This is a genomic window from Rhizobium sp. NPDC090275 (assembly GCF_044772225.1).
Lineage (GTDB): Bacteria > Pseudomonadota > Alphaproteobacteria > Rhizobiales > Rhizobiaceae > Rhizobium.
This window is the reverse complement of sequence record NZ_JBIVYL010000012.1, coordinates 166,430-223,496: the sequence shown is the minus strand read 5'-3', so window position 1 is coordinate 223,496 and position 57,067 is coordinate 166,430. Positions and strand designations below refer to the sequence as shown.

The window sequence follows — 57,067 nt, the reverse complement described above, 5'->3', positions numbered from 1 at the left end:
CCGGCGCGCTGGAACTCACCCTTGCGCTGGGCGATCGCCAGATCGTTGCGCGCATCGTCGAGTTCCTTCTTCAGATCCGCGGCAAGTCCGAGCTTCTGCTTTTCCGCCTGCCAGCGGGCCGTCAGCGCATCGGCACTCTCTTCCAGATCGGTGAGCTCGGTCTCGAGACGGACAAGCCGGTCGGCCGAGGCGACATCCGTTTCCTTCTTCAGCGCTTCGCGCTCGATCTTCAGCTGCATGATGCGGCGATCGAGTTCGTCGAGCTCTTCCGGCTTGGAATCGACCTGCATGCGCAGGCGCGCCGCCGCCTCGTCCATCAGGTCGATCGCCTTGTCGGGGAGAAAGCGGTCGGTGATGTAGCGGTTCGACAGCGTGGCGGCCGAAACCAGGGCCGAATCCGAGATGCGGACCTTGTGGTGCTGCTCGTATTTCTCTTTCAGGCCGCGCAGGATCGAGATCGTGTCCTCGACCGTCGGCTCTTCGACGACGATCGGCTGGAAACGACGGGCGAGCGCCGGGTCCTTCTCGACATGCTTGCGGTATTCGTCGAGCGTGGTCGCGCCGACGCAATGCAGCTCGCCGCGCGCAAGCGCCGGCTTCAACAGGTTCGAGGCATCCATCGCGCCATCACCCTTGCCGGCACCGACGAGCGTATGCATCTCGTCGATGAAGAGGATGATCTCGCCGTTTTCGGCCTGCACCTCGTTGAGCACGCTCTTCAGGCGCTCTTCAAACTCGCCGCGATATTTCGCGCCGGCGATCAGCGCGCCCATGTCGAGCGCCATCAGCTTCTTGTCTTTCAGCGATTCCGGCACATCGCCATTGACGATACGCAGCGCCAGACCTTCGGCGATCGCCGTCTTGCCGACGCCGGGTTCACCGATAAGCACGGGGTTGTTCTTGGTGCGGCGCGAGAGCACCTGGATGGTGCGACGAATTTCGTCGTCGCGTCCGATCACGGGATCGAGCCGGCCATCACGTGCTTCCGCCGTCAGGTCGCGGGCGAATTTCTTCAGCGCGTCAAAGCCCTGTTCGGCATTGGCGCTGTCGGCCGTGCGGCCCTTGCGGATTTCGTTGATGACCTGGTTGAGCGTCACCGCCGTCACACCGGCATTCTTCAGCGTGATCGCGGTGGACGATTCCATCGCCAGCGCCTGCAACAGACGCTCGACCGTAACGAAGCTGTCGCCGGCCTTCTTCGATGCCTCTTCGGCGGTTGAGAGAACCTTGGCGAGCGGTGCGGCAAGATAAATCTGGCCGTTGCCGCCGGAGACCTTCGGCAGCTTGGCAAGGGCGGCATCGTTTGCAAGGCGGGCGGCCTTGGCGTCGCCGCCGGCGCGCTCGATGAGAGACGCGGCCATGCCCTGGTCGTCGTCGAGCAGCACTTTCAGCACATGCTCGGGCGAGAACTGCTGGTGACCCTGGGCCAGCGCATAGGTCTGCGCCGACTGGATGAAACCGCGCACCCGCTCGGAGTATTTTTCAATATTCATCAATAGACCTCCTTAAATCGCCCTGCCCTCATAAGGCACAGGCCGATGACTGAGATTGAGCTCCCTCAAGAGGCGAGCCATGTTTCTTCGCCTATGGCCGAAACCGAGGCGAAGAACTTGCTCAGGATATGGTGGGAAGCCGCGAAAGTTTAAAGAGGTGGCGCGCCCAAAAAACCACGCCTGCGAGCGGCCACCGGGGGCCGAAAACGAGATCGCCCCGCCGGAGGGCTGCTCGGGCGGGGCGGGATCGGATTGTATCGAATGGCGCTTAGGCGGCGACCAGATCGTCCGTCTCGTTTTCCTTGAACATCTTGGCGAGGTTCAGGAAGCAGATCATGCCGTTTTCGGACGCGATGATGCCTTCGCAGAAGGCGCGGTCGAAGGAAGCGGTAACCTCGGGAACCGGCTGCACCTGGCTCGACGAAATCGTGAGGATGTCGGAGACGCGGTCGACGAGCATGCCGATGACCATGTTGTGCACTTCGGCGACGACGATGGCGCTGCGCTCATTGGCGACGGTGCTCTTCATGCCGAGCTTGAAGGCGAGGTCGATGATCGGAATGACCGAGCCACGCAGGTTCATGACGCCGATGACATCGGCCGGCGAATGCGGGATCGGCGTCGAAGGCGCCCAGCCGCGGATTTCGCGGATGGTCGTCGTCTTCACGCAGAATTCCTGGTCGTGCAGGCGGAAGGCAATGATCTCAAGCGTATCGCCACTGAAGCTCGGAGAATTGATCGTCGTCATTAAAAATGTCCCAACTGTCGAAAGCCAGGGCAGAAGCAACCACGCCACCATTGGCGTCGATGCACTTTGCCTTCAAGCCGCCAGTTCTCTGAATATGAAGAGTACCGTTACGGTTACTGAGGACTGTAAAGAAAGAGTGTTTCCCAAATCTAAACCGGCCGGCAGGATTTTTCGCCCAGTGAGTGGGGGAATGTAGCGGAGCGGATGTGTTGAACGGATCCCTGATCCGTTCAACACGGCTAAGTCAGACGATGGTCTTTTCGATCTGCTCCACCGCCCAATCGACCTGGTCCTTGGTGATCACAAGCGGTGGCGCCAGGCGGATGGTGTTTTCGTGGGTGTCCTTGGCGAGTAGGCCGAGATCCTTGAGCGCGTAGCAATATTGCCGCGCGCCGCCGGCTTCCGGCACCAACTCGATCGCCATCATCAGCCCGCGCCCACGCACCTCTTTCACGATGTTCGAGCGGATCGAGCGCAGGCCTTCGAGGAAGTAGTCGCCCATCCGTTCGGCATTGCCGATCATGTCCTCTTCCGTCAGCACCTTCAGCGCCGCGCGGGCAACGGCGCAGGCGAGCGGATTGCCGCCAAAGGTCGAGCCGTGCTGGCCGGGCTTCAGCACGCCCAGCACCTCGGAGTTCGAAAGCACGGCGGAAACAGGATAGAAGCCGCCCGACAGCGCCTTGCCGATCAGCGTAACGTCTGCCTCGATGCCCTCATGCTCCTCGGCCAGCAGCTTGCCGGTACGCCCAAGCCCGGTCTGGATCTCGTCGAGGATGAGCGTGACCTTGTTGTCGGTGCAGAGCTGGCGCACTTGTCTGAAATAGCCCGGCTGCGGAATGATGACGCCCGCCTCGCCCTGGATCGGCTCGATCAGCGCCGCCACCGTGTGCTCGTTGATCGCCGCGGCGAAGGCTTCCGCGTCACCGAAGGGAACGGTGCGGAAGCCCGGCGTATAGGGGCCGAAGCCCGAGCGCGCATCCGGATCGGTGGAGAAGCTGATGATGCTCAGCGTCCGGCCGTGGAAGTTGTCGGAGCAGACGATGATCTCGGCCTTGCCCTCCGGCACGCCCTTCACCTCATATCCCCATTTGCGCACCGCCTTGATCGCGGTCTCGACAGCCTCGGCGCCGGAGTTCATCGGCAGGATCTTGTGCGATCCCGTCAGCGCCGCGAGTTCCTCGTAGAGATGCGCCAGCTGGTCGTTGCGGAAGGCGCGCGAGGTCAGCGTCAGCTTGCCCGCCTGCTCGACCATGGCGGCGAGGATCTTCGGGTGGCAATGCCCCTGGTTGACGGCCGAATAGGCAGAGAGGCAATCAAGATAGCGCTTGCCATCCGTATCCCAGACATAAACGCCCTCGCCGCGCGTCAGGACGACGTCGAGCGGCTTGTAATTATGGGCGCCCAGGCGCTGCTCGGTATCGATCAATCTGGCTGAAGTGCTCATGGTCGTCCCCTTTTGTTATGCGGTTTCTTATGCAGCGCGCGTCGGGCGGTCGAAGATGCGGCGGCCGAACAGGCTGGCCGTCAGCTCGACGAGAACGCGGGCGCTCTTGCCGCGATCATCGAGAAACGGGTTCAGCTCGACCAGATCGAGAGAGGAGACGAGCCCGCTGTCGCAGAGCATCTCCATGATCAGATGCGCCTCGCGGAACGTCGCCCCACCGGGCACCGTCGTGCCGACGCCGGGCGCAACGTCGGGATCGAGGAAATCGACATCGAGGCTGACGTGAAACAGCGCGTTCGCCGCTTCGACCTTGGAGAGAATGTCGCGCATGATCGCCGCCACCCCCTGCTCGTCGATCGAGCGCATGTCGAAGACGTTGACGCCGTGCTCCTTGATCAGCTCACGCTCTGGCGCATCGACGGAACGGATGCCCACCTGGAAGACATTCTTCGGATCGACCAGCGGCCGGTCGCGCGGCAGGATATCGGAGAGATCGGCCTGGCCGCAATAATAGGCGACGGGCATGCCGTGGATATTACCCGACGGCGATGTCTCCGGCGTGTTGAAATCCGAATGCGCATCGAGCCAGAGCACAAAAAGCGGCCGCTTCTGCTTGGCGGCATAGCGCGCCATGCCCGATACCGTGCCCATCGACAGGCTGTGGTCGCCGCCGAGAATGATCGGGAAGCGGCCGGCATCGGCGATCTCAAAAACGCCGGCTTCGAGCGCCCGCGTGAAGGCGCCGACGGTGCGCAAGTTGTGCGCCTTCGGATTGTTCGGCAGGTCGCGGGCAGGCACGATCTGCACGTCTCCGGCGTCAGCGACATCGTGGCCGAGATCGACGAGTGCGCGGTCGACGCCGGCGATACGGAGCGCCGTCGGCCCCATCGCGGCCCCCCTGCGGCCGGAGCCCTCTTCCAAAGGCGCACCGATAAGGGTGACCGATCGCGACTGTGCCTGCATCTTGTTCTCCTGCTCACTGCTTCGGTTGAATATCTGACATCGCCACGGCGACAAAAAGATGAAAAAGTGCCAGTTTCACAGCATGATTTGACAGTTTGCCAAGTCCAACCATACAAAGTGAAACCCCGCTCCTGCAAAGTAAGACCATGGACGACCTCGATCAGGAACTTCTGAGCGCCCTGCGCCACAATGCCCGCGCGCCCGTCTCCTCGCTTGCCGCCATGACCGGCGCCTCACGCGCCACCGTCGCCGCGCGCATCGACAGGCTGGTCGCCAACGGCACCATCGCCGCCTTCACCATCCGCACCGGCCACGAAACCCGCGCCGCCGGCGTGCGCGCCATCGTCATGATCGAGGTGCTCGGCAAGCTCGCCGACAAGGTCGCCGATCAGCTGCGCGGCCTGCCGCAGGTGCGCGCGCTCCACAGCACCAACGGCAAATGGGACTTCATCGCCGAACTCGAAGACCGCGACCTCGTCTCCTTCGACGAAACCCTGCGCCGCATAAGACTGATCGACGGCATCAACACGACTGAGACAAACATATTGCTGAAGACGAGGAAGGCCAGCTTTTAGGGCGAAAGCGCGGAGAGGCGGCCGAGGCGGCGGCTTGCGCCGGAAGCGATCAGTTCACGACTGCTGCCGCTATGGCTCCATCACGCGTAGGCGACGAAAGAGATCACGTTCCCATCCGGGTCACGGACATGGAAGTCCGTTCCACCCCAGGGCTGGCTGGTTGGCTCCTGCGCAAACTCCGCGCCGCGCTCCCGCAGCTCCTCAAACAACCCGTGCACGTCCGAAACCTCAATTGCCGCGAGAATAAGCGAGACCTCGCGTGCTGCCAGATCGGCAAAATTCGGTTTGCTGACACACCGAAGATGCAGGCATGCCGCGCCGCGCGACACAGCGCCGTAAAACGGCGGCGTACCGTGGAGGAAATCGACGTCGAATCCGAGTTTCTCGTTGAAGAACTGGGCGCTCGCCGGCACATCACGCACAAAGAGGATCGGGACGATGGACCTCAGGGCAATTTCGCTCATGCAAGTCTCCGCTACGTCGATATCCACCGGGTGACTCTACAGGCCGATTCATGTGTCTGCAAAGGGGCCGAGCCAACAAGAGCGCTTCGTCCGCAAAGCGCCATGAGCGGACGTTTGACGGAATTAGTTTCTAATCGTCTAGTCGGCATCGTCGCTGCGCTTTCCAAATTGGTTGCGCTCAGGGCGATTGGCCTCTGATTTGGTTGGTCCATATTTAGGTTCGTCCAGCGGCCCAACGGACAGCCTTCTTTTTCCGCCGATGAACCAGTAGATGTCGCCAAAAGCGTAAACTGAGATGATCCAGACGGATGTCGGGAGTACAAAAACGCCGACAATGCTCAGGTAAAAGATTAGCGCGTGAAGCGAGCCTGAAAGGAAATTCAAGCCTTCGGGCTTAACGAACATCATAACGGCAAAACAAAATCCGAACAAAATGGTTGCCCATAGCGATTTTTCGAGGAGCCATGTCTTCAGCGTTTGATGCTCTATGGCGTCGCGAACATGAATGCCCAAAAACATCGCGAGCGCTCCGAGCAAGAAAATGACAACAACCATCGTCTTCGCTTTCTCCTTTTCGGATGTAACAATGGCACGCTTCCACTGAGAATAGCTTTAAGTGTTCCGCTGAAATTGGAAAATCTGAAAATCACTTCCGCTTAGGGCCGAAAGCAGCCGTCAACGGGGGCGACGGCTAGGCACGAATAGCTTGTCTCATATGCGTCAACATGGCTGATGTCGCACACAGCTGTTTTGCAGTATCACTCCTTCACGCTAGAAAGCGCCACGCAACAGCCTGGATTATTCGAAATGTGGGATTGGTTCCCGATCATCTTCTTTCCGCTCAAGATCATCGTGCTCGGCACGGGCATGTTCTTCGCCATCAAGTGGCACCGCGATCAAGAGAAGAACAAGTAGCAAGGGCGGCGGACGGTAAGCGCCCGCCGGCTACGCCCTAGCCACCGCGCGCGCCAGATCGTTCGCGGTCGCCGAAACCACGTTCCCTCGGCCAGTTCCCTTTGCCTGATAGAGCGCATGGTCCGCGCGTCGCAGAGACTCTTCGCAGCTCTCGCCGCTCCCGTTCGTGACTTCCGCTATTCCAAAGGATGCACCGATCACCACTTTGCCGGCCGAAAGAAGATACGGCTGCGAAAGGATCGAGGACAGGCGGCGGCAGTGCCATTCGGCGTCGGCGAGCGAGATATGCGGCATGAGGACGGCAAATTCGTCTCCGCCCAATCGGAATACGACGTCGTCCTCCTTGCATCCGCCCTGAAGACGGGCACCAACCTGCTGGAGCAACTCGTCGCCTGCCGCATGCCCGTGTCTGTCGTTCACGGATTTGAAGCCGTCGAGATCGATGCAGACCACCGTTAGCGGGCGAGCCGCGCCTAGTCTCGCGAATTCCGGCGCAAGCAACGACCTGTTCGCCAGGCCGGTGAGGAAATCATGCGTCGCGGCATGGCGCATCTGCTTCTCGGATTCCAGGATCGAAGAAATCGCCTTCCTCGAAAGCCGCAGCGAAAACAGACCGCCGAAAATGAGAACCACGGTCACCACGACGGCCAGCGGCAGCGATTGCCGAAGCAGGTCCTTGGCCGGCGTGGGCGATCTCCATGAGAGCACCTCGGTCTCACCATCAGGTCGCGTCGCTATTTCCACGCGCGCCCGGTCGGCGCCAACCGTATTGAGCGGACCAACGGTCGCATCGTCGAGAACGAAACGATTGCCCAGGAATTCGGGCAGGCTGCCGGCGATCGGCACGGCTGATACGAGGATCGGCGCCCGGCTCCCGCGCGGTACGGATGTCTTGAAGTCCGATTGAAAGAGGCTTGCGGTGAGCAGAACCGCATCATTGTTGACGACCTCGACCCTGCTGAAGGCGATGGGGTTGGGAATTCCCTCGGGCCGCGGCTTTGCCTCCTCGGACCTGACGCGTTCGACAAGGGTGCGAGCATCGCCGACGATGACCTCAGGCCCGCGCACGAAGAATGCTCGATCCTTGATCTCGTCGGCGGTTCTTGAATAGATGAGAGTGTCGTCGTGGTTGAGGATCGCGGCAAAACGCGTCCTTGATGTTCCGATCAACGACTGCCCGATGTTCCGGTCGGCCCATTCGAAATCGAATGTGTTGTCGAGTTTGGCGATTGATTCATCCCAGATCGTCCAGGCTGTCAGCGCGAACTCGAGGTCGGATGTCCAGACCGCGATGTTGCGTTTGACCAAGGTCTCCTGGCGCTGGCGGCTCTCGGCATCCAGCCGGGCAACGCCGAACGACGGGATTGCCGCCAACCCCGCTATGACGATCGCCGTGAGAATGAGAGCCGGTCCTACCAGCTTGAGATGGGTGAAGCGTGTCGTCACTTTGGCATCCTGGTCTTTTGTAGACACAGGTAGCTTCCGCCAGTTTCGGTTGCGTTATCGCAAAGCGCTTTTTGGTGAGCGCGGTTAATATCCCGTTTGCATCGCTCGATAGACTGGGAGAGGGCCTAGGCCCCCACCCTCAATATTCCTTCTCGTACACAACGCCCGCCTCCCCGGCACCATTGGCGCCGGCCGCCCCGCGCAGCTTCACGCCGCGCCCGACATCGAGGTTGATGATCGCCTTGGCGCCGTCCTTGGTGTTCTGCTGCAGCTCGATATAGGTGCGCTCGTTGAGATAGCGGCCGACGCCGACATTGGTCTGGCCGTTGGCATCGGTGCTGATATCGAAATCGTCGACGCCCAGCTGGTTGCGCAATCCCTGGAACAGCGAGGTCGAGCGACCGCCCGCAAGCTGGCTGACGGCATCGGCGAGCTGGGCGATCTGGATCGCCGAGAGCTTCGACATCGATTGCCCGAAGATCAGCTGCGCCAGCACTTCGTCCTGCGGCAGCGCCGGCGAGGAGGAGAAGGTGATAGCGGGGTCGGTCGCCAGCCCCGCCACATCGACGGTCAGCGTCGTCGTTCCCGAGGTCGAGGTCGCCGCCATCTGCAGCGCCGGCGTCAGATCGCCGGCAAAGGTGATGCGGCTCTTGTCGGAGAAGTCGAGACGACGGTTGAGGATGGTGAGACGCCCGCGACGCATGGTGAAGCCGCCGGAAACCACAGGCACGGACGCCGTGCCCCGAATGGTCACGCTCCCGCCGAGCTCGGCGTCGATCCCGCGTCCGCGCACGAAGATCTGCGAGGGTGCATCGACCTGGATGTCGAGATTGAGCGTGCTCGACTTGCCCCTGGCACCTTCCTGCGTCGTGTCGCGCATCTGGGCGAGAACGGCCTTCGGCGCATTCTTGTGGCGGATATCGATCTCGCGCAGCGAGGTCGGAAGCTTCTCCGGAACGGTGATCGAGGCCTTCTCGAGCGTAAGCTTGCCGTTCAGCGTCGGATTGGCAAGAAGCGGCCCGCGCAGCCCGATCGTGCCGTCAACCGTTGCAACGACAAGAGTGCCGTCGACATAGACCGCCTTGTTGAGCCTGACGTCGATATTGGCAGGGAAGTTCGCCGCCGGCTGAATGCCGACATCGCCGGTCACCGCGATATTGCCGCCACTTGCAAGCTGCCCGGTCAGGCGCGAGATCACCGCGCGCTGCCCGTCGAAGCGGATATCGGCCGTCAGGCTGTTGATCTCAAGATTGCGCCGGACGTCGATGACCTTGGCGCCGCTGGTGGCGACCGTTCCGTTGACCACGGGCGCCGCCGCGGTGCCGCCGACCTGCAGATTGAAATTGGCGTTGCCTTCCGCGACGAACCCTTGCGCGGCGAGCTGCGCGCCGAGAACGGCAAACGGCAGGTTGCCGGAAAAGCGCATGTCGAGCGCCCGGTTGCCTGAAATGGCGAGGTTCCCGCCGCCCCGCAGCGACAGACCGGCATCGCCGGTAACCGTCGTATCGATGGTAAGCCGGCCCGAAGCGAGCTTGCCGTTTGCACCGATCGCAAGCGGCGAGACGCCGGCGCCGCGCGTCTGGCTGGTCGCGGCATTGCGCCAATCGAGCTTGAAGTCGACATCCGGCATTGGCAGCTTGCCTGACGCAGCGACCGTGCCGGAGATGTTGCCCTCGGCGGCAAGCCCCGGAACGAAGGCGTTGGCCAGCCCCGCCGGCAGGTTCGATATATCGGCCTTCACGGCAAGCGATTGCGCATTGGCGCCCGCGACCACGAAGTTGCCCGCCGCCTTCAGCGCTACGTTGTTGCCGGTAAGATTGGCGGTGAAGTCGAGCTTGTTGTCGGCGAGCTTGCCATTGGCATTGGCGGACAGCGAACCGACGCCCGCGGCTCGCGTCTGCGTCGTCGCCGCGTTCTTCCAATCGAGATTGAAGTCGATGACGGGATTGGCAGGCGTCCCTGATGTCTTTGCCCGACCCGAAATCGTGCCTTCGGCGCCAAGGCCCGGCACGAAGCCATTGACAAGGCTCGCCGGCAGGTCGGTGATATCGGCATAGACGGAAAGCCCCTGAATATTGGCGCCAACGAGCGCCGCCGTCCCCTTGGCCTTAAGCAATGTCTTGCTGTTGCTGGCCAGATTGGCGTCGAAATTGATCTTGTTGTCGGCGAACTTACCCGTCGCGTCGAGGCTGAGCGCCGAAAGGTTGGCGCTCTTGGTCTGCCGCGTCGTCGCGTTCGCCCAGTTGAGCTTGAAATCGACCGATGGCAGCGGCAGCGCGCCGGAAACCTTGGCCGTCCCCGAGATCATGCCGCCGGCATCGAGATCGGGCACGAAGCTGCTGACAAGTGCTGCCGGCAGGTTGTTGAGCGTCGCATTGGCCTCGATCGTCGTCGGCTTGGTCCCTTCGATCCCGATCTTGCCCGCCGCCTCCAGCGCCGCACCGGCCTGACCATCGAGCTTGGTGGTGAAGTCGAGCACCTTATCCTCAAGCGCTCCCTTCAGCGCCAGCGCCATGGCTGGCAGCTTCGCCGCCTTCGTCTGGCTGGTCGCGACATCGGCCCATGCGAGATCGAAGCTGGCCTTCGGCTGCTGCAGCGTGCCGGATGCCGAAGCGGTGCCGGAAATCGTGCCACTGGCGCCGAGCCCATCGACGAAGCCATTGGCGAGCCCGGCCGGAACTCCGCTCAACGTCGCATCGACCTTGAGATCGCCGATCGCCGAACCTTGAAGCTTGAGATTACCCGCCGCCTTCACCGACATGCCGCCGGTGGCCGAGACGTTGCTGTCGAAGGTGAGCGTGTTGTCCGTAAACGTCCCGTTCACCGAAGCACCGACGCCCGAAAGGCCGGCCGCCTTGATCTGCCTGGTCGAGGCGTTCTTCCAATCCAGCTGGAACTGGGCGGCCGGCATCGGCAGCTTGCCGGATGCGCCGAAGCTTCCCGATATCATGCCCTGCGCGGCCAGATCGGGCATGAAGGCGTTGGCGAGCGCTGCCGGAATATTGGCAAGCGTGCCGTCCACCTTCAGCGTCTGCGCTTCATTGCCGGTGACGACGAAGCTGCCATCGGCCTTGATGGCAAACCCGCCGCTGCCGCCGGCATTCGCATTGAAATTGAGAATGTTGTTTTCGAGCTTGCCGCTCGCCGTCAGCCCGAGCGAGGAAAGCTTGGCGACCTTGGTCTGGCTGGTGGCCGCGTTTTTCCAGTTCAGCTTGAAATCGAGCGCCGGCGCCGGAAGCTTGCCCGAGGCGGTGACGCTGCCGGTGATGGCGCCTTCGGCGTTGAGCCCAGGCACGAAGGCATTGGCCAATCCGGCCGGAATGTTGACGATATCGGCATCGACCTGCAGCGACTGCGCATTCGGCCCTGCGGTGACGAAATTGCCGGCGGCCTTCAGCGAAACACCGCCCTTGCCGCTCAGATCCGTTTTGAAATCGAGCTTGTTATCCGCGAACTTGCCATCTGCGCCGATCGAAAGCGCGGAAAGCCCGGCGCCCTTTGTCTGGCTGGTCGCGGCGTTCTTCCAATCGAGCGTGAAATCGGCCACGGGTGCCGCCGGCGTGCCCGACACCGCGACCTTGCCCGAGATCGCGCCCGCGGCATCGAGATCGGGCACGAAGCTGTTGGCAAGGCTTGCCGGCAGTTGCTTGACCACGGCATTGATATCGAGCGCTTGCCCGGCCGAGCCGGTCACGTTGATCGCGCCGTCACCGGTCTTGATCTCAAGACCATCGAGCGTCACCGTGCCATCAGTGATCGACAGCTGCGACGGCGCGGCGAGATCCACCGCAATATCGTGCGGCTTGGCCGAGAAGCGGTCGAGCTGAACGAGCGTCGTGCCGGCATTGGTTTCGACACCGCCGCCCGCCACCAGCGGGTGGTTGTCGTAATAGCCGTCGAGGCTGAAATTCGTGCGGTTTCCGAGCTGCGTGAAGTTCACCGCCAGGCTGTCGATCTTGTTGGTGCCGGAGGCGACCTCGTCGGCCTTGATCGCTCCCGTTGCCGCAAACGCCGAGAGATCGGTGACGGTGACATCGACATTGGGGCTGACGATCGCGAAGTTGCCCTGCTTCAGGCCACTGCCCGTCGCCGCCACCTTCAGCCCGATCTTGCCTGAAACGTCGGTAATATCGACCGATCCCTTGAGATCGCCCTCCGCCTTCTGGCCGGCCAGCGCCGCAATCAGGCTGAGGTCGGGCAGGTCGAATGTCAGCGCGCCTGTCGGCGCGAAGCTCTCGGAGAGAGCGACGTGACCGGTCAGGCTGTTGTTGCCGACATTGGCCTTGATCGACGGCAGCGTCGTCTGCCCGCCCTCGGACAACACGTCGGTGCTGATATCGATCGCCTGGCCATCGATCTTGCCGGTCGCCTTCACCTGCGCCTTGGGCGCCTTCGGATCGGCGGTCGCGTTGAGCGCGACAGCGAGATCGCTCAGCCCGCGCCCGGCCATGTCGATCGCGGGAGCGTTGAGATTGGCCGAAAGCGCCAGCGCGGAAAGATCGCCGCCGGCCTTCAGGCTGTAGGTCACGGCGCCCGAGGCCGTATCGAGCAGCGGCTTGATATCGGGCACGCGGCCGGCAAGCGTTGCATCGAGCGTCGTGCCGTCGAGGACGATATTGCCCGTCGCGACCGTGAGGTCCGACTTGATGCTGAGGTTCGACAGATTGATCTTGTCGGGAATGGTGCCCGCCACTTGGCTTTCGATCGTGACAGGCGTCTTGAACCGCGCAGCGACGGCCGGCGGCATTGCCGGCGGCTCGACGGTCAGCTTGGCATTACCGGTCAGCGAATTGTCGGTGAGCTGATACGCACCGTTGAGGCTGGCATTCGCCGAGGCGCTTTCGATCGTCGCGCCATTGAAGCCGATCGCGGCCGGCGAGATCTGCAGCGGCAGAACGATCGTCACAGGCCCCTGTACCGCCCGGTTGATATCGGGATTGGCGAAGGTCATGTCGCCGGCGACAAGGCGGATCTGCACCGCGCCGGAGCGGCCGCTGAGATTGAAGTTGTCGCTCTTGGCGGTCAGCTTCACATTGCCGATCGTTGCCTGCGGCAGCACGGCGGTGTCGAGCGAGGCGCTGGCATTCAGCCGCGACGCCTTGGCGTCCCCCGTCAGCGCCAGATTGACGCCCGTGATCATGAACCGCGCTTCGCCTTCAGCCAGCGGCCAGCGGAAATCGACCGGCCCGGATGTCCCTAGCAGATTGGCGTTCAGGCTGTTCTTGCCCTTCGGATCCAGCGTACCGGAGGCGGCGATCACGACGGCGCCAGTCGCAACGTTGCCGGTCTGAATATCGATCTTGCCGGCATTGTCGAAATTGGCCGCGAGATCGATGTTCGTCTGTCCGGCGAAAAGCGGCCGGAATGCCGCCGGCATCAGCGAGCTCAGATCGCCGCCGCCCTTGATCTCGACATGATGCAGAGCCTGGTCCGGCGTCAGCGTGTGATGCGCCTCGATCGCGGCGCGCTGCTGGCCATCGAGCGAGGCCTGCAACTTGGCTTTCCAGTCGGAGATCGGGCCATCGCCATTGAGGCTGATCTCGACGGCCGGATTGTTCGGCAAGGCGAGCACGCCGGCGAGCAACCCACCCTTCGGCTCGTTGAGCTTGGCCTTGACCGTAAGCTGGCTGTTTTCAGGCAGAAAGGCGACGTCGGCCGTCAGCTTGGCATCCGGCACGTCGTGGCGGTGAACCGTGATATTTGCATCGCCACCCTTTGAATCGGCGCGTACGCTGCCATCGGCCGAGAGCGTGAAGGCGCGCCCGATAAGGGGCTGCGACAGGCTGATCTTCGGCAGCGAGATCTGATCGATATCGATCTTGATCGGCAGCGAGAACCCGCCGCCGGCTTCCCCTTCGGCGGCCGGCCGCGACGGCAATGTGCGGACGGGCTTACGCAGAACGCGGATAGCATCAGCCTCCAGGCGCGTCGCATGGAAGCGCCCGGTAAACAACGCCAGCGGATTCCAGTTGATCGACAGGCCGTCGACATCGGCAAACGTTCCGCGCGTATCCGACAGCACGATGCGGGTGGCGCCGAGGCCGCCGGTCAGCAGCCCCTGCGGGTCCATCACGCGAATGGTCATGTCGCGGTTGGAGATCGTCGACGTCACCTTGTCTACGAGAATGCGGGCGCCGAAGCCGGTGAAGCCGAAGATGCCGATGGCCACGGCAAGCAGGATGACGAGAACGCCGGCTCCGTAACCGAGCAGTCGTGCAATCCACTTGAAGATGTTCGTCAGCGTAAGCATGGACCCGGAGCTATCCCGTTTTCTGCGCGGCTATCGCAATCTCGCTGCGAGCCTGAACCTCGTTAGAACGACTGGCCGATGCCAGCGTAAATGCCGTAATCCGTCCCACCCTCGAACTTGTTGAGGGGAACGGCGAAATCAAGCCGGATCGGCCCGAATGGGGTGGCGTAGCGCAGGCCGATACCGGCACCGGCCCTGATATCCGAAAAATCGGGCGCAACATCGGCGGAGACCACCCCGACATCGATAAACGGCACGATGCCGATCGTATCGGTGATCTTCACGCGCGTCTCGAACGACGCCGTCATGAAGGAAGCACCACCGGTCGCTTCGTTGGCTGCGTTATAGGGAGAAATCTCCTGATAACCGTAACCGCGCACCGAACCGCCGCCGCCGGCAAAGAAGCGGCGGGTGGCGGGAATGTTCTCAAGATCGTCGGCGCCAAGCAGGAACCCGGCCGAAAGCTTGCCGGCAAGCACGATCCGGTCTTCGGCGCCAAGGCCGTAATAACCGGAAACCGAGCCCTCGAAGGCGGAGAAGAACGTGCCGTTATAGGCTTCGTAGCTCGGCGTCACCTTACCCATCAGCCGGTAGCCCGATGTCGGGTCGAGCTTGTTGTCGCGCGCGTCGCGGTCGAACTGGAGGGGGGCCGCGAAGGTCAGGTAGGTATTGTTCCCGAACGCGTCGTCATCCTTTTCCCAGCTGACTTCGCCCGCACCGGTAAACGTGTCGGTATCGTTGAGTTCGTAGGAATAGCCGAGCGATGCCGTCACCAGCTTGGCGCTATAGGCATCGGGATTTTCGGTCTTGGCGAGAATGCTGGCGATCAGCGTCCCTGATGGCACGAAGGCGCCGGGCTTGGTGAAGGTGATACCCGCCGAAAAATCGAGATCGCCCAGCGCCGTCGCATCCCCGAGGCGGCCGACCGCGCCCTCGACGCGCAGCCCTTCCGCGCCACCGAACAGATTGCGATGGCCCCAGTAGCCATTGACGCCGAAACCGTCGATCGTCGAATACTGCGCGCCGACGCCGAAATAGCGCTGCTTGCCCTCCGACACTTCGATGATCATAGGCAGACTGCCGTCGCCGGCCAGCTGGTCGCCCTCATGAATGGTGACGCTGGAAAACACGCCAAGCGCGCGCAGCCGCTCGCCGGCCTTTCTCAGCGCCTCAGGCGAGTAGCGATCACCCTTGTTGATGCGCGAATAGCGCTCGATGAAATCCGACCGCACAGCCTTGGCACCAGTGACCCCAACCGTTCCGATCGGCGCGACCGGACCGCCCTCGGCGGCAAGCACGACGTCAACTGTATCGGTCTTGTGGTCGGCCACCACCTTGCGCGTCGTCAGCTTCGCCAGCGGCCGCCCCTCGGCCTTCAACTGCTCGACGATCTTGTCGCCGGCCTTGATGATCGTCAGCGACCCGGCCGAAGCACCAGACCCGAGATCGTAATCGGCGGGATTGCGGTTGGCCGCATCGCCGCCGAATTGCACTTCGCGCACATGAAACACCGGCCCCGCCGCAACGCTGACATTGACGGGAACCGGGCGCGAGCGATTGAAAGTGGGGTTCGGCGGCAGGTCGTCGATATTGCGGCCATCCACGGTGATGGTCACGACACCGCCATAGCGCGCCTTTTCATAGAGAGCCGCGATCAGCCGTTCGCGATCGTCGCGCGCCTTGACGACGACGCCGAGATCGCCCGAAACCGGCTGCTCCTTGTCTCCAACCAGGCGCGAGCTGTTCTCGAGCGCCTCCTTGAGGTCGGGATCATTTGCGTCCGACGTCAGCGTCACCTCATAGCGAACGGGGTCGGGCACCTGGTTGGCGTCCGTATCGTCCTTGCCGAAGAAGTTGATCCCGAAAAGCTTGAAGGCGTAAGCATTCGACACGAGTGCCGGTGACAACGCAGTCGCCACCGCGACCATTGTCACGATGCCTGCTCGCCGATACGCAATACCCGGTTTCGGTGCCTTCCGTCTAATCTGCATCCGCCGCTTTTTGGTTACACTGGATTTAAGCTCTGCGCCCCCCGGCCTGATGCGACCTTAGCGGCAAAATTCATTTTGTTGTACCGTTTTAAACCGCATGATTGCTGATTTAGCGGAAAAAAACAAAAATCCCGGGCCAAAGACCCGGGATTTGAAAGGTTTTGGCGAAGGATCAGCCGCGGCAATCGTCGATATAGCGGCGACCATATTCGTCGCGGTAGTAGCACTGGCCGGGCTGTTCGGACACGCGGCCGATCAGCGCGCCGGACACGCCGCCGACGGCAGCACCCACAGCCGCACCACGAACATTGCCCGTAACCGCGCCGCCGATGATGGCGCCGGATGCCGCACCTATACCGGCACCCTGTTGTGTCGGCGTGCAGCTTGCAATCGATAGGCCGATAAAGGCCAGCGCAATAATCTTTTTCATCAATAACTCCTGATTGGTCGCCCAAGCGGGCGGTGGCCGTCCCTGATTCCTGTCTTTTTTGTAACCTAGACCGCAAACTATGGCGCAAAAAGGGGCAAGCAAGCTCCGCAATCGATTTCAATTGGTGAGCGGCCGCGAAAATCGACTGGCAAATCGGTCACCAAGAACCATGCGAAGCACCGCGCACAGAGCTGCAATGCGCGATTGATCTGGTCAAGCACGCCAATTTCAAATTAAAGTAATTCGAAACTAGGGACGATTTGACGCACATCGTGCTAAATCGGACCCAAAGGGTTGACGTGCAGTCGTCATTGGGCGGAGAACGCCTGCACGATACTGGAGCATGAGATGGATTTCGAAGCATTCTTCAAGAACGAGCTGGAAGGCCTTCACAACGAAGGTCGTTACCGCGTGTTCGCCGATCTTGAGCGTCACCGCGGCAATTTCCCGCGTGCCACGCGCCACACCCCCGAGGGGCCGAAGGATGTGACCGTCTGGTGTTCCAACGACTATCTCGGCATGGGCCAGAACCCCAAGGTGATCGAGGCGATGAAGAACGCCATTGATCACTGTGGCGCGGGTGCGGGAGGCACCCGGAATATTTCTGGCACCACGCACTACCACGTTCTGCTCGAGCGCGAGCTCGCAGATCTGCACGGCAAGGAATCGGCCCTGGTCTTCACCTCGGGTTACGTCTCCAACTGGGCGGCCCTCGGCACGCTCGGCGCCAAGATCCCCGGCATGATCATCTTCTCGGATGCGCTGAACCACGCATCGATGATCGAGGGCATTCGCTACGCCAAGTGCGATCGCGTCATCTGGAAGCACAACGACCTGCAGGATCTGGAAGCCAAGCTCGCTGCCGCCGATCCGAAGGCGCCGAAGATGATCGCCTTCGAGAGCGTCTACTCGATGGATGGCGATATCGCGCCGATCAAGGAAATCTGCGACCTCGCCGACAAGTACGGCGCCATGACCTATCTCGACGAAGTCCACGCTGTCGGCATGTACGGCCCGCGCGGCGGCGGCATCGCTGAGCGCGAAGGCCTGATGGACCGCCTGACGGTGATCGAAGGCACGCTCGGCAAGGCCTTCGGCGTCATGGGCGGCTATATCGCGGCATCGACTGCGCTCTGCGATTTCATCCGCTCCTTCGCATCCGGCTTCATCTTCACCACGGCACTGCCGCCAGCGCTCGCCGCCGGCGCGGTCGCCTCGATCCAGCACCTGAAGGTCAGCCCCTTCGAGCGCGCCCGTCATCAGGACCGCGTTCGCCTGCTCCGCGCCCAGCTCGACAAGGCCGGCATCCCGCATATGCCGAACCCGAGCCACATCGTGCCGGTCATGGTCGGCGACGCCGCCAAGTGCAAGTGGATCTCGGACCTGCTGCTCGACAACTGCAACGTCTACGTCCAGCCGATCAATTACCCGACGGTTCCGGTCAAGACCGAACGCCTGCGCATCACGCCCACGCCGCTGCACACCGATGCCGACATCGAGCATCTGGTGGAAGCGCTGCATTCGCTGTGGTCGCGCTGCGCACTGGCCCGGCACGTCGCGTAAAGGTACGCTCGACGGCGCCGCACTCTCGGCTTGGAGACGACGGTAGGCAGCGAGAGTCATAAGCTATTGAAAGAACGCGGAAACCCCACTCGCCGCGTCATCCTCGGGCTCGTCCCGAGGATCTAAGCACGTTGCCCGGAATGCAACGGCGCTGGGTGCATGGAAGAGCGAAGCAAGCTCTTCGCTCTAACGCCAACCCGCGTCTTCTGTCCCGCCAAGTGTCCATCCACGCCGAGCGACGTTGGTCGCTCAGCAGATGCTCGGCACAAGACCGAGCATGACGGCGGTGGGTTTGGGAACGGCTGCGGATAGAGTGGGCATAACCTGTTGAACGAAAACGGCGCCCCACTCTCGGCGTCATCCTCGGCCAACGAGCCGAGGATCTAAGCACGTCGCCGAGAATGCAACGGTGCTGGGTGCATAGAAGGGCGAAGCAAGCTCTTCATTCCGCCGCCAACTCGCGTCTCCCGCCTCGCCAAGTGTCCACTCACGTCGAGCGATTTGGTCGCTCAGCAGATGCTCGGCACAAGACCGAGCATGACGGCGGCGGGTTTGGGAACGCCGTAACCTATTCGACGAGAACAATGCCGCACACTCGCGGACTTGGAGACGACCGTCCAGCCCCCTCAGGCAGCCTTCTCCCGTGCCACCACCAACACCGCAGCCCGCTGCCGGGCTTCTTTGTCGACGGCGAACACATCGTCCATCGTCGCGGCCTCGGGCAGATGCGCCAGCTGGTCCATCACCGTCTCGGTCACATCGGCCATGGCGAGGAAAGACAGGCGACCGGCGATGAAGGCTTCCAGCGCCACTTCCTTTGCCGCGTTCAAAACAGCGCCCTGCACGCCACCGCGCGTCATCGCAAGGCGGGCGAGCCGCAGCGCCGGAAAGCGCGTCTCGTCGGGTGCCTCGAAATCCAGCCGCGCCAGCTTGGCGAAATCGAGCCGCTCGATCGGCAGGTTCGGCCGGCGCGGATGCGCCAGCGCGTAGCCGATCGCGGTGCGCATGTCCGGCGCGCCGAGCTGCGCCAGCACCGAACCATCGGTATAGCCCACCATCGAATGGATCACCGATTGCGGATGCACGATGACCTCGATCTGCTCAGGCGTCAGCCCGAACAGGTGCTTGGCCTCGATCATCTCGAGCGCCTTGTTGAACATCGAGGCGCTGTCGATCGAGATCTTCAGACCCATCGACCAGTTCGGATGCGCACGCGCCGTCTCCACGGTCACACCGGCCATCTCCTCCAGCGAGGCGTTGCGGAACGGTCCGCCCGACGCCGTCAGGATGATGCGCTCCACGGCATGGCGCTGGTTTTCCTCCAGCACCTGGAAGATCGCATTGTGCTCGCTGTCGACAGGCAGGAGCTTGCCGCCGCCACGCCGTACGGATTGTACGAAGAGATCACCGGCGGACACCAGGCATTCCTTGTTGGCGAGTGCGATATCGGCGCCCTTGCGGGCCGCGGCCAGCGTCGGCGCAAGACCCGCCGTCCCGACGATCGCCGCCATCACCCACTCGGCCTCAAGGTCGGCGGCTTCCATCAGGCCTGATTGACCGGCGGCAACCGCGATCCCGCTTCCCGACAGCGCGCTCTTCAGCGCCTCGTAATGGCTGTCACTCGCCGTCACCGCGAGTTTGGCACCGGCCGCGCGCGCCTGCTGCGCCAAAAGATCGACGTTCTCGTTGCCCGTCAGCACGGAGATTTCGAAGTTTTCGAGACCACCCAGATGCTTCACCACATCGAGCGTGTTCTGCCCGATCGAGCCGGTCGAACCGAAGATGGAGAGGCGCCGAGGCCCGTTTCTGCCCGTGATCATGCGCGATTTTGCCTGCGTTCCGTCATTTCCCTCGGCTCTACAGGGGATTGGAATGACCGGCAAGTGTGCAGTGCAGCAGATTTTTGGGCCTAAGGGGTTTACATCCCCGCCGGTCGATGTGATCCTGACAACAATCCTCAGGGATAGGAGCATTGGCAATCGTATCGGTTGCAATTTTCAAGCTCCGGCGGCGCCAATTTCGCGCCCGCTTCCGTATCCGCGCCAAAGGCCGGACGCGATAAAAACCAGAACGAGATGTCGGGTTTGCAAGGCGAAATCCTGCGCGCTTTCGTGCGTTTCCGCTTCAAGCCCGCATCGACCAGAAGACCCTGACCGTTACGAAGGGACAAATGGCCATGAAAGCGACAAGCAGTTTATTGCTTCTGCCCGCCGCGCTCATTTCATTCGCACCGCGCGTCCACGCGGAAAACCTCGTCATCTGGACACCCGTGAAAGTGTCCGAACGCTCCTACAAGGCAACAATGGGCTTTCGCCTGCCCGCCGAATGGGAAACCAGCGCCGGCGCCGATATCGGCCTTGCGGCATCGAAGGGCGGCGTGCTGCTCGGCGGTTCCGAACAGGCCTCGCTCTGGGGCAAGATCACCAAGGTCAGCGTCACGCCCGCCGCCCGCGCAGAGCGCTCGGCGAGCGTGCGCGTCGATACCTTGAGGGGCAGCGGCGCGCTTATGCTCAGCCGTTCCCGCAGCTGGATCTTCTCCGACTCGCTGGACATGGTCTCGACCCGCTTCGTGCAGGTCCGTTACGACGCCATCGACACCCGCCAGACATCCGTCGACACCTCGCAAGCGCTAAAGCTGATCCAGCCCTGGACCGGCACCTCGCTCTCTGCGGCCGCCACCGTGTCGGGCTTCAATGGCGATGTGACGAGTTCGCTGGCGCTGAACCAGCTGATCCTCCCCGACCTTAATTTGAGCGCAACAATCAGCAATCCTGGATCCTCCACCCGCTCGGGAAGCATCAACCTGAACTACCGGGTCAGCTGGTGACCGCGCACGCGGCGAAGGCGACACAAGGTTTCTTAATCGGATGGGAGAAAGGAAGGCATGACATGGCAAGTTACGAGATATCACCGTCCGCGCGAAAGACTGATATAAGCGAAGAGGCAGCGCTGACAGCGGATGTATCGACCGCGCTGGCGGTCGCCAGCGGCTTCGACGCATCGCACATCGCGGTGTCAGTCGAGCAAGACGAGATCGTCCTGACTGGACTGGTCGCGACCAAGGCGGACCTCGCCAGCGCCATCATCGTCGCCGAGACGACGGCGAGCGATCACACTGTTCGCAATCGCATTGTCGTCGCGCAGTCAGTGCTCGACAACCTCGGCGAAGCCGTCTGAGCATCAACCGGCGAAGCGTTCCATCAGGAAGCCCGAGGCGACACGGTCCGTCTTCTGCGTCGTGACGGGGCCGCTCGGCTGGTAGCTGACGGCGATGAGAAGGCCGCCGATCAAGAGATAGGCAACCGCGAGCATTGAGAGTTTCATGGTCATGAGCTTGGTCTCCTTTGACCAGAACAACGCGACGATCGGCCGTAGGTTCCCTTCCCGAAATGGGCCATCCACACGGCACCCACGAAACGAAAAAGCCGCCCCTGACGGGACGGCTTTTCCATTGAAATCAAATGATAAAATCAGCCGGCTGGCGTAAGCGTGACCGAGGTGCCGGTTGCAGCAACGTTGAGGCCGAGCTGACCGGTGACGCTGATGGTCTGCAGCTGGATCGATCCGGCGGTGCCGCCGAACAGCACGTTGGCGCCGACGCCACCGGCAAGCGTGGCTTCAGCGGTGATGCCCTGGTAGAGGCCGCCGAGCGAACCGCGGTGATAGCCGGCGGTCGGAGCAAAGACGGCCCAGACGAGACGGCCGCGCGTAGTGAAGCCGAGGTCGACGCCCATCTTGCGGATGGTGCCGCTGTAGCGATCGACGGAGCCGCGCGTACCGTTGAAGACGCAATCGACGGACTTCGCCGAACCCAAGACGTAGCCGACACCGCCGCCGACGTCGCAGGTCAGAACGCCGATCTTGACGCCATCGCGCTGATCCGGCTCCTCATAAGTCGTCACGAGATCCGCTGCCGCCACCGAAGTGGCGAAGACTTGAGCCAGCGAGGCTGCTGCGACGATCGATGCGATTGTCTTGTTCATTGTGGTCTCCTTAGTATCCTGACGAAAAACGTAGTGCCTTGTTATAACTTACCAACCCCGGCTGTATGAACAAAATTAACAAATGCTCAAAAGCAAATGTATGGGGTTTGATTCGCTACATGCATCCCGATTTCTGGCTGATTTCGGGCGTCAATCAGGCGGCGCCTGAATAAATCCCTGTTATCGCCTGTTGTTCCACCGTCATCACGCGTTCTTGTCTTCCGAAGTGAAGGCGAGCTGACAGTTTCGCGCACAAAAAGGGACCCCGGACTGAACCCGGGATCCATGATCGCAATGCGATGATTACTTGAAGTCGGGGCATGCCTCGCTCTCGGAAGCGCCGCTATTGCCGCCCTGGGCGGCGGTCGTCCCCGGCATCGGCTGCGCCGGGCAGCGCGTGCGGTCGACGGTCCCTGTCGTGTTGGTGTTCGGCCCCGTGCTCATCGTGCCGGGGGTGGTGCTGTAGGTGGCGTTCGGATCGACCACCGTTGGCGATGTTCCAGTCGTATTCGGAGCATCCGCGTTTGCGCCACCGCCGCTATCGACCGTGCTGCTGCCGATCGTCGAACCTGCCGGGCTCGGGTTTGACTGAGCCATTGCCCCGCCTGTTGCCAGACCAAGTGCCAGGATCGATGCCGCGATCAGTTTCGCTTTCATGATGCTTCTCCTTCGCTGTTGCTTACCGGTGGTCAACGAAGGAGAATCGTCATCGTTCCATAAAAAGCGTCCCGGGCTCCGTGACGCTCAAGCTGCCATGTCGTCGTCGAGAGGCCGGTTGTCCTGCGTGTTAAGGGGTACCGCTCTTTTGCGGCGACCGGTAAGAGCCGCCAGACGATAGGCCGCCAGCCGCGATGCCCGATGCACGACACGTGCAATCTCCAGACCCGCGCGATAAACATAGACGGGGTAGCGTTGCCCGAGCGGAAGCCGGAAGCGCCGCCCCTGCTGGATGTCGGACGGAAAACCCGCTTCCTGCGAGATCGGCACCGGCGAAACGAACATGCCGTGCAACCCATCGAAGAATTCGAGATCGAAGGCGATATCGTAGGGCAGCTTCATCGGCACGAGATCTCTACAAATCCACTCCGCCGCTTTCCGGTTGATAAGGTAGGCGCCGGACCCTTTTTCGCGCGTCAGCGAAATCGCCAGCGAACGTGTCTGCGATAACGGAGCTACGGGAAACTTGCGGCCGTCGTTGACGCTCGAAAGACGCAGCACGTCCCAATGCTCGTGCTCGGCGAGCGCCTCGCCGATCACCACGGCGAGATTGTCGGGCAGCACCAGATCGTCCTCCAGGATCAATGCGTAGTCGTGCGTCGATTGGAGGAGCCGCTCGGCGCAGGCCACGTGGCTCAAATAGCAGCCGACCTCTCCCGGATTGGTCATGCGACCGTGGCGGCGGCGGAAACCGGCTTCATCATAGCTGGCGATCGGAAAATCGAGTGCACGGCCATCCACCGCCGCGATGCGCTCGAATGGCAGGCCAAGCCTGTGCAGCTGTTCCACCATCGACTGGAGCCGCGCTTCCGCCCGGTCGAGATTGATCAGCAATGTGAGAAAGGACCGTTCATGCCTCACATCGGCGCGAACGAACGCCGTAGCGCTAGAGAGCACTTCACCCATCGATTATCCCCAAGGCCTTATCGAGCCTACCCAATGTCACTTACGGCTTGGGACAACGTCGACTTATACGCCTCGGATGCACGGCCAGTGTGCGCCGTGCTTGCCGGAATTTCCCGTCACATTCAAGTGTAGTCTCGAACCTGAAAACGAGAAATACATGAATAATACTGAAAATTATCCACTTTCACCAAGGATGCGACAATAAACGACAGTTTTGTGACAGTACAGATGAAATTTCCGGATGCGAGGTCCGGAAACTTCAATTTCAAGCTTAGCGGCTGCAGCCGCTTAAGTCTGCCAGTCGTCCGTCGTCGTATGCGCGGCAGTGGCCACCGGGCTGTCGGCCAGCGAATAGGCGTGGATGTAGTCGATCTTCATTTCAGATCCGTTGGGCAGGCCATTCGTCGGCGAACCGGCAATGCCGCCGACGGCGAGATTGACGATCATGTACATAGGGTCGTGCATATCGTCAGGCGTGTCGGCATGGGCGATCGCCACGTCGTCGAAGTACCAGACGATCTGGTCCTGGTCCCACAGCACCCCATAGGTATGGAAGCCCTCGGTGCTCGCGACGCTGACAGCCGTCTGGTCCATCGTGTGGCTGCCGCTCGCCGCCGAATGCGCCGTCACGTGAACGGTGTTGGGATCCTGCCCGCGCATTTCCACCACGTCGAGCTCCGGCGGCCAGGAGCCATCCTCCGGCAGCAGCCAGAAGGCCGGCCAGACACCTTGATCCGTCGGCATGTCGGCGCGGATCTCGAAGTACCCGTAGGTCTGGGCGAAGGTCGAGTGCGTGTTGAGCATCCCCGACGTATAGTCGAAACCTTCAAGCTGGCCTGCAAGCGCAGCCGGCGTTTGCGCCGCCGTGATCGTCAGCACCCCGTCGTGAACGGAGAACGGATTGACCGAGGCCGTGCCGGCATAGGACGGGTTGATGTACCACTGTTCCTCGGCATTGTCGGGCAGCGTGCTCCCCTTTTCGGCCGCCCACCAGAACTTGGCATCCCAGGTTCCCTGGCCGCCACTGTGGAGCGACAGGCTGTCGAACTCGTCTGCAAAGGTCATCGTCAACGCCGAGCGATCGAGCGTCAGCTGAAACTGGTCGGCGTGCAGCGCAGAGGCCGTCGTGTTGGCCAGCACGAGGCTTTCGCCACCGCCAAGATCGATCCTGAGATTGGCGCCCTCCTGTGTCGAGTGGCTGATCACCTGATCGAAACTCGTCAGCGAATAGCCGTTGAAGCGGATCGTGTCGTCGCTGCTGAAGTCGACGATGAGGTCGCTGCCATTGCCGCGCGTGAAGAGGAAGGTATCGGCCCCGCCGCCACCGATCAGCACATCGTTGCCCGCGCCGCCATCGATCGTCTGGCTGCCCGCGGCACCGGAGATGATGTTGTCGGCGCTGTTGCCGAAGGCATAGCGCCCGTTGCCCGTCACCGTCAGGTTTTCGAAGTTTTCGGGCAGCGTATAGCTCATCCAGGTGTTGATCGTATCGATCCCGCCACCCGGCTCTTCGACCGCGCGGTTGATGGCGGAGTAGAGATAATAGATATCGTCACCCGTACCGCCATGCATGGTCACGTTGACCGAGCTGTCACCCCATATGCTGTCATTGCCGGCGGTGCCGTTGAGCACCGGTCCGGATCCTGTCGCCGACAGCCACGCGGTTGAAGCGCCGCTATAGAACAGGCTTGTGCCGACTGCGTTCTGAATCGACTGTGGCATGGTTCATCTCCTAGGGTTTTCGTGATTGAAACATTGCCAAGGGCATCCACACGATGCCCTGATGGCCGAACGCTCCTCCCTTGCCCGACGCGCCTCCTCCCAGGCGCCGCAGGCACAGGCCCCTTATTCCTCCCTGAAAGCCCTTATTCCTCCCTAAAAGCACGGGCCGCCTGATCGGTGAACGGCTTGGCGAGATAGGCCAGCGCCGTTCGTTCCCCCGTTTCGATGAAAGCTTCCACCGGCATGCCGGCCACCGGCGTCAGCTTTCCAAGCCTGCGCCATTCGCCGTCCTCGATATGAATGCGCACGCCGTAATAGCTTTGGCCGGTTTTCTGATCGGTGGTGAGGTCGGCCGCGATACGCTCCACCCGGCCGTTGAGTTCCATGGTGGTGCGCTGGTTGAAGGCCGACAGCCGCAACACCACCGCCTGCCCCACCGCGACCTGATCGATATCCTGAGGTGAAAGCCTGAGATCCGGCGTCAGCGCGTCGCCATCGGGCACGATCTCCATGATCGCCGCTCCCGCCTGCACAACGGCACCGGATGCATGCACCGAAAGCTGATGAACGATGCCCGCCTGCGGCGCGCGGATATCGATATGCTTGAGATCGTCCTCGACCGCGACCAGCCGCTCGGCATACTCGCCGGTATCGCTTTGCGCCTGCCGCAGCTGGTCCGAGACTTCGCTGCGCCTGTCGTCGCCAAGCTGGATGATCTGCAGTTCGGTCTCGGCGATCTTGCCCTTCACCTCCGCGGCAGATGCCACGAGATTACCGAGCTCGCCGGTCAGATCGGCCGCATCGCGCTGCAGCGCGTAGACCCGCGTTGCCGGAATGATGCCCTGCTTCAGCAGCGGCTCAAGGCTCGCCAGCTCCTTGCCGATGATCTCGATCGCCTGCCGCTTGCCGTCCTGCTGCGCCACCAGCCCACCCGCCTGCTGGCCGAGCTGGCGGATGCGCTCGCGCAGCTGCGCTACCTGTCCGCTAAGCGAAGCCCGCCGGTCCTCGAATAGCCGCTGCTCACCCTGCATCAGCGTCTCCCGCTCCTCCGGGGGCGCTTGTTTCACAAGATCGGGAAACGCAAACGCCTCCCGCCCATCCCGCTCGGCCGAAAGCCGTGCCGTTCGCGCAGCCAACTGCCGCAAGCGCCGCGACACGATCGAAACCGTCGCCTGCGCCTGCGTATCGTCGAGCCGCAACAGCACCTGCCCCGCCTCCACCTTGTCGCCATTGCGAACGAGGATTTCGCCGACCGTCCCGCCCTTCAGATGCTGGATCGGCTTCACATAGCTGTCGACGACGAGCGTGCCCGAGGCGATCACCGCGCCGTTGAGATGGATGGTCGCCGCGAGACTGCCGAGCACGCCGACGAGAACGAGAGCCGCCGCCAGCGCCACAAGCGCCAGCCGCCGGATGGCCCGTTCGGCGATCGGTGCGCCCGCACCATTTGCACCAGGCTTCATCGCGCCGCCCTCCCTTCGCTTACCCGTCCGAAGCGCATCGGCGAGAACGCCGCCGACGCCGCCGCCACCGGCCTCCCGAGCACCTCTTCCTTCGGCCCGAAACCGCGCACCTGGCCCTCGGCCAGCACCAGCACCTTGTCGATACCGGCAAGCGCGCTCGGCCGGTGCGCGATGACGATCGCGATCCCGCCGCGCTCACGCACGCCCTCGATGGCGCGGGTCAGCGCCGCATCGCCCTCGGCGTCGAGATTGGCATTCGGTTCGTCGAGCACGATCAAAAAGGGATCGCCGTAAAGCGCGCGCGCCAATGCCAGCCGCTGCCGCTGGCCGGCGGAAAGCACTGCCCCCTCCTCGCCGATCTCGGTATCGAAGCCCTCGGGCATCCGCACGATCATCTCATAGATGCCGGCGGCCCTTGCGGCCGCGATCACGGCATCCGACGACGCCGTCGGGTCGAAGCGGGCGATGTTGTCGGCGATCGTTCCGTCGAAGAGCCCGATCTCCTGCGGCAGGTATCCGATGTGTCGCCCGAGCGCTTCCGGCTCCCATTGCGACAGCGACGCATCGTCGAGCCGCACGGCCCCCATGCGCGCCGCCCATATCCCGACCAGCCCACGCGCCAGAGACGACTTGCCGGACGCGCTCGGCCCGACGATCCCGATCGCCTCGCCGGCCTTGGCTTCGAACGAGATGCCGCGCAGCAGCGGCACGGCCGAACCGGGTGCCGAAAGATGCAGATTCTCCACCTTCAGGCCCTTGACCGGCGCAGGCAGCCGCACGTCCGGATCGCTCACGTCATCCGCCTCGCTCAAGCAAAGAAGCCGCGCCCAGCTCTGGCGCGCCGCGGCAAAGCCCCGCCACTGCCCGATCGCCAGTTCCACAGGTGCCAGCGCCCGGCTGATCAGGATGGAGCTCGCGATCATGATCCCGCCCGTCGCCTCCTGGCGAATGACGAGAACGGCCCCGACAGCCAGAACGCCCGACTGCAGCACCAGCCGCACGACGCGCGACAGCGTGGACAGCGACACGGTGATACCGGTCGCCTTGAACTGCGTGTCGCGGTAGCGCAGGTTGATCGCCGACCAGCGCTCCTCCAGCCGCCGCGCAAAACCCATCGACGCCACCGTCTCGGCATTGCGGCGCGTGGCTTCGGCAAGCGCCGTCCGCTCCAGCCCGATCCGTGCCGCAGCCTGCGTCGGCGCCCGCGTGCGGATTTCGGCGATGACGGTCAAGCCAACGAGAACAAGCGCGCCCGCCAGCGCCACCGCCCCGATCCAGACATGAAACAGGAAGCAGAGCCCAAGATAGAACGGCATCCAGGGAAGGTCGAACAGCGCCGTCGGCCCCGGCCCGGAGAGAAAGCCGCGCACCATGTCGATATCGCGCATCGGCTGCAGCCCGTTCTCCTCGACGCTGCGCCGCGACGGCGCGGTGGCGAAGGAGCGGAAGACAATCGGCCCGAAGCGCTCGTCGACCGACTGCCCCAGCCGCGCCAGCACCAGCGAGCGCAACAGTTCGAGCAGCCCCAGGAAGGCGAAGAGCGTCAGCGTGATGATGCCGAGCCCGACAAGCGTCGGAAGGCTGCGGGCGGGAATGACGCGGTCATAGACCTGCAGCATGAAGAACGAGCCTGTCAGCGCCAAGATATTGATGAAGCAGCTCGTCATTCCGATCCCGATCAGCGTGCCCCGCACGGACGAGACGGCGGAAATCAGGAACGGCGCGGATGTTTTCGCCTTGAATTGGGACAAATGGCCTCGCGATCGCATGAAACTGGGGCAGAGATGTCCCGAACATGGATCACAACAGTGACGAGAGCTTGCTCTTTCTATGGTTGTGCAAAACTAATAAATCTCACCGTTAACGCGAGTTTTGCATCGCAACATGACCCTGTACCGCCATGACGCAACACCGTCCCCCTATGAGACAGCTGCCCAAAATTTGCGTTTGCCCGACATCGCTCGTGTCCACGACACCGAGCGGACCAGCACAGGATTGAACAGGTGGGTCATGGCGAAGAGGAGAATGTCGTCAAAAGCTTATTGATCGACAGGGACAGTCAAGCTATGCAGGGGACGTTGTCCACGTAGCTCAGCAGGATAGAGCACAGGATTCCTAATCCTGGGGTCGGAGGTTCGAATCCTCTCGTGGACACCATTTTCCTCGTGCATTCGACCCTGAAACGTAGGTAACAATCCGCACCTAAGACATAGGTGACAACCTCGTGCCGAACGCGTTGTCGATTGTTTGAAATGTCCTCTGTTCGATATCGATATATCCGAGATCATAGCGCAGGAAGCTGACGAGCCAAATGCCGTCGTCGACTTCCTTGAGGCCGAGTTTCCGGCCGACCATGTGTAACTCATGTCTCCGGGACAAAACCTCGCCCATCTCTAAGGTCGGGCATTCGCTAGGATTGCCGGTGAAAGCGGCAGTCTTGACTGCTCATCTCGCCGGCGGGTTGACCGGCCGTCTTGCGCCACCGGACGTTCGATAGCCGGTTCGAAGCCGCGTTCTGAGCGGCTGTTCCACGTCTGCGCTTGCGGGCTCGACATCCGCGATCCAAAGACCACTACCCAGAAGAAACATTAGAAGGACATAGGCGCCATCCCAGAAGTGCACGGTCAGACCGACCAGCATGCAGCTGATGATGGAGACGAGATAAGCGCATCGATATTCGCGATGACGTCGATCCAAGCCTTGCTTCCAACCGACTGTTGCCAAGCAAAATGCGAACGAGGCTCCGAGCAGGGCGAGCGCCGGCAGGCCGTGCTTCACCGCAAAGTAAAGCCAGACGTTATCGATGCTGCCGGGCATCCAGGATGGCCGCTCCCATTCGCCCAGGCCGACGCCGAACCAAGGGTGGTTGAGCGCGGACAGCCAGCCGTACTGCCAGATGATGTTGCGAAACCAGTAGGAAAGGGGGTCGAATGTCAGACGGCTGATGGTCACGTCGAGCAGCGAGCGATTGGTTATCCAGCAAACAAGCTGCGCTGAGAGCAGGACGGCGATCGTCACGATCCAAACCACACGCAGGCCGACCTTGTCGGCCACCCGCTTCCAGCCGATCAGCAGGCATTGCAGCAGCACCCCGAGTATCGGGCCGGAAGACAAGGCACAGGTCACGGCCATCGCCACAATGGCGGCAAGCAGGCCTTTGCGAAACAGCGTTCGTCCATATCCCACGACTAGATATGCCAGAGAGAACGCGGTGCTGCAAACAAGCCCCAGCAGGATCGGATGGTCGAATGCTCCCTGTGCTCTCCATAGCCCGACGCGCTGTGGCATGACCACGTCGCCATACGTCGGAAGAAAAACGGCAAACAACCGCAGGGTTGCCTTCCAACCTGTCAGCGTCTCGATCGCAATCAGCGGCAGCATCAGCATCACAAGATAAAAGAGCGCTTTGCTGAACAGCCGGAAATCGCTTGCACCGCGAATGCAGCATCGCGCCAACAGATATGGCGTGAGCGTTTCCAGCATCGTGATCCCTGCCGATTGCAATCCGCCCGGGCCGGCGGTCGAAACCAGTGACAGGCCAATCCAGCTGGAGAAGGAGACAACGGCAATATCCGCGGCCTTGATGCCACCCGCCTTTCCCCGAACCCACCAGACAAAGCATGGCAAGAAGGCGAGGCATAGAAGTATCCTGTAGGGTGACATCCGGACAGAGCCAATGTGAATGACCCAAGGGATGCCGAGAAGCATCAAGAATAAGAATATAAGCGCCGCATGCAGCCGACTTTGTGGCGCTGCCGTGCCCGCGATCGAATGTCCACTGCGTCTTGCCGTGCTGCCGAACACGCCTGAGCTCAGGCGGCCCGTCGAAGGGCGCCCTCCTGCAAGGGGATATTGCGTGCTATCAAGCCTTATCTCCTGCATCGCCATCAAAAACTCAAACCCTCCGGTCCACTTCGACATCGCAAGGCGCGCACCAACTCTGCGCACGGGCGCAAGTCTTGTGTAAGAGCGCTGCCTCCAACATTCTTAGCCACGATGAAGCATTTGAAATATCCGTGTCTTGGTAGTAGTTCCGCCATCCATGAGGCTTAACCAAGAAGACGACATCCCCCTGTCCGCGGCGTCCGGGCTACGCGGTAAGCGCTCGCAGGATCTCTTTGCGCACATCGGCCGTCGTAGTGGATTTTGCCGAAATCATAAGCGCGATATCCGCTGACGATGCGCCTGCGACAATCTGGGCTGCCGCCGCCGCATCGAGCGGCGCCTCGTCCGAGTAGTTGACGCTGAGCATGGTGTTCTCGCAATAGCGCGCACCACCCAGAATCTCATCGACATAGACGCCGTACAAGATCCCCTCCGAAAAGTGCAGTTCGCCCGCAATGGCGGACTGCCAACTCATCGCCGTCGTGGCCTCCACTTGCTTCAGCATGGCTCTGACGATGGCCGGACTCCAAGCCATTGGCCAGCATATATAATCGTGAAGCGGCAGGCGATCGACGTTGGGCAATCCAAGCAGGCGCCGCGCAGTGCGATGCCAGATGATGTGCCGTGTCATGTCCTTGTGGATAGCGTTCGCTGCGCGGAAGAACCGTACATTGCCATCGGTAAGAAAGGTATCGACGTCGAAGGGCCGAATGAACACCATGTCAGAATCGACCAGAAGCACGACATCGGCCTCAGATCGGGCGGAAGCCTCCAGCTTGATCAGCTGCTGTACAATCCACCCCCTCGCCGGAATGATCGGCCGACGCAGGTTGATCCACATGTTACCAGGAATACGCAGAAAGCTTCTCGGCAGGTATTCGTCGACCGTGTGAACCTCGCCGACACCGGCGAAAACGGCGCGATCTTTCGGCGGAACAATTACGCAATGTGAAACGTTCAGCGGCCCGAACCTTTTAACGGAAACTGCTAGATCGCGGCATAGCTCCAAATCCGGCTGGTAGCTTGGTGTGATAACGGACAGTGAAGCCACGAACGCCTTCCTCGCTTTCAGCCGTAGACATTGCGGAATCTCGGCCGTTTCATTCGGTCCGTCTGCCGGCTGAAACCGGAAGATCAAACTACCCATTCCTACGCTATCGTGGCCAACATCGGAATAAGAACAAATGTTTGATGACCGAAAGTACTACCGGCAGACTGGCGTGTATGAAACCCGCCAGCCTCGCCGACTAGCGCAGCCCATCATTCGCCGAGCCGTTGCTCGGCCAGACGCACCCAGTAGGAGATGCCGTGGCTGATGACGTCGTCGTTGAAGTCGTAGGCCGGATTGTGCAGGCCGGCGGTATCGCCATTGCCGATGAAGATGAAGGCGCCGGGGCGGGCGTTCAGCATGTAGGAAAAATCCTCGCCGCCCATCATCGGATCGATATCGACATCGACATTGCCGGCGCCCGCGATGTCGGTCGCCACCGCCGTCGCATGCTCCGTCTCGTTCGCATGATTGGATGTGACGGGATAATTGCGCTGAAAATGGATATCCGCCTCGGCGTCATGCGCCTCGGCCACGCCGGCGACGATCTGCCGGAAACGCTTCTCCGCGAGATCGCGCACGGCCTCGTCGAGCGTGCGCACGGTTCCGGCAAACGTCGCCTCGTTGGGAATGACGTTATGCGCGAAGCCGGCATTGAACTTGGTGACAGACACCACGACCGAGCGCAGCGGATCGACATTGCGGGATGCGATCATCTGCAGGTTGGTGATGATCTGCGTGCCGATCGCGATCGGATCGATCGTGCGGTTCGGCTGCGCCGCATGCCCGCCGCGCCCCTTGACCGTGACGGTAAACTCGTCGGTCGCGGCCATGATCGGCCCCTTGCGGATGGCGAAATGGCCGACGGGAAGGCCGGGCATGTTGTGCATGCCGTAGACCTCCTGGATGCCGAAACGCTCCATCATGCCGTCCTTGACCATCAGGTCGCCGCCGGCGCCACCCTCTTCGGCCGGCTGGAAGATAACCGCGACATTGCCGTTGAAATTGCGGGTCTCGGCAAGATACTTCGCGGCCCCGAGCAGCATCGCCGTGTGGCCGTCATGGCCGCAGGCGTGCATCTTGCCCGCAATCTTCGATGCCCATGGCTTGCCCGAAATCTCGGTCAGCGGCAACGCGTCCATGTCGGCGCGCAGGCCGATCGTGCGCGATCCCGCCCCATTGCCCTTGATCAGCCCGACCACGCCGGTGCGGCCGATGCCGGTGACGATCTCGTCGACGCCGAATTCCTTGAGCTTCTCGGCCACGAAGGCGGCCGTCTCTTCCACCGCGTAGAGCAGGCCCGGCCGCTCATGAATGTGCCGGCGCCACTCGGTCACTTCGTCCTGAAGTTCGGCGGCTCTGTTCAAAATCGGCATGCTTGCTTCCCTGCCGAAAATCGAAAACGGCGGCAATAACGGGATTGATACCACGGCTCGCAAATAAGTTAGACAATGACCTTTGCCATGTCATGGCCATATACGTTAAATAGGGGAAACTTTCGAGACATCAGGACATCTTTAAGGACAAACCGTGTCGACGCGCCAGAAACGCCTGCTTGCCGCCTTGCGGCCGATCACCATCGCCGCTTCCGCAGCCGCCATCGCTTTTTCCGCGACGACGCAGGCCTATGCCAATCCGCACATCCTGGTCGATGTGCAGAGCGGCCGCGTGCTCGAGCATGAGGATGCCTTCCGCAAGTGGTATCCGGCCTCGCTCACCAAGCTGATGACCATCTACACCACCTTCGACGCGATCCGCTCCGGCCAGATCAGCGTCGATACGCCGATCGTCATGAGCAAGACCGCCGCCGCCCAGCCGCCGGCGAAGATGTATTTCAAGCCGGGCCAGAAGCTGACGCTCGACAGCGCGCTGAAGATCCTGATCGTCAAGTCCGCCAATGATATCGCGGTCGCCGTCGCCGAAGCAGTCGGCGGCACGCAGGACGCCTTCGTTCTCCGCATGAACGCCGAAGCCGCCAAGCTCGGCATGAGCGACACCCACTTCGTCAATCCGAACGGCCTGCCCGGCAAGGGCCAGTACACGACGGCGCGCGACCTCGCGATCCTGTCGGTCGCGCTGCGCCGCGATTTCCCGCAATATGCCAGCTACTTCTCGCTGGAGGGGATCACCACGGGCAAGCAGAACATCCCCGCCATCAATATGCTGATCGGCCGCTTCGCCGGTGCCGATGGCATGAAGACCGGCTTCATCTGCGCATCGGGCTTCAACCAGATCAGCTCGGCGACGCGCAACGGCCGTACGCTGGTTTCCGTCGTGCTCGGCACCGACAGCCTTGCCGCCCGTGCGGACGCGTCGGCCGACATGCTGCAGCGCGGTTTCACCACGCAGCCGACAGGCAACGATACGCTGGGCTCGCTGAAGCCCTACGGCGAAACGCAGGAAGTCGCCGACCTCACGGCCGAAATCTGCAGCGCCAAGGGCGCCAAGATCCGCAGCGAAACGCGCGACGAGGTGGGCCGCATGAAGATCCATTCGCCCTATATCCAGGAAATGGATCACGAGCCGAACTTTGTCTATGCCGGCCTGATCCCCGGCCAGAACGAGCCGCAGCCCGACAAGCTGGCCACGGCGGCCGGCGTCGGCGACATCGCCAATGTGCCGATCCCGACCCCGCGCCCTACCTCTGGCTTCTAAGGCTTACAGACCTCTAAGGCATAAAAAAATCCAAGGCATACAGGCATGAGCGCAGTTGCGGATCGCATTCCGGTCACCATCCTCACCGGCTTTCTCGGCGCGGGCAAATCGACCCTTCTGAACCGTATCCTCAAGGATCCGGCCATGAAGGACGCCGCCGTCATCATCAACGAATTCGGCGATGTCGGCATCGATCATCTCCTGGTCGAAAGCTCCGGCGACGCGATCATCGAGCTGTCGGATGGCTGCCTGTGCTGCACGGTGCGCGGTGAACTGGTCGATACGCTCGCCAACCTGATGGACGCGATCCAGACCGGCCGCGTCAAGCCGGTGAAGCGCGTCGTCGTCGAGACCACGGGCCTTGCCGATCCGGCGCCGGTCATGCAGGCGATCATGGGCAATCCGATCATTGCCGAGAGCTTCTCGCTCGATGGCGTCGTCACCGTCGTCGACGCCGCCAACGGGCTGCAGACGCTCGACAACCACATGGAAGCCGTCAAGCAGGCCGCCGTCGCCGATCGCCTGATCATCTCGAAGAAGACGCTGGCTTCCCCCGCCATCCTGGAAAAGCTTGAAGCCCGCCTGCGCGCGCTCAACCCGCGCGCAGCCTTGATGGACGCCGACGAGACCGAAACCGGCACCGCCGCCACCCTCGTCAACGGTATTTATGATCCCGCCACCAAGAGCGCCGATGTCGGCCGCTGGCTGCGTGACGAAGACGCCCACGATCACGGGCATCATCATGACCACCATGGGCACGATCACGGCCATCATCATCACGGTCACCACGACCACGATCATGGGCATCACCACCATGATCATGATCATGACCACCACCATCACCACGACCACCAGCACGCGCACGACGTGAACCGTCACGACGCCTCGATCCGTTCCTTCTCGATCGTCGAGGACAAGCCGATCGACCCGATGGCGCTCGACATGTTCGTCGATCTCCTGCGCTCGGCCCATGGCGAAAAACTGCTGCGAATGAAGGCGATCGTTGCGATGTCGGATCGTCCCGACCGGCCGCTGGTGCTGCATGGCGTGCAGAGCATTTTCCACCCGCCGATCCGCCTGCCGGCATGGCCGGATCCTCAGGACCGGCGCACCCGCATGGTGCTGATCACCAAGGATCTGCCGGAAGCCTTCGTCAAGGACCTGTTCGACGCCTTCCTCGGCAAGCCACGCATCGACACCGCCGACCGCACGGCCCTCAACGACAACCCGCTGGCTATCCCCGGAATGCGTTTCTAGCACTCCGGGAATGCGTTTTTAGAGCTATCGCTTGCGGATCAGGAAACGGTGACCGCTCTCGGTCTTCTCGGTCTCGATCAACTCGTGACCATCCTCATGGCAGAAATGCGGAATATCGATCCCCGCCAGGGGATCGGTCGTCTCGACACGGATCGTCGCGCCTGAAGACAGCGACGACATCTTCTTGCGTGTCTTGATGACGGGCAGCGGGCATTTCAGCCCGCGCAGATCATAGGAAATGGCGCTCACGCGCGATCAGTCCCGGCCCCAGAACTTCCAGAACGGCTTCTTGGAGGCGACCTCGACCGATTCTGGCTGCTCGACAGGCGCGAACGCCGTCGCGGTGGTCGGAGCCGATTCCATCGGGTTCGGCGTCGGCACCGGCACGGATGCCGGGTTGACGATCGCGGCATCGGCCGTCTTCACACCAGCGGTCGCATCGGCAGGTGTCGAGCCGGTCACCGTGTTGGCGGCAACCGTGGTCGCGGTCTTGGCGGCAGCCATCCCTTCGAGATCGGCGACCTTCATCATCTTGCCGGCTTCCAGCGAGGTGCCGGTCGGCGCATAGGCGAGTTCGCGGCCCTTGCGCTGCTTGGCAACGACGGCCTTGCGCTCGGCTTCCGACGGGTCGTACCACGCCATGCCGTCGAATTCCTTCGACGCCTTGGTGTAGGCCAGCTCATAGGTCTTGTCGTAGGAGGCGAGCGCTGCCGTCAACGCCGGCGGCGTCGACATCTCGGGGCACTTGCCGCCGGGATTGAACGCGCCCGAAGACTGCTGGTTGAAGACGTATTTCTTCTCGCAGAAATTCACTTCCGGCGGACGCTTGGTGACTTCGAAATTGTCGTAGCCGACCTTCAGCATCTTCCAGAAGTCGAAGTTCTCGTTCATCCGGTGCTTGAACATGTTCTCGGCCGTCATCCGGAACGGGAAGGCCTGCAGCTGCACGCCCGTCTGGCCGCCCTTGAAGGCGTCGCGCGCGAAAGCGTAGATCTCGAGCACCTGCTCGTCCGTCATCGAATAGCAGCCCGACGACGAGCATGCGCCGTGGATCATCAGATCCGTACCGGTGCGGCCATTGACGGCGTCATAGCGGTTCGGAAAGCCGGTATTGATGGCGAGATAATATTTCGAGTTCGGGTTCAGGTTCGCCTTGGTCAGGTTGTAGAAACCTTCCGGCGCCTGCCGGTCACCCTGTTTCACCTTGGGACCGAGACGGCCCGACCAGGCGCAGATCTTGTAGCTGGCGATCTTGTCGTAACGGTTGTCCGTCTTCGCCTTCCAGATCTCGAGCTGGCCTTCTTCCTTGAAGATGCGGATCAGGATCGGCGAATTGCGATCCATGCTCTTCGCGGCCATTTCGTTGAGGATGCGCGGCGGAAGCGGCTGTTCGACCTTGTTCTTGACCTTGGAGAGGTCGATCTGCGTGGTTTCCAACGCGTCGTTGCAGCCGGCCAAGGCCAGCGCCATCAGGGAAACATAGGCAAAATGACGAAAGCGCATTCAATCTAGCCCAATTACGAGATGCGACCCAATCCGTTGAACGGGTTCGAAGTGAAGCGAATCATTGGCCCAATCTGGTTTATAAAACCTTAACGACCATGCCGCGCACCCACGACCCCCGCAAGCACAAAAGCTATTGATAACACTAATGTGGCCAAGGTTTGGCCGCAATCCGCGGCCTCACCCAAGCCTGCTTCGCAGCCCTGTTACAGGTTGCGACCCATGTTCAGGAACTTCTGGCGGCGATCGTTGCGGATCTGCTCGCCGGTGCGGCTGGCCATTTCGCCGAGCGCATTGGCAATCACATCGCCTGTCGACGCGATCACGCTGTCAGGATCGCGATGCGCGCCGCCGAGTGGCTCACCGATGATGCCGTCAATGATGCCGAGCGCCTTCAGATCATCCGAGGTGATCTTCATGTTGGTGGCCGCTTCCTTGGCGCGCGCGGAATCGCGCCACAGGATGGAGGCCGCACCTTCAGGCGAGATCACGCTGTAGATCGCATGCTCGAGCATGTAGACCCGGTTGCCGGTGGCGATCGCGATCGCGCCGCCCGAACCGCCTTCGCCGATGACGACGGAGATGATCGGAACCTTGAGGCCGAGGCACATTTCCGTCGAGCGGGCGATGGCTTCCGCCTGGCCGCGCTCTTCGGCGCCGACGCCGGGATAGGCACCAGCCGTATCGACCAGCGTGATGACGGGCAGACCGAAGCGGTCGGCCATCTCGAGCACACGGATCGCCTTGCGGTAGCCCTCGGGGCGCGCGCTGCCGAAATTGTGCTTCAGGCGGCTCTTCGTGTCGTTGCCCTTTTCCTGGCCGATGACGGCAACAGGCTGGCCGCGGAAGCGCGCGAGACCCGCCTGGATCGCGGCATCCTCGGAAAACTTGCGGTCGCCGGCCAGCGGCGTGAATTCCTGAAACAGCGTCTTGGCGTAATCGACGAAGTGTGGCCGCTGCGGATGACGCGCGACCTGGGTCTTCTGCCAGGCATTGAGCTTCGAATAGATTTCGACCGTCGCTTCGCGAACACGAACTTCGAGCCTGCCGATTTCATCGGATGTGTCGATGCTCTCGTCTTCCGAGGCAATCTTCTTCAATTCGATGATCTTGCCTTCGAGGTCGGAGATCGGCTTTTCGAAGTCGAGATAATTGTGCATGAGGTGCGTTTCCGTTCCTTGTGCCCGGGGCATTTGTCTTTTGGCTGCCCTTGTCGCCGGTCCTAATCCTGCTTTTTCGCCTGTTTGGCAAGGGGGTGATGCGTTTGGACCAGTTGCTGGAGCCTTTCTTCCAGCACATGCGTGTAGATTTGCGTGGTGGAAATGTCCGAATGGCCAAGCAGTTCCTGCACCACGCGCAGATCGGCGCCGTTGGCCAGCAGATGGCTGGCAAAGGCGTGCCGCATCACGTGCGGCGAGATCATCGATGGGGTCAGCCCCGCCCGGATCGCCAGGTTCTTGAGATCGCGGGCAAAGACCTGCCGGGCGAGATACCCCTCTTTCGACGCCGCCGGAAACAGCCACGGGCTTTCCTGTGGATTTTCGGCTTTTGCCACTTCGGCGGCCAGCATCCGACCATAAAGCTTCAGCGCCGCGATCGCCGATTGCGACAGCGGCACCAGCCGCTCCTTGTTGCCCTTGCCGCGAATGATCAGGAAGCGCCCTTCCTGATCGAGCACGCGGGCGGGAAGCGATACCAGCTCGCTGACGCGCATGCCGGTGGCGTAAAGCAGCTCCAGCAACGCCAGCATGCGCAATCGCTGCAGTTGCCCGGGCGCCTCGTCCTGCGCCTCCTCCTCGGCCTTTTCCAAAAGCCGTCCGACTTCGTCGACGCCCATCGTCTTCGGCAGCGCCCGCCCCTTCTTCGGCGCGTCGAGAATGCCGGTCGGATCGTCGGTGCGCAGCCCCTCGGCATAGAGGAACTTGTAGAACTGCCGCATCGCCGCCAGCCGCCTCGCCTGCGACGAGGGCTTGAAGCCCTGCGCGGCAAGAGACGCCAGATAGGCGGAGAGATCGGCGGACGCCGCCTCGGTCAGCCGCACGCTTCTGCCGTTCAGGAAGGAATGCAGGTCGTCGAGATCGCGCTCGTAGGAGGAAAGCGTATTGGCCGCGGCACCCCGCTCGGCGCTCATCATTTCGAGAAAGGACTCGACCTGAACGCGGCTGAGATCCCTCATCGCGTTACTTCTTCGCCGGGCTGATCGCGCCGGTGGCGGGCGGATTGATCCGCTCGGATGGAATGCGGATCGTCACGTCGCGCTCCTTCGGCTCGACGAAAGTCACGAGCGCCCACATCGTTCCGTATATCGCTCCGGCGATGACCGCCAATATGGCGAGAAATCGGAACAGGCTCGGCATTCAACAACTCCATGGCTTTGCTTCTTTATGAAGAAGCGCGTTTGCAAGTGCAAGAAGCAGCTTTTGAACCATGATTCCCTTACCTCTGACTTGACGCTACACCTGCATTTGTTGATACCGTTCGCAAACAAAGTGTGAATGGACCAATGAACGACCCAGTTCTGATCGTTGCCGATAGCCTGAGGGACAGAGCTCGTGCTGCGCTCGGTTCGCGCAATCTGATCCTCGTTGGTCTGATGGGCGCCGGCAAGTCGTCGGTGGGCCGCATCGTCGCCACCCAGCTGGGCATCCCCTTCATCGACAGCGATGCCGAGATCGAGCGCGTGTCGCGCATGTCGATCAGCGAGCTTTTCGCAGCCTATGGCGAGGACGAGTTCCGTGCGCTCGAGGGACGGGTGATGAAGCGGCTGCTGAAGGGCGGCCCGCGCCTCGTCTCCACCGGCGGCGGCGCCTTCATCAACGACCGCACCCGCAAACATATCAAGAGAGGCGGACTGTCGGTCTGGCTGAAGGCCGATCTCGACGTGCTCTGGGAACGCGTCAACAAGCGCGACACCCGCCCGCTGCTGAAGACCGAAAATCCCAAGCAGACGCTCGAAAACCTGATGAACGCAAGATACCCGATCTACGAGCAGGCCGACCTCACCGTCCTCTCGCGCGATGTGCGCAAGGAAGTGATGGCCGACGAAGTGCTGAAAGCCGTGATCGACAGCAGAACCGAAAGTGCAGCCTGATGAATGCGATTGCCGCCTCTGCCGAATGCAAGGTTCACGTGCCGCTGGGCGACCGCGCCTACGACATCCTGATCGGCCCCGGCCTGATCGCGCGCGCCGGCGCCGAGATCGCCGCCCGCCTCAAGGGCCGCAAGGCCGCCATTATCACCGACGAGAACGTCGCGCCGCTCTATCTCAACGCCCTGGTCGAGAGCCTGACGGCCTCGGGCATCGCCTCGTCTTCGCTGGTCTTGCCGGCTGGCGAAAAGACCAAGAGCTTCGAGCATCTGATCACCGCCTGCGACAAGGTTCTGGAAGCCCGCGTCGAGCGTAACGATTACGTGATCGCGCTTGGCGGCGGCGTCATCGGCGACCTCTCCGGCTTCGTTGCCGGCATTATCAGACGTGGTGTCCGCTTCGTGCAGATCCCGACATCGCTACTGTCGCAGGTCGACAGTTCCGTCGGCGGCAAGACCGGCATCAACAGCCGCCACGGCAAGAACCTGATCGGCGTCTTCCACCAGCCGGACCTCGTGCTGGCCGATAGCGATGTTCTGAACACTCTCTCCGAACGCGAATTCCGCGCCGGTTACGCCGAAGTCGCCAAATACGGCCTGATCGACAAGCCCGATTTCTTCGCCTGGCTGGAAAACAACTGGCAGTCCGTTTTCTCCGGCGGTTCAGCCCGCATCGAGGCGATCGCCGCAAGCTGCCAGGCCAAATCGGACGTCGTCGTCGCCGACGAGCATGAAAACGGCCAGCGCGCCTTGCTCAATCTCGGCCACACCTTCGGCCACGCGCTGGAAGCCGCGACCGCCTATGACAGCGGCCGTCTCGTTCATGGCGAAGGCGTTGCGATCGGCATGGTGCTCGCCCACGAATTCTCGGCCCGCATAAACCTCGCAAGCCCTGACGATGCAAAGCGCGTCGAGCATCACCTGAAGGAAGTCGGCCTCCCGACCCGCATGTCGCAAATCCCGGGCACGCTGCCGCCGGCCGAAGTGCTGATGGATGCGATCGCGCAGGACAAGAAGGTCAAGGGTGGCAAGCTCACCTTCATCCTCACCCGCGGCATCGGCCAGTCCTTCGTCGCCAACGACGTCCCGGCATCCGAAGTATTGAGCTTCCTCAAGGAAAAACACCCGCAATGACCCTCGAAGGCACGCTGGCATTTCTTTCCGCATATTGGCCGGAAATCCTTTCCATCGTGGCCCTCGTCCTCATGTCCGCCTTCTTCTCCGGCTCCGAGACGGCGCTGACCGCCGTTTCGCGCAGCCGCATCCATACGCTTGAGGCCAACGGCGAGGAACGCGCCGGCATCGTCCGCGAACTGATCGAACGCCGCGACCGGCTGATCGGCGCGCTGCTGATCGGCAACAACCTCGCCAACATCCTCTCGTCCTCGATCGCCACCAGCGTCTTCCTCGGCCTGTTCGGCAATTCCGGCGTGGCGCTCGCGACGCTCGCCATGACGGTCATTCTCGTCATCTTCGCGGAAGTTCTGCCGAAGAGCTGGGCGATCTCGATCCCCGAGCGTTTCGCGCTCGCCGTCGCCTTCGCCGTCAAGGCCTTCGTCACCGTCGTCGGCCCGGTCTCCTCATTCGTCAATCTCATCGTCCGCTGGATTCTCGCCCGCTTCGGCATCAACCTGTCGCGCGAGGTGTCGATGCTGTCCGCCCACGAGGAGCTACGCGGCGCCGTCGATCTCTTGCATCGCGAGGGATCGGTCGTGAAGGCCGACCGCGACCGTCTCGGCGGCGTGCTCGATCTCGGCGAACTCGAGCTCTCCGATATCATGGTCCACCGCATGGCCATGCGCTGCATCAACGCCGACGATCCGCCGGAGGTGGTCGTGCGCACCATTCTCGACAGCCCGTTTACCCGCATGCCGCTCTGGCGCGGCACGACCGACAACATCATCGGCGTCGTGCATTCGAAGGACCTGCTCAGGGCGCTCGCCGAGCGCAACGCCGAGCCCGAACAGCTCGACATCATCAAGATCGCCCAGAAGCCGTGGTTCGTGCCTGACAGCACCAATCTCGAAGCGCAGCTCAACGCCTTCCTGCGCCGCAAGCAGCATTTCGCCGTCGTGGTCGACGAATATGGCGAGGTGCAGGGCATCGTCACGCTTGAAGACATCCTCGAGGAGATCGTCGGCGATATCTCCGACGAGCACGACATCGAAATGCAGGGCGTGCGCCAGGAGGCGGACGGCTCCGTGGTGGTCGATGGCAACGTGCCGATCCGCGATCTCAACCGCGCGCTCGACTGGCAGCTGCCCGACGAGGAAGCGACGACGATCGCCGGCCTCGTCATCCACGAATCCATGACCATTCCCGAAGAGCGCCAGGCCTTCACCTTCTACGGCAAGCGCTTCATCGTCATGAAACGCGACAAGAACCGCATCACCAGACTGCGTATCCGCCCGGCGGAGGAGAACGAAAACAACCCCGCCTGATCTCCCGTCATCACCTTGTCACCCATTGCGCGCTGCGGGAGGAGCCCGGCGAGCAGCATCATTATGGATTTGATATGTTTGATCTTCTCTGGCGCTCGATCGCCATCGGCATCGGCGCCACCATTCTCATGGACATCTGGTCGATCGCGCTTGCCAAGGGCGCAATACCGAATTGGGGACCGCCCGGCCGCTGGCTCTGGCATCTCTTCGCCAAGGGCACCGTCTTTCACGACGATATCGGCAAGGCCGAACCCTATAAGCATGAAGTGGCGCTCGGCTGGGTCTTCCATTACGCCGTCGGCATCATCTACGGCATCATGCTGGTGATCCTGACCGGCCCTTACTGGCTGATTGCGCCGACCTTCCTGCCCGCATGGATCTGGGGCATCGTCACCATCGCCGGCGGCTGGTTCCTGCTGCAGCCGGGCCTCGGCATCGGCTGGGCGGCATCGAAGACGCCGAACCCCAACAAGGTCCGCTTCCTCGGCCTCGTCGCCCACACCGTCTTCGGCTTCGGCCTCTATGCGACGGCACTTCTGATTCGTTAGAGGCGCCCGCCATCCTTGCGAAACCGCCGCACCGCGCCCATATGACGCGGTGTCGGTTTACCAGCGCACCGGCTCTCCGGGCGCCGCCGGCTCCACCGCCAGCGCATGCAACCCCGCATCCAGTTCAGGTTTCAAAAGCTCCGTGATCGCCCGGTGACGCGCCAGCCGTGTCATGCCGGCAAACGACGCGGAGATGATCCTGACCCGCATATGGGTCTCGCCTTCCCCTGTAACGTCAGGGTGATGGCCGGCATGCAGGTGGCTTTCGTTGATGACATCAAGCCGCTCCGGCGCGAATGCCGCGGTGAGCTTTTCTTCGATGGAGGATTGAACTGTCATGAGCCGATCTTGCTGCCTTGAGAAAAAGGTTCCCACCAAGCCAGCAACATTCCCGTTTGTCAATTCTTGTCCTCACCCATTCTGAGCCCCATAATTAGCGCCGTCATGAGACTTGATTCCAAATATTTCGATCGCATCCGCACCCGCCGCAAACGCGAGCAGGAACCCGAACAGGCTCCCCCGTCCTGTCAGTGGGACGGCTGCGACAAGAAAGGCGTGCATCGCGCTCCCGTCGGACGCAATGCCGAGGGGCAGTTCTTTCTCTTCTGCTTCGAGCACGTCAAAGAGTACAACAAGGGCTATAACTATTTCTCCGGCCTCTCGGACGGAGAGATCGCGCGCTACCAGAAGGAAGCGATCACGGGCCACCGCCCGACCTGGACCGTCGGCGTCAACAAGTCGGCCAAGGATAGCCCGATCCAGTCGGATATCCGCTCCGGCGCCTATACGCGGGTTCGCGATCCCTTCGGCTTCGTCAAGGAAAACAAGAGCAGCGGCCCGCGCTTTCCCGAGCAACGCAAGCTGAAAAGCCTGGAAGCCAAGGCATTCGACACGATGAATCTCGCGGCCAACGCCACATCGTCCGAGATCAAGAGCCGATACAAGGAACTGGTGAAGAAACACCATCCGGATGCAAACGGCGGCGACCGCGGTTCCGAGGAGCGCTTCCGCGCCGTGATCCAGGCCTATCAATTATTGAAGCAGAACGGTTTTTGTTAATTCCCGTCCTTGCTCTTGGTCTTCAATCGGGTATGGTCCAAATCGGCTGAGGCCGCAGGCAACCGCGGCACCTTTTTCCGCGTTTGTCTCACAGGCGCCTCGGCCACTTCCGGACGCGGCGTTTCTTGTCCGGGACTATCGTCAAGAATGCTCGCAGGCGGTGATTTGATCGCCCCCGAGGTTTCGTTTCAGTCCCGGAGAAGCATCGCCGACGTTCAGACATGAGCGCGTGGGATACCACAACGCCATGATCGCGAAACGAGCTGAGACAGTATGGCAGGGTGTCGGCCACCCGCCTTGGAGACATGATGAGCAAGATTGACCTTGATATCTCGGAACTTCCGGACACCACCGTTTCGGTCAGGGAGGTCTTCGGCATCGATTCCGACATCCGCGTTCCGGCCTACAGCCAGGGCAGCGCCTATGTTCCGGATCTCGATCCCGACTATCTCTTCGATCGCGAAACCACGCTCGCCATCATTGCCGGCTTCGCTCATAACCGCCGCGTGATGATCTCCGGCTACCACGGCACCGGCAAGTCCTCGCATATCGAGCAGGTCGCCGCTCGCCTGAACTGGCCGTGCGTGCGTATCAACCTCGACAGCCACGTCAGCCGTATCGATCTCGTCGGCAAGGACGCCATCGTCGTCAAGGACGGCCTGCAGGTCACCGAATTCAAGGACGGCATCCTGCCCTGGGCCTACCAGCACAATGTCGCGCTCGTCTTCGACGAATACGACGCCGGCCGCCCTGACGTCATGTTCGTCATCCAGCGCGTTCTGGAATCCTCCGGCCGCCTGACGCTGCTCGACCAGAGCCGCGTCATCCGCCCGCACCCGGCCTTCCGCCTGTTCGCCACCGCGAACACGATCGGCCTCGGCGACACGACCGGCCTCTATCACGGCACGCAGCAGATCAACCAGGCGCAGATGGACCGCTGGTCGATCATCTCGACGCTGAACTACCTGCCGCACGAGCACGAAGTGAACATCGTCGCCGCCAAGGTGAAGAGCTTCGGCAAGGACAAGAACGGCCGCGATACCGTCTCCAAGATGGTCCGCGTCGCCGATCTCACGCGCGCCTCCTTCATGAATGGCGATCTCTCGACCGTCATGAGCCCACGTACCGTCATCACCTGGGCCGAGAATGCCGAGATCTTCGGTGACCTCGCCTTCGCCTTCCGTGTCACCTTCCTCAACAAGTGCGACGAACTGGAGCGTCCGCTGGTTGCCGAGCACTATCAGCGCGCCTTCGGCGTCGAGCTGAAGGAAAGCGCCGCCAACATCGTCCTGGAGGCCTGAGGCTAACGGATCATGGCAGCGCGTGGTGACAATTCGAAAGCAAAGCCCGGTGCACCCGTCGACGTGGAGCCGCTGCGCCGGGCGATAACCGGCAGCGTGCGCGCGATCGCCGGCGACGGCGAGGTCGAGGTGACCTTCGCCAACGAGCGGCCGGGCATGACCGCCGAGCGCATCCGCCTGCCGGAACTCTCCAAGCGCCCGACGATGCATGAGCTTGCGGTGACCCGCGGGCTCGGCGATTCGATGGCGCTGCGTCTCGCCTGCCATGACGAGAAGGTGCACGCGACGATGGCGCCGCAGGGCTCCGACGCCCGCGCCATCTTCGACGCCGTCGAGCAGGCGCGCGTGGAATCGATCGGCGCGCTGCGCATGGAAGGCGTCGCCAGTAATCTGCGCTCGATGACGACGGAAAAATACGCCAAGGCCAATTTCTCCGGCATCGAACGCCAGGAAGACGCACCCGTCGGTGAAGCCGTCGCCATGATGGTGCGCGAAAAGCTGACCGGCGAGAAGCCGCCGGAATCCGCCGGCAAGGTGCTCGATCTCTGGCGCTCCTTCATCGAGGACAAGGCCGGCAAGGATCTCGAGAACCTGACCGGCGTCATCAACGACCAGCAGGCCTTCTCCAAGGTCATCCGCAACATGCTCACGGCCATGGAAATGGCCGAGGAGTATGGCGACGACGACAGCGATCCTGACTCTGACGACCAGCAGGATGAGGAAGACAAGCCGAGCGGCGAAGACCAGAACGACGACGATGTCGAGGACGACGCCGGCTCGGATGCCGCCCCCGTCGAGGACAGCGAAGTCGCCGACGAGCAGATGGAGGACGGCGAGACTGAAGGCGCCGAGATCTCCGACGACGACATGCAGGAAGAGGGCGAGGACGACAGCGAGACGCCGGGCGAAACCCGCCGTCCCAACACGCCCTTCGACGACTTCAACGAGAAGGTCGATTACCACGTCTTCACCGAGGAGTTCGACGAGACGATCACCGCCGAGGAGCTGTGCGACGCCGCCGAGTTGGAGCGCCTGCGCGCCTTCCTCGACAAGCAGCTCGCCCATCTCCAGGGCGCCGTCGGCCGCCTCGCCAACCGCCTGCAGCGCCGCCTGATGGCGCAGCAGAACCGCTCCTGGGACTTCGACCTGGAAGAGGGCTATCTCGATCCGGCCCGCCTGACGCGCCTGATCATCGATCCCACCCAGGCGCTCTCCTTCAAGAAGGAGCGCGACACGCAGTTCCGCGATACGGTCGTGACGCTGCTGATCGACAATTCCGGCTCCATGCGCGGCCGCCCGATCACGGTTGCCGCCACCTGCGCCGACATTCTCGCCCGCACGCTGGAGCGCTGCGGCGTCAAGGTCGAAATCTTAGGCTTCACCACCAAGGCCTGGAAGGGCGGACAGGCGCGCGAACAGTGGCTGGCAAACGGCAAGCCGCAGACGCCGGGCCGCCTCAACGACCTGCGCCACATCATCTACAAGTCCGCCGACGCTCCATGGCGCCGCTCGCGCACCAATCTCGGCCTGATGATGCGCGAAGGCCTGCTCAAGGAAAACATCGACGGCGAGGCGCTGATGTGGGCGCACAATCGCCTGATCGCGCGGCGCGAGCAGCGCAAGATCCTGATGATGATCTCCGACGGCGCGCCGGTCGACGATTCGACGCTGTCGGTCAATCCGGGCAACTATCTGGAGCGCCACCTGCGCGCGGTCATCGAACGCATCGAGACCCGCTCTCCGGTCGAGCTGCTTGCCATCGGCATCGGCCACGACGTCACGCGCTACTATCGCCGCGCCGTCACCATCGTCGATGCCGACGAACTCGCAGGCGCCATGACCGAACAGCTTGCCTCGCTCTTCGAGGACCAGGCGGCGCAACCGCGCGGCGGACGTGCCCGCCGAGCCGGCTGATCGCCTATGAAGCAATCGGCTCCGGCGTTCCGAACCCGTTTCGCTGGAGCCCTCTTGCTGGCCGCCTCGCTTGCGGCCGGCACATCCGCCCTGGCCGAGACGCCGGCGGCGGAAGTGAGAAGCAGCATCATCTCGAACTTCAAGATCGGCTCCGACGCGAAGCGCTTCGGGCCCTTCGAATTCGTCGGCGGCCTGGAAATGGTCTCCCCCAACCGCCTCTTCGGTTCGCTGTCGTCCATCCGTTTTCGCGATGACCAGAAGCATTTCGTCGGTGTCCTCGATACCGGCCACTGGATGACCGGCCGCATCGAACGCGGCGCGGACGGCAGCCTGAGTGGGCTTGCCGATGTCGAGATCACCCCGATGCGCGACCGCGTCGGCAAGATCCTGGAAGGCAAGGCATTGATGGATGCCGAGGGCGTCGCGCTGAAGGACGGCAAGGTTCTGGTCTCATATGAACAGTTCCACCGCGTCGATCTCTATCCCGATCCCGGTTTCGAGACCTCGCGCGCGCTCGACACGCTCCCCATCCCCTTCGAGAAAAAACAACTGCGCGCCAATCGCGGCTTCGAGACGATTGCCGTCTCGCCGGCATCGAGCCCGCTCAAAGGCGGCACGCTGATCGTCGCCGAGCGCAGCCTTGACGATGACGGCAACGCCTATGCCGCGATCCTGGACGGACCGCTGAAAGGTAAGCTGGCGCTTGCCCATTACGGCGACTTCGACGCCACCGACGGCGCCTTCCTGCCGAATGGCGACCTCCTGCTGCTGGAGCGCCGTTTCAACATGGCTGAAGGCATCGGCATGCGCATCCGCCGCATCAAGTCGGCCGATATCAAGCCCGGCAGCGTCATGGATGGCGAAATATTGATCCAGGGCGATTTCGGCTACCAGATCGACAACATGGAAGGTCTCGACACCTTCACTGCCGCCGACGGCAGCACCCATGTCATTCTCGTCTCCGACGACAACCACTCGATTCTCCAGCGCAACCTGATGCTGGAGTTCAAGCTGGACGAGCGGCGGCCCGGCCCATCGGCCGACACCGCCGCCTCGCATTAAGAGAGCGCGTCAGCCCTCGAAGTAAGCATGTCGGTCGAGATCGGCGATCAGCCCCTGATGTTTGGGCTCCCAGCCGAGCGTTTCCCGCGTCCAGGCGCTGGACGCCCGGTTGTTGATTGACGCGAAATGCGTGAACCAGCCGAAATGCTCCGCAGCCTCTTCAGTCGACTTTGAGACGACAGGCAGGCCAAGCCGCTTGCCGATGACACCAGCGATCTCGCGAAACGGAATCCCCTCCTCCGCCACGCCATGGTAACGCGCGCCCGCTTGCGCCTTCTCCAGCGCCAGCCGATAGAGGCTGCCGGTATCGAGACGATGCACCGCCGGCCAATGGTTCATGCCGTCGCCGATATAGGCCGAGACGCCCTTCTCGCGCGCGAGGCCGATGACGATAGGCACGAAGCCATGGTCGCCATCGCCGTGTACCGAAGGCGGAAGGCGGACCACCGAGGCGCTGAGGCGATCCGGCACCATGGAGAGCGCCGCCTTCTCCGAGACGCGCGGAATGGCCGCCGACGAGGGTGCTGCCATCTCTTCCGTGGCGACCGCGCCCGGCGCCAGCAGACCCGTCCCCGAGGTCACGACCATGTGCCGACCGGTGCCCGAGAGCACCTTGCCCATCGCCTCGATGGCGCGCCCGTCGATCTCGCAATTCTCCTTGAACTTGGAGAAGTCGTGGATGAAGCCCGTGTGGATCACGCCATCGCAGGCATCAGCCCCCCGACGCAGACTGTCGAGATCCTCTAGATCGCCGCGATGAACCTTTGCCCCCGCAGCCTCCAGCGACGCGGCCGAAGCATCCGAGCGGGCGAGACCGAGCACCTGATGGCCGGCCTGAATGAGATCCTGAACGACGGCCGAGCCGACAAAGCCGGTGGCACCGGTAACGAAAACGCGCATGGTCATCTCCTTGCTTGCTGCGACGCGCCCGCCGATGCGAACATGTCGAGTGCGGGCGTGTCGAGGAAAAGCTAGGGCCTTGAGGCGATACGGTCCATGTTATATTGTCCGGAATATCTTTGCGATCGTCCGGAGTTTTCAATGGACCCTCTGTCAAACGTGCTCTCGTTGCTGAAGCCGCAGAACTATCTCTCCGCCGGCATGGAGGCGGGCGGCGATTGGGCGATCCAGTTTCCAGACCAGCAAGGCGGCATCAAGTGCGGCGCTATCGTGTCGGGCTCCTGCTGGCTCAGCGTCGAGGGAGTGGAAGATGCCGTACATCTGCGCCCCGGCGACAGCTTTCTGCTCCCGCGCGGCCGGCCGTTTAGGCTGGCGACCGATCTCGCGCTCGAACCGACCCCGGCCGCCACGATATTCCTCGGCCCACGCAAGGATGGCATCGTCTCGCTCAACGATGGCCGCGATTTCTCGATCGTCAGCTGCCGCTTCGGCCTTGCCGGCAGTCATGCCGACATCCTGCTGAAAATGCTGCCGCCCATCGTGCTGCTACGCGACGAGCAGAGCCAGGCGGCCTTGCGCTTTGCCGTGGAGCAGATGATGCAGGAACTGCGCGCGCCGCAGCCGGGCGGCTTCCTGATCGTCGAGCACCTCGCCCATATGATCCTCGTGCAGGCCCTGCGGCTGCATCTGGCCGATCGCTCAAACACCGGCGTCGGCTGGCTCTTCGCGCTGGCCGACCGGCAGATGAGTGCTGCGATATCGGCGATCCACGACAGCCCGGCCGAACGCTGGACCCTGCAGGCGCTTGCCGCGCACGCCGGCATGTCGCGCTCCACATTCGCGCAGAAATTCAGGGAAACGGTCGGCACCTCGCCGATGGAGTATCTGGCGCAATGGCGCATGCTGCTGGCAGGCAACCGGCTGGAGAATTCGCGCGACCCGATCTCGGTCATCGCGCCCTCGCTCGGCTACGAGTCCGAGGCGGCCTTCAGCACGGCATTCAAGCGGATCATGGGCTGCTCGCCCCGGCAATATGTCCGCGACCGCCCCAAAATGGCGACGGCGCTTTCATAATGAAGCGCCGCCGTTGGATTGTATCGAGGATCAGCTGGCCGCGCGGGCGCCCTGCATCGGCCTGAGCACGCTCATCAGCGCGCCGTAGGGCAGAAGCATTACGAGACCGACCGGCAGCTTCACCCAGAAATCGCCGATCGCCCAGGAGATCCAACGCGGCGCCTCGGCGGCGAAAACGCCGAGAACAGGCGACGCCTCGAGCGCGAACGGCTCGTTCGGACCGAGGAAGACGAAGAAGGCCGCGAACGACAGCGAGAAAAAGATCACCGTATCGAGCATCGAGCCCAGCAGCGAGCCGACCAGCGGCGCACGCCACCAGGCCTGACGGCGCAGCCGGTTGAACAGCGCGATATCGAGCAGCTGGCCGGCGAGATACGCCGTACCAGAAGCGATTGCGATGCGCGGCACCGATGTGAAGAAGGAGAGCGCCACGCCGACGAGGAAGCCGGCGAACACCACCTTGCGCGCCGCCTGCGGTCCGAACTGACGGTTGGTGAGATCGGTGATCAGGAAGGCGACCGGATAGGTGAAGGCACCCCAGGTGAGCAGATCGGCGAGATTGACGCCTGCGAACGTGACGTTCAGCGGAAACTGCACGAGGAAGTTCGACGAGACGACGACAAGCGTCATCAGGGCGACGTAGATAAGGGTATAGCGCGTCTGAAGCATTTTTTTATCCTGGGGTATGCCACCAGTTGGAGGGACAGTCCGGCAAAGCAAAAGGCTTGAACGGCATTACCGTGCAAGCCTTTTGAAGCCGTATAGCTTTAAGTCGGTTGTTGCTTAGGCAGCAACAGCCGTTTCAGCGGTCTTCTTGACGATCTGGCGGCGCAGCAGACGAGCGCGCATCGACAGTTCGTTTTCGCTTGCCTTGATGAGGAAAGCATCGAGACCACCGCGATGCTCGACGGTACGCAGAGCAGCAGCCGAAACGCGAAGACGGTAACGCTGGCCGAGCGCGTCGGAGATCAGCGTAACCTGGCACAGGTTCGGGAGGAACCGGCGCTTGGTCTTGTTGTTGGCATGGCTGACATTGTTGCCAACGAGGACTGCCTTGCCGGTCAATTCGCACATGCGGGACATGGGACACCTATTCTTGTTTTTCTCGGCCATCGATTGCCGACCCGCGCAAAGTCGAGCTTGCAATCCATCAGGCCATGATTGGAAAGTTGCGGTTCTATAATCAGACAGACCGTGCACGTCAAGCCAAACCTTGGCCTTTCCGGCGATTCAGTCCAAAAGCCTCGCAATTCCGTCAAAAAGCTTTTGTTCTCTAAAGGCCACGACAGGCGTATAGACCGTATCTCGCGACCTGACCAGCGCACCGAACAAGGTTCAATTCATGGCTCATTGGGGCAAACGCATTTTCATTTCCGCCTTGGCGGGCCTGATGGCCATTCCGGCAGGCGCCGCCGAGGTCGTGCATCATACCGAATACAAGGTCGCGCTCGGCATCATCACCATCGCCCGCGCCGCCTTCATGACCCGTATCGAGGACGACAAGACCTATCGCGTCTCCGGCGACATCAGCTCCGCCGGCCTCGCCGATCTTGTCACCACCATCTCGGCCAAGACCAGCGTCGATGGCCGGCTGCGCGGCAACCGCATGCAGGCGGACCATTATCTGCTCTATTACAAGAGCGGCAAGCGCGCCCGCACCTATGATGTCCGCTACTCCAACGGCAACATCACCTCGACGACGGTGAAGCCGCCGCGCCAGCCGCCGAAGAACTGGGTCAACGTTCCGGCCTCGGACATGCGCGCCGTGCTCGACCCCATTTCCGGCCTGATCTTCCCCGCCGACACCAATGTCTGCGCGCAGAAACTGCCGATCTATGACGGCGAGATGCGCATGGACCTTGTGCTGTCGCCGAGCGGATCAAAGGATTTCTCCACGCAAGGCTTCACCGGCAAGGCCACCGTCTGCAACGTGCGCTTCGTGCCGCGCTCGGGCTACAAGAAGGGCCGCAGCGACATCGAGTATCTGAGCAAGAGCAGCCGCATGGAAATATGGTTTGCCAAGGCCGATGCGGCCAACGTCATAGCGCCTGTCTTCGTTCGTATCCCGACCCAATACGGGCCGGTGACCATCACGGCGGTGAAGTACAGCGCAAGCTGACGGAGCGGCTTGGACCGCGTTAAGTGCGCCCCACAAATGAAAAGTGCGGCAATCATGCCGCACCTCTGTTTCTGACCTTGATCCCGACGATCCCGAACTTCAAGAACCCAGCAGGCGTATCGCGCACGCCTGCCTGTTGGTGATTAGGCGGCGCGATACTCGCTGCTTGGGAGACATCTCGCAACCGGATCGCCGGGCGAGCGTCGCTTAGCGCATTGCGATGACCATCTTGCAGAGCTTGACGAGGCTGCCGTCGAAGCCGCCGCCGCCGCCGGCCAGGATATCCTTGCAGCGAACCTTCATCTTCGCCCGGTCGCCGGCCGACATGTCGTTGAAGGCCTGGAGCTGCCGGCTATTCATGTTGTTGAGGCTGTTGCGCCCGTTGGTTCCATTGGTGCCATTGGTACCATTGTTGCCGTTGGTCGGGTCGTTCGGGTTCTGCGGATCATCGGTTCCCGGCAGGCCGAGATTGAGGTTCAGCAGCGTGTTGGTGCCGAGAGCCACCTTTGCCTTGGCCCCCAGCAGGCTGGAGCCGCCGACATTGGCGTTGACGCCCGTGTTGAGGCCGCGCGATCCGCCGACGCTCGCGGTGTTGCTGACGCCGAGGCCGCCACCGCTTCCACCACCTATAGAGGTGTTCGTGCCGACACCACTGGAGCCGCCGACCGACGCCGAGACGCCGAGGCCACCGCTTGATGTACTACCAACGTTTGCATTGACCCCACTGGAGCCGCCGACCGATGCGGTTGCAACGGAACCGCTGCCACCGACCGTCGCATTCACACCGCTGGCACCGCCGAGCGATACGCTGAGCCCATTGCTGGTCCCGATGCTGAGACCATTGCTGCCGCCGACGTCAAAGGCGCTCGCGGGCAGCGGAGCCAGCAAAGCGGCGCAACTTACGGCCAGAACAGCGTATTTCGATGCATTAAAGTTCATTCCAACCTCCACGAGATGCTGCCGGGCCCAATGCCCAGGCAGTCGAAACCAATGAAGGGAAGCGCGCATTCCCGAAGCGGCGGTCTGTAACCGAGAGTGGAAGCCAGCCCGCCTCTACATGAAAACAAGAATATGCGTAAATTCTAACATTTCAATGTGCTTCGCGTATAGGTTTTGTAAGCCTCGCAAGACGGATAATATATTATGAATAGCTAATGCAAAATACATGCACAACCGGAGACATATGCCTCCGTAAATGGGACGGATTGCAGCAGGATGAGACGGCCAGGTGGAATGAGGCGAAACAGGGGCGTGCGATGTGTACCCGTTCTGGAATATAAGCGCCGATTTATACAATCAAGGATACACATTCCATCATTTACCTCGCGCGCCAAAATGAAACGGCCGGCACCGCCTTTCAGCAATGCCGGCCTTCTCGATCATTCTGATATGACGATCAGAATTCTTCCCAGCTGTCCGCCACCGGCGCCGCCATGCCGTGGGCTCTCGCCACACGCGAGACCAGATGCAGGGCCGGCGAGCTCTGCGCCGCCCTGGACGGCGGCCTGATGGCATAGGCCTCGCTCAGCTTGAACTGTGCGATCAGCCCGCGCAGCGTCTCGGCCTCGGCCGCCAGCTTGTGACTTGCCGCCGTGCTCTCCTCGACCATGGCAGCGTTCTGCTGCGTGGATTGATCGAGCTGGTTGACCGCCTGATTGATCTCCTTCAGCCCCGTCGCCTGCTCCTTTGAGCCCTCGACGATCGCCACGACATTGACATTGATGTCGTTGACCTGGCTGACGATGGTCTCCAGCGCCTTGCCGGTCTGCCCGACCAGATCGACCCCGTTGCGCACCAGCTCGCTGGACTTGGTGATCAGAGACTTGATCTCCTTGGCCGCACTGGCGGAGCGCTGCGCCAGTTCACGCACCTCCTGCGCCACGACCGCGAAACCCTTGCCCGCCTCGCCCGCGCGCGCCGCCTCGACACCGGCGTTGAGAGCAAGAAGATTTGTCTGGAACGCGATGTCGTCGATCACGCCGATGATATTGGTGATCTCACGAGACGACTGCTCGATCTGGTCCATCGCCGCCACGGCGCTGCGAACGACCTGACCGGATTGCTCCGCCCCCTTCTTGGTCTGGGAAACCAGCTTGCCGGCCTCGTCGGCGCGGTGGCTGGAATCGTTGACCGTTGTGGTGATCTCCTCCAGCGCCGCCGCCGTCTCCTCGACGGAGGCCGCCTGCTGTTCCGTGCGCTTCGAGAAGGAATCGGCCGTCGAGCCGATCTCGCGGGAACCGGCAGCGATCGCATGCGCGTTCTCGCCGACGGTCTTCATCGTCTCCGAGAGCCGCGCGATCGTCGCGTTGAAGTCATGCCGCAGCTGCTCCATCGAGGGCACGAAGGCGGTCTCCACCGTCTTCGTCAGATCACCCTCGGAAAGCCCGCGCAACGCCTGCCCAAGCAGGCTGATGGCGCTCATGCGCTGCGTCACGTCGGTGGCGAACTTCACCACCTTGTAGACGCGGCCATTGGCATCCGTGATCGGGTTATAAGCCGCCTGGATCCAGATCTCCTTGCCGCCCTTGCCATAGCGAACGAACTCGTTGGCAATGAACTCGCCAGCCGCCAGCCGGCGCCAGAAGTTGGCGTATTCCTCGGTGCGCGCGTAGGACGGCTCGCAGAACATGCTGTGATGCTTGCCGACGATCTCATTCAGCGAATAGCCGAGACCGTTGCAGAAGTTTTCGTTGGCCGTGATGATCTCGCCTGTCGGCTTGAATTCGATGACCGCCTGCGAACGCGAGATCGCGTCCAGCTTGCCGGCATCCTCGACCGCCTTGTTCTTGGCATCCGTGATGTCGGACGCGAGCTTCACCACCTTGAACGGCTTGCCGTGTTTGAAAACCGGGTTGTAGGAGGCCTGGATCCAGATCTCACGACCGCCCTTGGCGAGCCGCTTGTAGGCGCCGGCATCATATTCGCCCCGGCCAAGCCGGGCCCAGAAATCGCGATACTCCTGCGATGCCGCCAGCGCCGGCTCGCAGAACATGCTGTGGTGCTTGCCGACGATGTCGGAAAGGCTGTAGCCGAGAGCATTGCAGAAATTCTCGTTCGCCTTCAGCACATTGCCTTTCAGATCGAACTCGATGATTGCTTGCGATTTTGAAATCGCACCGAGGATATATCCCGCATCAGATGCCAGACCGAACATTCCCATCCCCTTGCCTGCGACGCCAGCCATTGGCGTTGCGCGTTGTTGCGAGAGGCATCGGGAACGCGTTCCTTCGAAGATCTATGGGGCAAATCCTGAGAGAAAATAACAACTATCTCAGATCGCAATCACCGAAGCTCTCACAACCGATGATCATGCCGCGAGAGTTAACGCCGGGTATACAACCAATATCTAATTTAAGGTCGCAACCCTGCGAAAACTCATAGTGGATTTCTTATATTTCAGGAACAGCGCGACCGCCCAATGAAAAAGGGCGCCCCGAGGGACGCCCTTTTGAACATGTCTTCTTTCAAGCCGTAACGGCTTATTCCGAAGCCGCATCGGCCATGGCAGGCGCTTCGCCGGCGCCGGCATCGCCTTCAGCTGCCGCTTCGCCTTCGGCGCGACGCGGACGGCGCGGACGCGGGGCCGCTGCGCGACGGCGCGGCTGGCGGGTCGTTGCCGCACCGCTTTCCTCGTCCATCGAAACCTCGGCCGGAATGCCTTCGATCTCCGGCTGCGGGCCGGTACCGTCGATCACCTCAGGCTGGGGCTGAGCTGCCGCTGCAACCGGTGCCGGACGCTCTTCGCGACGGCGCGGCTGGCGAGCCGGGCGCTCTTCGCGGGGCTGCTCCTCGGCGCGCGGCTGCGGCTGGGGCTGCTCTTCGCTGCGCGGCTGCTCATCGCTCTGACGGCGTGGCTGCTCTTCGTCGCGGCGCTGGCGCTGCTCGTTGTTGAAGCGGCGCTCGTCCGAACGGCGGCCCTGCTGCTCGTCATTCTGACGGCGCGGCTGCTCATCGTTGTTGCGGCGCTGCTGGTGTTCCTGCTGCTGACGCGGAGGCTGAACGACCACGACGTCGTCATTGTCGCCGCCATCCATCTCGTCGCCATCGCGCTCACTGCCGTCACGGTCGAATTCGCCGCGGTCGTCGCGCTGGAAGCGTTCCTGCATCTGCGCCTGTGCGGCGGCAATGATGCGGTAGTAGT

At 62.1% G+C, this 57,067-nt stretch carries 50 protein-coding genes and 1 tRNA gene (2 of these 51 cut by a window edge); 17 read left to right on the top strand and 34 right to left on the bottom strand.

The annotated features are described in order from the left end of the window. The 4 genes from clpB to rocF form a co-directional block, all read right to left on the bottom strand. Positions 1-1,493, bottom strand: partial view of an ATP-dependent chaperone ClpB gene (gene clpB, locus ACIQUB_RS26460; RefSeq protein ID WP_113239247.1) — the 5' portion only. 1,105 nt of this gene lie to the left of the window's left edge; only the first 1,493 of its 2,598 coding nucleotides appear in the window; it begins with the start codon at positions 1,491-1,493; the stop codon falls past the left edge of the window. 268 nt (positions 1,494-1,761) lie between these two features. After that, on the bottom strand, positions 1,762-2,241 hold the full coding sequence (locus tag ACIQUB_RS26455) for a chemotaxis protein CheW (RefSeq protein ID WP_018901593.1): 480 nt from the start codon (positions 2,239-2,241) through the stop codon (positions 1,762-1,764). 244 nt (positions 2,242-2,485) lie between these two features. Then, positions 2,486-3,685: an ornithine--oxo-acid transaminase gene (gene rocD / locus ACIQUB_RS26450; protein WP_113239248.1), complete on the bottom strand. Its 1,200-nt coding sequence runs from the start codon at positions 3,683-3,685 to the stop codon at positions 2,486-2,488. A gap of 27 nt (positions 3,686-3,712) precedes the next feature. Then, positions 3,713-4,648, bottom strand: a complete 936-nt coding sequence (gene rocF, locus ACIQUB_RS26445; protein ID WP_112943807.1) for an arginase — start codon at positions 4,646-4,648, stop codon at positions 3,713-3,715. Positions 4,649-4,794: 146 nt separating this feature from the next. Between rocF and ACIQUB_RS26440 the strand changes: the two genes are divergently transcribed. Continuing rightward, complete coding sequence (locus ACIQUB_RS26440; protein WP_113239249.1) at positions 4,795-5,223, top strand: Lrp/AsnC family transcriptional regulator; 429 nt, start codon at positions 4,795-4,797, stop codon at positions 5,221-5,223. An 80-nt stretch (positions 5,224-5,303) separates the two neighbouring features. On the opposite strand, the gene ACIQUB_RS26435 is transcribed toward ACIQUB_RS26440, so the two are convergent. From ACIQUB_RS26435 to ACIQUB_RS26410, 6 genes are all read right to left on the bottom strand, one after another. Then, positions 5,304-5,687, bottom strand: a complete 384-nt coding sequence (locus tag ACIQUB_RS26435; RefSeq protein ID WP_113239250.1) for a glyoxalase superfamily protein — start codon at positions 5,685-5,687, stop codon at positions 5,304-5,306. 138 nt (positions 5,688-5,825) lie between these two features. Next, on the bottom strand, positions 5,826-6,242 hold the full coding sequence (locus ACIQUB_RS26430; RefSeq protein ID WP_402933690.1) for a hypothetical protein: 417 nt from the start codon (positions 6,240-6,242) through the stop codon (positions 5,826-5,828). A gap of 390 nt (positions 6,243-6,632) precedes the next feature. Continuing rightward, on the bottom strand, positions 6,633-8,048 hold the full coding sequence (locus ACIQUB_RS26425; RefSeq protein WP_162737599.1) for a diguanylate cyclase domain-containing protein: 1,416 nt from the start codon (positions 8,046-8,048) through the stop codon (positions 6,633-6,635). Positions 8,049-8,187: 139 nt separating this feature from the next. Beyond that, on the bottom strand, positions 8,188-14,298 hold the full coding sequence (locus ACIQUB_RS26420; RefSeq protein WP_402933686.1) for a translocation/assembly module TamB domain-containing protein: 6,111 nt from the start codon (positions 14,296-14,298) through the stop codon (positions 8,188-8,190). Positions 14,299-14,360: 62 nt separating this feature from the next. Next, entirely contained in the window at positions 14,361-16,289 is a 1,929-nt protein-coding gene (locus ACIQUB_RS26415; protein WP_402933683.1) for an autotransporter assembly complex family protein, read from the bottom strand. Between the two features lie 172 nt (positions 16,290-16,461). Further along, positions 16,462-16,719, bottom strand: a complete 258-nt coding sequence (locus ACIQUB_RS26410) for a YMGG-like glycine zipper-containing protein (protein ID WP_113239255.1) — start codon at positions 16,717-16,719, stop codon at positions 16,462-16,464. 348 nt (positions 16,720-17,067) lie between these two features. On the opposite strand from ACIQUB_RS26410, the gene hemA reads away from it, so the two are divergent. Further along, a complete protein-coding gene (gene hemA, locus ACIQUB_RS26405; RefSeq protein WP_113239256.1) occupies positions 17,068-18,282 on the top strand; it encodes a 5-aminolevulinate synthase in 1,215 nt (404 codons plus the stop codon). A 626-nt stretch (positions 18,283-18,908) separates the two neighbouring features. Here the strand turns inward: hemA and dxr are convergent. Next, positions 18,909-20,102, bottom strand: coding sequence for a 1-deoxy-D-xylulose-5-phosphate reductoisomerase (gene dxr, locus ACIQUB_RS26400; RefSeq protein WP_113239257.1), 1,194 nt, complete (start codon positions 20,100-20,102; stop codon positions 18,909-18,911). A 356-nt stretch (positions 20,103-20,458) separates the two neighbouring features. Here dxr and ACIQUB_RS26395 point away from each other — a divergent pair, with 356 nt between their 5' ends. Together ACIQUB_RS26395 and ACIQUB_RS26390 are read left to right on the top strand one after the other, a co-directional pair. Next, positions 20,459-21,109 carry a hypothetical protein gene (locus tag ACIQUB_RS26395; RefSeq protein ID WP_026283564.1) on the top strand — a complete coding sequence of 217 codons (651 nt, stop codon included), beginning with the start codon at positions 20,459-20,461 and terminating at the stop codon, positions 21,107-21,109. A gap of 62 nt (positions 21,110-21,171) precedes the next feature. After that, positions 21,172-21,459 carry a BON domain-containing protein gene (locus tag ACIQUB_RS26390; RefSeq protein WP_111564871.1) on the top strand — a complete coding sequence of 96 codons (288 nt, stop codon included), beginning with the start codon at positions 21,172-21,174 and terminating at the stop codon, positions 21,457-21,459. Positions 21,460-21,462: 3 nt separating this feature from the next. On the opposite strand, the gene ACIQUB_RS26385 is transcribed toward ACIQUB_RS26390, so the two are convergent. The 7 genes from ACIQUB_RS26385 to ACIQUB_RS26355 all read right to left on the bottom strand — a co-directional run bounded on the left by ACIQUB_RS26385 (position 21,463) and on the right by ACIQUB_RS26355 (position 28,842). Next, entirely contained in the window at positions 21,463-21,612 is a 150-nt protein-coding gene (locus ACIQUB_RS26385) for a hypothetical protein (RefSeq protein WP_183795259.1), read from the bottom strand. 140 nt (positions 21,613-21,752) lie between these two features. After that, positions 21,753-22,265 carry a DUF992 domain-containing protein gene (locus ACIQUB_RS26380; protein WP_113239258.1) on the bottom strand — a complete coding sequence of 171 codons (513 nt, stop codon included), beginning with the start codon at positions 22,263-22,265 and terminating at the stop codon, positions 21,753-21,755. A gap of 303 nt (positions 22,266-22,568) precedes the next feature. Continuing rightward, entirely contained in the window at positions 22,569-22,922 is a 354-nt protein-coding gene (locus tag ACIQUB_RS26375; RefSeq protein WP_047508517.1) for a hypothetical protein, read from the bottom strand. Between the two features lie 87 nt (positions 22,923-23,009). Beyond that, a complete protein-coding gene (locus tag ACIQUB_RS26370) occupies positions 23,010-23,888 on the bottom strand; it encodes a glycosyltransferase family 25 protein (RefSeq protein ID WP_113239259.1) in 879 nt (292 codons plus the stop codon). A 288-nt stretch (positions 23,889-24,176) separates the two neighbouring features. Further along, positions 24,177-25,610, bottom strand: a complete 1,434-nt coding sequence (locus ACIQUB_RS26365; protein WP_113239260.1) for a family 16 glycosylhydrolase — start codon at positions 25,608-25,610, stop codon at positions 24,177-24,179. A 143-nt stretch (positions 25,611-25,753) separates the two neighbouring features. Beyond that, entirely contained in the window at positions 25,754-27,073 is a 1,320-nt protein-coding gene (locus ACIQUB_RS26360; RefSeq protein WP_113239261.1) for an HlyD family type I secretion periplasmic adaptor subunit, read from the bottom strand. Further along, a complete protein-coding gene (locus ACIQUB_RS26355; RefSeq protein WP_402933672.1) occupies positions 27,070-28,842 on the bottom strand; it encodes a type I secretion system permease/ATPase in 1,773 nt (590 codons plus the stop codon). Before ACIQUB_RS26355 ends, ACIQUB_RS26360 begins: the two co-directional genes overlap by 4 nt. A 311-nt stretch (positions 28,843-29,153) precedes the next feature. Here ACIQUB_RS26355 and ACIQUB_RS26350 point away from each other — a divergent pair. Then, a tRNA-Arg gene (locus ACIQUB_RS26350) sits at positions 29,154-29,230 on the top strand. 45 nt (positions 29,231-29,275) lie between these two features. On the opposite strand, the gene ACIQUB_RS26345 is transcribed toward ACIQUB_RS26350, so the two are convergent. From ACIQUB_RS26345 to ACIQUB_RS26330, 4 genes are all read right to left on the bottom strand, one after another. Beyond that, a complete protein-coding gene (locus ACIQUB_RS26345; RefSeq protein WP_402933669.1) occupies positions 29,276-29,428 on the bottom strand; it encodes a hypothetical protein in 153 nt (50 codons plus the stop codon). A 90-nt stretch (positions 29,429-29,518) separates the two neighbouring features. Further along, entirely contained in the window at positions 29,519-30,994 is a 1,476-nt protein-coding gene (locus ACIQUB_RS26340) for an O-antigen ligase family protein (RefSeq protein ID WP_402933666.1), read from the bottom strand. Between the two features lie 169 nt (positions 30,995-31,163). Beyond that, positions 31,164-32,105: a DUF6492 family protein gene (locus ACIQUB_RS26335; protein WP_402933663.1), complete on the bottom strand. Its 942-nt coding sequence runs from the start codon at positions 32,103-32,105 to the stop codon at positions 31,164-31,166. Positions 32,106-32,218: 113 nt separating this feature from the next. Beyond that, positions 32,219-33,382, bottom strand: coding sequence for a M20 aminoacylase family protein (locus tag ACIQUB_RS26330; protein ID WP_113237534.1), 1,164 nt, complete (start codon positions 33,380-33,382; stop codon positions 32,219-32,221). Positions 33,383-33,536: 154 nt separating this feature from the next. Between ACIQUB_RS26330 and ACIQUB_RS26325 the strand changes: the two genes are divergently transcribed. Further along, positions 33,537-34,661 carry a D-alanyl-D-alanine carboxypeptidase family protein gene (locus ACIQUB_RS26325; protein ID WP_113237535.1) on the top strand — a complete coding sequence of 375 codons (1,125 nt, stop codon included), beginning with the start codon at positions 33,537-33,539 and terminating at the stop codon, positions 34,659-34,661. Positions 34,662-34,706: 45 nt separating this feature from the next. After that, a complete protein-coding gene (locus tag ACIQUB_RS26320; protein ID WP_113237536.1) occupies positions 34,707-35,918 on the top strand; it encodes a GTP-binding protein in 1,212 nt (403 codons plus the stop codon). Positions 35,919-35,942: 24 nt separating this feature from the next. Here the strand turns inward: ACIQUB_RS26320 and ACIQUB_RS26315 are convergent, their stop codons facing one another. The 5 genes from ACIQUB_RS26315 to ACIQUB_RS26295 form a co-directional block, all read right to left on the bottom strand. Further along, positions 35,943-36,167: a sulfurtransferase TusA family protein gene (locus ACIQUB_RS26315; protein WP_113237537.1), complete on the bottom strand. Its 225-nt coding sequence runs from the start codon at positions 36,165-36,167 to the stop codon at positions 35,943-35,945. A 6-nt stretch (positions 36,168-36,173) separates the two neighbouring features. After that, positions 36,174-37,421 (bottom strand): murein L,D-transpeptidase family protein, encoded by a 1,248-nt coding sequence (locus ACIQUB_RS26310; protein ID WP_113237538.1) that lies wholly within the window; start codon positions 37,419-37,421, stop codon positions 36,174-36,176. Positions 37,422-37,627: 206 nt separating this feature from the next. After that, complete coding sequence (locus tag ACIQUB_RS26305) at positions 37,628-38,581, bottom strand: acetyl-CoA carboxylase carboxyltransferase subunit alpha (protein ID WP_018901567.1); 954 nt, start codon at positions 38,579-38,581, stop codon at positions 37,628-37,630. Positions 38,582-38,643: 62 nt separating this feature from the next. Further along, complete coding sequence (gene xerD / locus ACIQUB_RS26300; protein ID WP_113237539.1) at positions 38,644-39,597, bottom strand: site-specific tyrosine recombinase XerD; 954 nt, start codon at positions 39,595-39,597, stop codon at positions 38,644-38,646. 4 nt (positions 39,598-39,601) lie between these two features. Continuing rightward, positions 39,602-39,778 carry a hypothetical protein gene (locus ACIQUB_RS26295; protein WP_018901565.1) on the bottom strand — a complete coding sequence of 59 codons (177 nt, stop codon included), beginning with the start codon at positions 39,776-39,778 and terminating at the stop codon, positions 39,602-39,604. A 146-nt stretch (positions 39,779-39,924) separates the two neighbouring features. Between ACIQUB_RS26295 and ACIQUB_RS26290 the strand changes: the two genes are divergently transcribed. From ACIQUB_RS26290 to ACIQUB_RS26275, 4 genes are all read left to right on the top strand, one after another. After that, positions 39,925-40,512 carry a shikimate kinase gene (locus ACIQUB_RS26290; protein WP_018901564.1) on the top strand — a complete coding sequence of 196 codons (588 nt, stop codon included), beginning with the start codon at positions 39,925-39,927 and terminating at the stop codon, positions 40,510-40,512. Next, positions 40,512-41,642 carry a 3-dehydroquinate synthase gene (gene aroB, locus ACIQUB_RS26285; protein ID WP_113237540.1) on the top strand — a complete coding sequence of 377 codons (1,131 nt, stop codon included), beginning with the start codon at positions 40,512-40,514 and terminating at the stop codon, positions 41,640-41,642. The genes ACIQUB_RS26290 and aroB overlap by 1 nt, the downstream gene beginning before the upstream one ends. After that, the gene (locus tag ACIQUB_RS26280; RefSeq protein WP_113237541.1) at positions 41,639-42,949 is read left to right on the top strand and encodes an HlyC/CorC family transporter; all 1,311 of its coding nucleotides are present in this window, start codon (positions 41,639-41,641) and stop codon (positions 42,947-42,949) included. Before aroB ends, ACIQUB_RS26280 begins: the two co-directional genes overlap by 4 nt. Positions 42,950-43,023: 74 nt before the next feature. Next, positions 43,024-43,497, top strand: a complete 474-nt coding sequence (locus tag ACIQUB_RS26275; RefSeq protein ID WP_018901561.1) for a DUF2938 domain-containing protein — start codon at positions 43,024-43,026, stop codon at positions 43,495-43,497. Between the two features lie 57 nt (positions 43,498-43,554). Here ACIQUB_RS26275 and ACIQUB_RS26270 read toward each other — a convergent pair whose 3' ends face one another. Further along, on the bottom strand, positions 43,555-43,836 hold the full coding sequence (locus tag ACIQUB_RS26270) for a BolA family transcriptional regulator (RefSeq protein WP_113237550.1): 282 nt from the start codon (positions 43,834-43,836) through the stop codon (positions 43,555-43,557). Between the two features lie 105 nt (positions 43,837-43,941). Here ACIQUB_RS26270 and ACIQUB_RS26265 point away from each other — a divergent pair, with 105 nt between their 5' ends. From ACIQUB_RS26265 to ACIQUB_RS26250, 4 genes are all read left to right on the top strand, one after another. Beyond that, on the top strand, positions 43,942-44,556 hold the full coding sequence (locus ACIQUB_RS26265; RefSeq protein WP_018901559.1) for a J domain-containing protein: 615 nt from the start codon (positions 43,942-43,944) through the stop codon (positions 44,554-44,556). 308 nt (positions 44,557-44,864) lie between these two features. Further along, complete coding sequence (gene cobS, locus ACIQUB_RS26260; protein WP_018901558.1) at positions 44,865-45,857, top strand: cobaltochelatase subunit CobS; 993 nt, start codon at positions 44,865-44,867, stop codon at positions 45,855-45,857. 12 nt (positions 45,858-45,869) lie between these two features. Next, entirely contained in the window at positions 45,870-47,771 is a 1,902-nt protein-coding gene (gene cobT / locus ACIQUB_RS26255) for a cobaltochelatase subunit CobT (protein WP_018901557.1), read from the top strand. Between the two features lie 6 nt (positions 47,772-47,777). Then, a complete protein-coding gene (locus ACIQUB_RS26250; RefSeq protein ID WP_402933648.1) occupies positions 47,778-48,833 on the top strand; it encodes an esterase-like activity of phytase family protein in 1,056 nt (351 codons plus the stop codon). Between the two features lie 9 nt (positions 48,834-48,842). Here the strand turns inward: ACIQUB_RS26250 and ACIQUB_RS26245 are convergent, their stop codons facing one another. Continuing rightward, the gene (locus ACIQUB_RS26245) at positions 48,843-49,733 is read right to left on the bottom strand and encodes an SDR family oxidoreductase (protein WP_113237543.1); all 891 of its coding nucleotides are present in this window, start codon (positions 49,731-49,733) and stop codon (positions 48,843-48,845) included. A gap of 141 nt (positions 49,734-49,874) precedes the next feature. Here ACIQUB_RS26245 and ACIQUB_RS26240 point away from each other — a divergent pair, with 141 nt between their 5' ends. Then, complete coding sequence (locus ACIQUB_RS26240; protein ID WP_113237544.1) at positions 49,875-50,807, top strand: AraC family transcriptional regulator; 933 nt, start codon at positions 49,875-49,877, stop codon at positions 50,805-50,807. Positions 50,808-50,837: 30 nt separating this feature from the next. Here ACIQUB_RS26240 and ACIQUB_RS26235 read toward each other — a convergent pair whose 3' ends face one another. Next, positions 50,838-51,476 carry a queuosine precursor transporter gene (locus tag ACIQUB_RS26235; RefSeq protein ID WP_402933643.1) on the bottom strand — a complete coding sequence of 213 codons (639 nt, stop codon included), beginning with the start codon at positions 51,474-51,476 and terminating at the stop codon, positions 50,838-50,840. Between the two features lie 114 nt (positions 51,477-51,590). Beyond that, positions 51,591-51,890: a 50S ribosomal protein L28 gene (gene rpmB / locus ACIQUB_RS26230; protein ID WP_026283561.1), complete on the bottom strand. Its 300-nt coding sequence runs from the start codon at positions 51,888-51,890 to the stop codon at positions 51,591-51,593. A 259-nt stretch (positions 51,891-52,149) separates the two neighbouring features. Here rpmB and ACIQUB_RS26225 point away from each other — a divergent pair, with 259 nt between their 5' ends. Further along, positions 52,150-52,926, top strand: coding sequence for a DUF3108 domain-containing protein (locus ACIQUB_RS26225; RefSeq protein ID WP_112943782.1), 777 nt, complete (start codon positions 52,150-52,152; stop codon positions 52,924-52,926). Between the two features lie 207 nt (positions 52,927-53,133). Here the strand turns inward: ACIQUB_RS26225 and ACIQUB_RS26220 are convergent, their stop codons facing one another. From ACIQUB_RS26220 to ACIQUB_RS26210, 3 genes are all read right to left on the bottom strand, one after another. After that, positions 53,134-53,865: a hypothetical protein gene (locus ACIQUB_RS26220; RefSeq protein WP_113237545.1), complete on the bottom strand. Its 732-nt coding sequence runs from the start codon at positions 53,863-53,865 to the stop codon at positions 53,134-53,136. 457 nt (positions 53,866-54,322) lie between these two features. Beyond that, on the bottom strand, positions 54,323-56,080 hold the full coding sequence (locus ACIQUB_RS26215; protein WP_112943816.1) for a PAS domain-containing methyl-accepting chemotaxis protein: 1,758 nt from the start codon (positions 56,078-56,080) through the stop codon (positions 54,323-54,325). A 325-nt stretch (positions 56,081-56,405) separates the two neighbouring features. After that, positions 56,406-57,067, bottom strand: the 3' portion of a protein-coding gene (locus ACIQUB_RS26210; protein ID WP_113237546.1) for a DUF4167 domain-containing protein. Its footprint extends 262 nt past the window's final position; only the last 662 of its 924 coding nucleotides appear in the window; its start codon lies beyond the right edge, outside the window — the gene reads right to left on this strand; the stop codon is at positions 56,406-56,408.

Excerpts from the sequence above, each read along its gene's own strand:
- ACIQUB_RS26455 (WP_018901593.1), bottom strand. The coding sequence starts at position 2,241 with ATGACGACGATCAATTCTCCGAGCTTCAGTGGCGATACGCTTGAGATC.
- rocD (WP_113239248.1), bottom strand. The coding sequence starts at position 3,685 with ATGAGCACTTCAGCCAGATTGATCGATACCGAGCAGCGCCTGGGCGCC.
- rocF (WP_112943807.1), bottom strand. The coding sequence starts at position 4,648 with ATGCAGGCACAGTCGCGATCGGTCACCCTTATCGGTGCGCCTTTGGAA.
- ACIQUB_RS26440 (WP_113239249.1), top strand. The coding sequence starts at position 4,795 with ATGGACGACCTCGATCAGGAACTTCTGAGCGCCCTGCGCCACAATGCC.
- ACIQUB_RS26435 (WP_113239250.1), bottom strand. The coding sequence starts at position 5,687 with ATGAGCGAAATTGCCCTGAGGTCCATCGTCCCGATCCTCTTTGTGCGT.
- ACIQUB_RS26430 (WP_402933690.1), bottom strand. The coding sequence starts at position 6,242 with ATGGTTGTTGTCATTTTCTTGCTCGGAGCGCTCGCGATGTTTTTGGGC.
- ACIQUB_RS26420 (WP_402933686.1), bottom strand. The coding sequence starts at position 14,298 with ATGCTTACGCTGACGAACATCTTCAAGTGGATTGCACGACTGCTCGGT.
- ACIQUB_RS26415 (WP_402933683.1), bottom strand. The coding sequence starts at position 16,289 with ATGCAGATTAGACGGAAGGCACCGAAACCGGGTATTGCGTATCGGCGA.
- ACIQUB_RS26410 (WP_113239255.1), bottom strand. The coding sequence starts at position 16,719 with ATGAAAAAGATTATTGCGCTGGCCTTTATCGGCCTATCGATTGCAAGC.
- hemA (WP_113239256.1), top strand. The coding sequence starts at position 17,068 with ATGGATTTCGAAGCATTCTTCAAGAACGAGCTGGAAGGCCTTCACAAC.
- dxr (WP_113239257.1), bottom strand. The coding sequence starts at position 20,102 with ATGATCACGGGCAGAAACGGGCCTCGGCGCCTCTCCATCTTCGGTTCG.
- ACIQUB_RS26395 (WP_026283564.1), top strand. The coding sequence starts at position 20,459 with ATGAAAGCGACAAGCAGTTTATTGCTTCTGCCCGCCGCGCTCATTTCA.
- ACIQUB_RS26390 (WP_111564871.1), top strand. The coding sequence starts at position 21,172 with ATGGCAAGTTACGAGATATCACCGTCCGCGCGAAAGACTGATATAAGC.
- ACIQUB_RS26385 (WP_183795259.1), bottom strand. The coding sequence starts at position 21,612 with ATGACCATGAAACTCTCAATGCTCGCGGTTGCCTATCTCTTGATCGGC.
- ACIQUB_RS26380 (WP_113239258.1), bottom strand. The coding sequence starts at position 22,265 with ATGAACAAGACAATCGCATCGATCGTCGCAGCAGCCTCGCTGGCTCAA.
- ACIQUB_RS26375 (WP_047508517.1), bottom strand. The coding sequence starts at position 22,922 with ATGAAAGCGAAACTGATCGCGGCATCGATCCTGGCACTTGGTCTGGCA.
- ACIQUB_RS26370 (WP_113239259.1), bottom strand. The coding sequence starts at position 23,888 with ATGGGTGAAGTGCTCTCTAGCGCTACGGCGTTCGTTCGCGCCGATGTG.
- ACIQUB_RS26365 (WP_113239260.1), bottom strand. The coding sequence starts at position 25,610 with ATGCCACAGTCGATTCAGAACGCAGTCGGCACAAGCCTGTTCTATAGC.
- ACIQUB_RS26360 (WP_113239261.1), bottom strand. The coding sequence starts at position 27,073 with ATGAAGCCTGGTGCAAATGGTGCGGGCGCACCGATCGCCGAACGGGCC.
- ACIQUB_RS26355 (WP_402933672.1), bottom strand. The coding sequence starts at position 28,842 with ATGCGATCGCGAGGCCATTTGTCCCAATTCAAGGCGAAAACATCCGCG.
- ACIQUB_RS26345 (WP_402933669.1), bottom strand. The coding sequence starts at position 29,428 with ATGGTCGGCCGGAAACTCGGCCTCAAGGAAGTCGACGACGGCATTTGG.
- ACIQUB_RS26340 (WP_402933666.1), bottom strand. The coding sequence starts at position 30,994 with ATGTCGAAGTGGACCGGAGGGTTTGAGTTTTTGATGGCGATGCAGGAG.
- ACIQUB_RS26335 (WP_402933663.1), bottom strand. The coding sequence starts at position 32,105 with ATGGGTAGTTTGATCTTCCGGTTTCAGCCGGCAGACGGACCGAATGAA.
- ACIQUB_RS26330 (WP_113237534.1), bottom strand. The coding sequence starts at position 33,382 with ATGCCGATTTTGAACAGAGCCGCCGAACTTCAGGACGAAGTGACCGAG.
- ACIQUB_RS26320 (WP_113237536.1), top strand. The coding sequence starts at position 34,707 with ATGAGCGCAGTTGCGGATCGCATTCCGGTCACCATCCTCACCGGCTTT.
- ACIQUB_RS26310 (WP_113237538.1), bottom strand. The coding sequence starts at position 37,421 with ATGCGCTTTCGTCATTTTGCCTATGTTTCCCTGATGGCGCTGGCCTTG.
- ACIQUB_RS26305 (WP_018901567.1), bottom strand. The coding sequence starts at position 38,581 with ATGCACAATTATCTCGACTTCGAAAAGCCGATCTCCGACCTCGAAGGC.
- xerD (WP_113237539.1), bottom strand. The coding sequence starts at position 39,597 with ATGAGGGATCTCAGCCGCGTTCAGGTCGAGTCCTTTCTCGAAATGATG.
- ACIQUB_RS26295 (WP_018901565.1), bottom strand. The coding sequence starts at position 39,778 with ATGCCGAGCCTGTTCCGATTTCTCGCCATATTGGCGGTCATCGCCGGA.
- ACIQUB_RS26290 (WP_018901564.1), top strand. The coding sequence starts at position 39,925 with ATGAACGACCCAGTTCTGATCGTTGCCGATAGCCTGAGGGACAGAGCT.
- aroB (WP_113237540.1), top strand. The coding sequence starts at position 40,512 with ATGAATGCGATTGCCGCCTCTGCCGAATGCAAGGTTCACGTGCCGCTG.
- ACIQUB_RS26280 (WP_113237541.1), top strand. The coding sequence starts at position 41,639 with ATGACCCTCGAAGGCACGCTGGCATTTCTTTCCGCATATTGGCCGGAA.
- ACIQUB_RS26275 (WP_018901561.1), top strand. The coding sequence starts at position 43,024 with ATGTTTGATCTTCTCTGGCGCTCGATCGCCATCGGCATCGGCGCCACC.
- ACIQUB_RS26270 (WP_113237550.1), bottom strand. The coding sequence starts at position 43,836 with ATGACAGTTCAATCCTCCATCGAAGAAAAGCTCACCGCGGCATTCGCG.
- ACIQUB_RS26265 (WP_018901559.1), top strand. The coding sequence starts at position 43,942 with ATGAGACTTGATTCCAAATATTTCGATCGCATCCGCACCCGCCGCAAA.
- cobS (WP_018901558.1), top strand. The coding sequence starts at position 44,865 with ATGAGCAAGATTGACCTTGATATCTCGGAACTTCCGGACACCACCGTT.
- cobT (WP_018901557.1), top strand. The coding sequence starts at position 45,870 with ATGGCAGCGCGTGGTGACAATTCGAAAGCAAAGCCCGGTGCACCCGTC.
- ACIQUB_RS26250 (WP_402933648.1), top strand. The coding sequence starts at position 47,778 with ATGAAGCAATCGGCTCCGGCGTTCCGAACCCGTTTCGCTGGAGCCCTC.
- ACIQUB_RS26245 (WP_113237543.1), bottom strand. The coding sequence starts at position 49,733 with ATGCGCGTTTTCGTTACCGGTGCCACCGGCTTTGTCGGCTCGGCCGTC.
- ACIQUB_RS26240 (WP_113237544.1), top strand. The coding sequence starts at position 49,875 with ATGGACCCTCTGTCAAACGTGCTCTCGTTGCTGAAGCCGCAGAACTAT.
- ACIQUB_RS26235 (WP_402933643.1), bottom strand. The coding sequence starts at position 51,476 with ATGCTTCAGACGCGCTATACCCTTATCTACGTCGCCCTGATGACGCTT.
- rpmB (WP_026283561.1), bottom strand. The coding sequence starts at position 51,890 with ATGTCCCGCATGTGCGAATTGACCGGCAAGGCAGTCCTCGTTGGCAAC.
- ACIQUB_RS26225 (WP_112943782.1), top strand. The coding sequence starts at position 52,150 with ATGGCTCATTGGGGCAAACGCATTTTCATTTCCGCCTTGGCGGGCCTG.
- ACIQUB_RS26220 (WP_113237545.1), bottom strand. The coding sequence starts at position 53,865 with ATGAACTTTAATGCATCGAAATACGCTGTTCTGGCCGTAAGTTGCGCC.
- ACIQUB_RS26215 (WP_112943816.1), bottom strand. The coding sequence starts at position 56,080 with ATGTTCGGTCTGGCATCTGATGCGGGATATATCCTCGGTGCGATTTCA.